Source organism: Nostoc sp. (assembly GCF_036918245.1).
Classification (GTDB): domain Bacteria; phylum Cyanobacteriota; class Cyanobacteriia; order Cyanobacteriales; family Nostocaceae; genus Nostoc.
The window spans coordinates 1-41,847 of the sequence record NZ_JBALEF010000025.1; the positions used below are offsets into that span (position 1 = coordinate 1).

The 41,847-nt window shown below is 41.6% G+C and carries 46 protein-coding genes and 1 pseudogene; 17 read left to right on the top strand and 30 right to left on the bottom strand.

The genetic code is table 11. From position 1 onward, the window contains the following. Nucleotides 1-96 precede the first annotated feature (96 nt). The 4 genes from V7L12_RS05560 to V7L12_RS05575 all read right to left on the bottom strand — a co-directional run bounded on the left by V7L12_RS05560 (nucleotide 97) and on the right by V7L12_RS05575 (nucleotide 2,010). Nucleotides 97-321, bottom strand: coding sequence for a type II toxin-antitoxin system HicB family antitoxin (locus V7L12_RS05560; protein WP_292719064.1), 225 nt, complete (start codon nucleotides 319-321; stop codon nucleotides 97-99). After that, nucleotides 321-512, bottom strand: a complete 192-nt coding sequence (locus V7L12_RS05565; protein ID WP_335082824.1) for a type II toxin-antitoxin system HicA family toxin — start codon at nucleotides 510-512, stop codon at nucleotides 321-323. The genes V7L12_RS05560 and V7L12_RS05565 overlap by 1 nt, the downstream gene beginning before the upstream one ends. A 125-nt stretch (nucleotides 513-637) precedes the next feature. Further along, nucleotides 638-1,246 (bottom strand): hypothetical protein, encoded by a 609-nt coding sequence (locus V7L12_RS05570; RefSeq protein WP_335082826.1) that lies wholly within the window; start codon nucleotides 1,244-1,246, stop codon nucleotides 638-640. A 176-nt stretch (nucleotides 1,247-1,422) separates the two neighbouring features. Continuing rightward, nucleotides 1,423-2,010 carry a thylakoid membrane photosystem I accumulation factor gene (locus V7L12_RS05575; RefSeq protein WP_335082828.1) on the bottom strand — a complete coding sequence of 196 codons (588 nt, stop codon included), beginning with the start codon at nucleotides 2,008-2,010 and terminating at the stop codon, nucleotides 1,423-1,425. Nucleotides 2,011-2,297: 287 nt separating this feature from the next. On the opposite strand from V7L12_RS05575, the gene V7L12_RS05580 reads away from it, so the two are divergent. Continuing rightward, nucleotides 2,298-3,635, top strand: a complete 1,338-nt coding sequence (locus V7L12_RS05580; RefSeq protein ID WP_335082830.1) for a Mur ligase family protein — start codon at nucleotides 2,298-2,300, stop codon at nucleotides 3,633-3,635. A gap of 70 nt (nucleotides 3,636-3,705) precedes the next feature. Beyond that, nucleotides 3,706-4,524 carry a type 1 glutamine amidotransferase gene (locus V7L12_RS05585; protein ID WP_335082832.1) on the top strand — a complete coding sequence of 273 codons (819 nt, stop codon included), beginning with the start codon at nucleotides 3,706-3,708 and terminating at the stop codon, nucleotides 4,522-4,524. 319 nt (nucleotides 4,525-4,843) lie between these two features. On the opposite strand, the gene V7L12_RS33110 is transcribed toward V7L12_RS05585, so the two are convergent. The 5 genes from V7L12_RS33110 to acnB form a co-directional block, all read right to left on the bottom strand. Then, entirely contained in the window at nucleotides 4,844-4,954 is a 111-nt protein-coding gene (locus V7L12_RS33110) for a hypothetical protein (RefSeq protein ID WP_442947869.1), read from the bottom strand. 278 nt (nucleotides 4,955-5,232) lie between these two features. Then, nucleotides 5,233-6,003, bottom strand: a complete 771-nt coding sequence (locus V7L12_RS05590; protein ID WP_335082834.1) for a hypothetical protein — start codon at nucleotides 6,001-6,003, stop codon at nucleotides 5,233-5,235. Nucleotides 6,004-6,095: 92 nt separating this feature from the next. Beyond that, on the bottom strand, nucleotides 6,096-6,491 hold the full coding sequence (locus V7L12_RS05595) for a type II toxin-antitoxin system HicB family antitoxin (RefSeq protein WP_335082898.1): 396 nt from the start codon (nucleotides 6,489-6,491) through the stop codon (nucleotides 6,096-6,098). A gap of 9 nt (nucleotides 6,492-6,500) precedes the next feature. Continuing rightward, nucleotides 6,501-6,947, bottom strand: coding sequence for a DUF29 domain-containing protein (locus tag V7L12_RS05600; RefSeq protein ID WP_335082836.1), 447 nt, complete (start codon nucleotides 6,945-6,947; stop codon nucleotides 6,501-6,503). A gap of 57 nt (nucleotides 6,948-7,004) precedes the next feature. Next, a complete protein-coding gene (gene acnB / locus V7L12_RS05605; protein ID WP_335082838.1) occupies nucleotides 7,005-9,635 on the bottom strand; it encodes a bifunctional aconitate hydratase 2/2-methylisocitrate dehydratase in 2,631 nt (876 codons plus the stop codon). A 335-nt stretch (nucleotides 9,636-9,970) separates the two neighbouring features. Between acnB and V7L12_RS05610 the strand changes: the two genes are divergently transcribed. The 5 genes from V7L12_RS05610 to V7L12_RS05630 all read left to right on the top strand — a co-directional run bounded on the left by V7L12_RS05610 (nucleotide 9,971) and on the right by V7L12_RS05630 (nucleotide 13,310). Further along, nucleotides 9,971-10,291 carry a 2Fe-2S iron-sulfur cluster-binding protein gene (locus V7L12_RS05610; RefSeq protein WP_335082840.1) on the top strand — a complete coding sequence of 107 codons (321 nt, stop codon included), beginning with the start codon at nucleotides 9,971-9,973 and terminating at the stop codon, nucleotides 10,289-10,291. A 148-nt stretch (nucleotides 10,292-10,439) separates the two neighbouring features. Next, nucleotides 10,440-10,622: a hypothetical protein gene (locus tag V7L12_RS05615; protein WP_335082842.1), complete on the top strand. Its 183-nt coding sequence runs from the start codon at nucleotides 10,440-10,442 to the stop codon at nucleotides 10,620-10,622. Nucleotides 10,623-10,777: 155 nt separating this feature from the next. Further along, a complete protein-coding gene (locus V7L12_RS05620) occupies nucleotides 10,778-11,839 on the top strand; it encodes a DUF3326 domain-containing protein (protein WP_335082844.1) in 1,062 nt (353 codons plus the stop codon). Nucleotides 11,840-11,869: 30 nt separating this feature from the next. Further along, the gene (locus V7L12_RS05625) at nucleotides 11,870-12,466 is read left to right on the top strand and encodes a CPBP family intramembrane glutamic endopeptidase (RefSeq protein WP_335082846.1); all 597 of its coding nucleotides are present in this window, start codon (nucleotides 11,870-11,872) and stop codon (nucleotides 12,464-12,466) included. 223 nt (nucleotides 12,467-12,689) lie between these two features. Next, on the top strand, nucleotides 12,690-13,310 hold the full coding sequence (locus V7L12_RS05630; protein WP_334821991.1) for a CP12 domain-containing protein: 621 nt from the start codon (nucleotides 12,690-12,692) through the stop codon (nucleotides 13,308-13,310). A 153-nt stretch (nucleotides 13,311-13,463) separates the two neighbouring features. On the opposite strand, the gene V7L12_RS05635 is transcribed toward V7L12_RS05630, so the two are convergent. The 11 genes from V7L12_RS05635 to V7L12_RS33115 form a co-directional block, all read right to left on the bottom strand. Beyond that, entirely contained in the window at nucleotides 13,464-14,579 is a 1,116-nt protein-coding gene (locus V7L12_RS05635) for an LptF/LptG family permease (RefSeq protein ID WP_334821965.1), read from the bottom strand. 338 nt (nucleotides 14,580-14,917) lie between these two features. Next, on the bottom strand, nucleotides 14,918-15,646 hold the full coding sequence (gene lptB / locus V7L12_RS05640) for an LPS export ABC transporter ATP-binding protein (RefSeq protein ID WP_335082848.1): 729 nt from the start codon (nucleotides 15,644-15,646) through the stop codon (nucleotides 14,918-14,920). A gap of 30 nt (nucleotides 15,647-15,676) precedes the next feature. After that, the gene (locus V7L12_RS05645; protein WP_292857411.1) at nucleotides 15,677-16,174 is read right to left on the bottom strand and encodes an LptA/OstA family protein; all 498 of its coding nucleotides are present in this window, start codon (nucleotides 16,172-16,174) and stop codon (nucleotides 15,677-15,679) included. A gap of 298 nt (nucleotides 16,175-16,472) precedes the next feature. Next, nucleotides 16,473-16,865 carry a DUF309 domain-containing protein gene (locus tag V7L12_RS05650; protein ID WP_335082850.1) on the bottom strand — a complete coding sequence of 131 codons (393 nt, stop codon included), beginning with the start codon at nucleotides 16,863-16,865 and terminating at the stop codon, nucleotides 16,473-16,475. Further along, nucleotides 16,862-17,227 carry a ferredoxin thioredoxin reductase catalytic beta subunit gene (locus V7L12_RS05655; RefSeq protein WP_335082893.1) on the bottom strand — a complete coding sequence of 122 codons (366 nt, stop codon included), beginning with the start codon at nucleotides 17,225-17,227 and terminating at the stop codon, nucleotides 16,862-16,864. Before V7L12_RS05655 ends, V7L12_RS05650 begins: the two co-directional genes overlap by 4 nt. A gap of 206 nt (nucleotides 17,228-17,433) precedes the next feature. Next, nucleotides 17,434-18,615 (bottom strand): DUF58 domain-containing protein, encoded by a 1,182-nt coding sequence (locus V7L12_RS05660; protein ID WP_335082852.1) that lies wholly within the window; start codon nucleotides 18,613-18,615, stop codon nucleotides 17,434-17,436. 63 nt (nucleotides 18,616-18,678) lie between these two features. Further along, the gene (locus V7L12_RS05665; RefSeq protein WP_335082854.1) at nucleotides 18,679-18,978 is read right to left on the bottom strand and encodes a type II toxin-antitoxin system RelE/ParE family toxin; all 300 of its coding nucleotides are present in this window, start codon (nucleotides 18,976-18,978) and stop codon (nucleotides 18,679-18,681) included. Continuing rightward, complete coding sequence (locus V7L12_RS05670; RefSeq protein WP_335082856.1) at nucleotides 18,975-19,241, bottom strand: ribbon-helix-helix domain-containing protein; 267 nt, start codon at nucleotides 19,239-19,241, stop codon at nucleotides 18,975-18,977. The genes V7L12_RS05665 and V7L12_RS05670 overlap by 4 nt, the downstream gene beginning before the upstream one ends. 75 nt (nucleotides 19,242-19,316) lie before the next feature. Next, entirely contained in the window at nucleotides 19,317-19,505 is a 189-nt protein-coding gene (locus V7L12_RS05675) for a DUF2281 domain-containing protein (RefSeq protein WP_335082858.1), read from the bottom strand. Between the two features lie 126 nt (nucleotides 19,506-19,631). Next, the gene (locus tag V7L12_RS05680; RefSeq protein WP_335082860.1) at nucleotides 19,632-20,249 is read right to left on the bottom strand and encodes a Uma2 family endonuclease; all 618 of its coding nucleotides are present in this window, start codon (nucleotides 20,247-20,249) and stop codon (nucleotides 19,632-19,634) included. A 247-nt stretch (nucleotides 20,250-20,496) separates the two neighbouring features. After that, nucleotides 20,497-20,691, bottom strand: coding sequence for a YgiT-type zinc finger protein (locus V7L12_RS33115; RefSeq protein ID WP_442947870.1), 195 nt, complete (start codon nucleotides 20,689-20,691; stop codon nucleotides 20,497-20,499). Nucleotides 20,692-20,905: 214 nt separating this feature from the next. Here V7L12_RS33115 and V7L12_RS05685 point away from each other — a divergent pair, with 214 nt between their 5' ends. From V7L12_RS05685 to V7L12_RS05695, 3 genes are read left to right on the top strand one after another with little or no spacing between them, the layout of a single operon-like run. Continuing rightward, nucleotides 20,906-21,199, top strand: coding sequence for a DUF433 domain-containing protein (locus V7L12_RS05685; protein WP_335082862.1), 294 nt, complete (start codon nucleotides 20,906-20,908; stop codon nucleotides 21,197-21,199). Then, nucleotides 21,193-21,486 carry a DUF433 domain-containing protein gene (locus V7L12_RS05690; protein ID WP_335082864.1) on the top strand — a complete coding sequence of 98 codons (294 nt, stop codon included), beginning with the start codon at nucleotides 21,193-21,195 and terminating at the stop codon, nucleotides 21,484-21,486. Before V7L12_RS05685 ends, V7L12_RS05690 begins: the two co-directional genes overlap by 7 nt. Then, nucleotides 21,483-21,854: a DUF5615 family PIN-like protein gene (locus V7L12_RS05695; protein WP_335082866.1), complete on the top strand. Its 372-nt coding sequence runs from the start codon at nucleotides 21,483-21,485 to the stop codon at nucleotides 21,852-21,854. The genes V7L12_RS05690 and V7L12_RS05695 overlap by 4 nt, the downstream gene beginning before the upstream one ends. Before the next feature lie 393 nt (nucleotides 21,855-22,247). Here V7L12_RS05695 and V7L12_RS05700 read toward each other — a convergent pair whose 3' ends face one another. The 3 genes from V7L12_RS05700 to typA all read right to left on the bottom strand — a co-directional run bounded on the left by V7L12_RS05700 (nucleotide 22,248) and on the right by typA (nucleotide 25,826). Beyond that, nucleotides 22,248-23,354: a GUN4 domain-containing protein gene (locus V7L12_RS05700; RefSeq protein WP_335082868.1), complete on the bottom strand. Its 1,107-nt coding sequence runs from the start codon at nucleotides 23,352-23,354 to the stop codon at nucleotides 22,248-22,250. Nucleotides 23,355-23,456: 102 nt separating this feature from the next. Beyond that, complete coding sequence (locus tag V7L12_RS05705) at nucleotides 23,457-23,840, bottom strand: hypothetical protein (protein ID WP_335082870.1); 384 nt, start codon at nucleotides 23,838-23,840, stop codon at nucleotides 23,457-23,459. 195 nt (nucleotides 23,841-24,035) lie between these two features. Then, entirely contained in the window at nucleotides 24,036-25,826 is a 1,791-nt protein-coding gene (gene typA, locus V7L12_RS05710; RefSeq protein WP_335082873.1) for a translational GTPase TypA, read from the bottom strand. 594 nt (nucleotides 25,827-26,420) lie between these two features. On the opposite strand from typA, the gene V7L12_RS05715 reads away from it, so the two are divergent. From V7L12_RS05715 to V7L12_RS05725, 3 genes are all read left to right on the top strand, one after another. Beyond that, a complete protein-coding gene (locus V7L12_RS05715) occupies nucleotides 26,421-27,791 on the top strand; it encodes a serine/threonine-protein kinase (protein ID WP_335082875.1) in 1,371 nt (456 codons plus the stop codon). A 68-nt stretch (nucleotides 27,792-27,859) separates the two neighbouring features. Further along, nucleotides 27,860-29,323 (top strand): ABC transporter substrate-binding protein, encoded by a 1,464-nt coding sequence (locus V7L12_RS05720; RefSeq protein WP_335082877.1) that lies wholly within the window; start codon nucleotides 27,860-27,862, stop codon nucleotides 29,321-29,323. 262 nt (nucleotides 29,324-29,585) lie between these two features. Further along, nucleotides 29,586-30,638 (top strand): hemerythrin domain-containing protein, encoded by a 1,053-nt coding sequence (locus tag V7L12_RS05725; protein ID WP_335082879.1) that lies wholly within the window; start codon nucleotides 29,586-29,588, stop codon nucleotides 30,636-30,638. Nucleotides 30,639-30,719: 81 nt separating this feature from the next. Here V7L12_RS05725 and V7L12_RS05730 read toward each other — a convergent pair whose 3' ends face one another. The 5 genes from V7L12_RS05730 to V7L12_RS05750 form a co-directional block, all read right to left on the bottom strand. Next, nucleotides 30,720-31,904 carry a M20 family metallopeptidase gene (locus V7L12_RS05730; protein WP_335082896.1) on the bottom strand — a complete coding sequence of 395 codons (1,185 nt, stop codon included), beginning with the start codon at nucleotides 31,902-31,904 and terminating at the stop codon, nucleotides 30,720-30,722. Nucleotides 31,905-32,112: 208 nt separating this feature from the next. After that, complete coding sequence (locus V7L12_RS05735) at nucleotides 32,113-32,676, bottom strand: pentapeptide repeat-containing protein (RefSeq protein WP_104909691.1); 564 nt, start codon at nucleotides 32,674-32,676, stop codon at nucleotides 32,113-32,115. A gap of 480 nt (nucleotides 32,677-33,156) precedes the next feature. Beyond that, the gene (locus tag V7L12_RS05740; protein ID WP_335082881.1) at nucleotides 33,157-34,917 is read right to left on the bottom strand and encodes a serine/threonine protein kinase; all 1,761 of its coding nucleotides are present in this window, start codon (nucleotides 34,915-34,917) and stop codon (nucleotides 33,157-33,159) included. A 243-nt stretch (nucleotides 34,918-35,160) separates the two neighbouring features. Beyond that, nucleotides 35,161-35,349 (bottom strand): 30S ribosomal protein S21, encoded by a 189-nt coding sequence (gene rpsU / locus V7L12_RS05745; RefSeq protein ID WP_012407716.1) that lies wholly within the window; start codon nucleotides 35,347-35,349, stop codon nucleotides 35,161-35,163. A gap of 118 nt (nucleotides 35,350-35,467) precedes the next feature. Then, on the bottom strand, nucleotides 35,468-35,794 hold the full coding sequence (locus V7L12_RS05750; protein WP_190732485.1) for an RNA recognition motif domain-containing protein: 327 nt from the start codon (nucleotides 35,792-35,794) through the stop codon (nucleotides 35,468-35,470). A gap of 945 nt (nucleotides 35,795-36,739) precedes the next feature. On the opposite strand from V7L12_RS05750, the gene V7L12_RS05755 reads away from it, so the two are divergent. Further along, the gene (locus V7L12_RS05755) at nucleotides 36,740-36,970 is read left to right on the top strand and encodes an AbrB/MazE/SpoVT family DNA-binding domain-containing protein (protein WP_335082883.1); all 231 of its coding nucleotides are present in this window, start codon (nucleotides 36,740-36,742) and stop codon (nucleotides 36,968-36,970) included. Between the two features lie 106 nt (nucleotides 36,971-37,076). Further along, nucleotides 37,077-37,121: pseudogene (locus tag V7L12_RS33120) on the top strand (hypothetical protein); the annotation flags it as partial. A 21-nt stretch (nucleotides 37,122-37,142) separates the two neighbouring features. Here V7L12_RS33120 and V7L12_RS05760 read toward each other — a convergent pair. Continuing rightward, the gene (locus V7L12_RS05760; protein ID WP_335082885.1) at nucleotides 37,143-38,237 is read right to left on the bottom strand and encodes a hybrid sensor histidine kinase/response regulator; all 1,095 of its coding nucleotides are present in this window, start codon (nucleotides 38,235-38,237) and stop codon (nucleotides 37,143-37,145) included. 517 nt (nucleotides 38,238-38,754) lie between these two features. Between V7L12_RS05760 and V7L12_RS05765 the strand changes: the two genes are divergently transcribed. Together V7L12_RS05765 and V7L12_RS05770 are read left to right on the top strand one after the other, a co-directional pair. Beyond that, on the top strand, nucleotides 38,755-39,474 hold the full coding sequence (locus tag V7L12_RS05765) for a response regulator transcription factor (RefSeq protein WP_335082887.1): 720 nt from the start codon (nucleotides 38,755-38,757) through the stop codon (nucleotides 39,472-39,474). A gap of 186 nt (nucleotides 39,475-39,660) precedes the next feature. Further along, the gene (locus tag V7L12_RS05770; RefSeq protein ID WP_335082889.1) at nucleotides 39,661-41,349 is read left to right on the top strand and encodes an NAD(P)H-quinone oxidoreductase subunit 4; all 1,689 of its coding nucleotides are present in this window, start codon (nucleotides 39,661-39,663) and stop codon (nucleotides 41,347-41,349) included. A 110-nt stretch (nucleotides 41,350-41,459) separates the two neighbouring features. Here the strand turns inward: V7L12_RS05770 and V7L12_RS05775 are convergent, their stop codons facing one another. Beyond that, nucleotides 41,460-41,699 (bottom strand): hypothetical protein, encoded by a 240-nt coding sequence (locus V7L12_RS05775; RefSeq protein ID WP_335082891.1) that lies wholly within the window; start codon nucleotides 41,697-41,699, stop codon nucleotides 41,460-41,462. Between the last annotated feature and the right edge of the window lie 148 nt (nucleotides 41,700-41,847).

Genomic DNA, 41,847 nt, shown 5'->3' on the forward strand with positions numbered 1-41,847 from the left:
AATCCGCAAAATACTCGATCAGTTCGATTGTTTACGAGATGCGATTGAGGATGTCTTGCGTTTCGCGTCTTAACAGCCTTGGCGGTTGCTATATAATTATATTTTGCTGTAGTTTGCAACTTCAACCTCATGAGCGATGCTTGTAGGTTTAGGAATAGGTAAACCATCTTCTAGCATTCCTTCTATATGAAATTCAATAGCTTCTGCAATCATCTGCTTGACTTCTTCTAAAGTTTCACCCACAGCTACACAACCTGGTAAATCAGGGACATAAGCGCCGTAGCTAGTTGCTCCCTTTTCAATCACAACTGTATAACGCATCAGTCTTCCTCCAATTGAGCATGTCTCCAGATATTTTTCAGAGTACCAATTGGTACATCCACATTTGGCTTACCAGCCACTGTTACAGTACCAGGTTTATCAGGATGTTTGAACTGTCGATGACTACCTTTAGTTCTAGCAAGATACCAACCATCAGCTTCTAGTCGTTTGATCACTTCGCGTACTTTCATGCTACTACTTATCTGTACAGTTAAAATTTCTGTTACAGATAGAGTGCCTTATTAAGAAAGCAAAGTAAATGCAATTCTATCCGTCATTTTGTCGTAGTTTTCAGTATTGCTACCCAACACATCAATCAACCAATAGGGCGATTTCCGGGATTGACTGCATGAATATATTCACTACCCGATCGCGGTCTTCCTCGTTTATAATAAGCCTCTTCTGGTTTACCCCATCCTAGCTGCAAAATCATTTCCAAAAAGCTAGAATTTTCCCACTTGCACAAACTTGCCCACTCTGTTCTTTGAACAATTCTCTCTACATCTGATGTGACAATTTGTTGGTGTTGTTTACTATTATTAAAACTCAAGTATAAATCCATCCCTATAGTGACATCATACCAAAATTCTACGATGGAATTTTTAGCAGCTTTTAATATCTCTAAGTCACCATTGAGGGCAATTAACTCAGTATCTACTTCGGGATAGTGCAAGTTTTTTCCTTTAACTGTCACTTCTCGCCAAATAATACCGGAAACTCGATTTTCTTTCTGATAATCGTGAATTGCAGTTTTGAAATCTTGATAGGCAGTAAACTGTTGCAACCCATCAGTGCTGATAAACTGGTCAATTACAGGATTGCCAGAGACTTTTATTTCTAATTTTAAGCGTTTTCCTTTGAGGCAAGCTTGGCGTTCGGCTGCCAAAATTTGAATTAGTTCCTGGGTGGTGTAAACCTTTGACATCAGAATACACTTTAGTTAATTATTGGGCAATGGGCATTGATTACGGACTATAGACTATGGATTAATTTTCTCGATTGTGAATACAGATATTTCAATATTATGCTTTGACATCGGTGGCAATGTAGTAACAGATATAACTAAAAATTAGGGCAGACCAATTTGATCTGCCCCATAAGTTACTTAGCTAACTCACTACTAAACTCGTTAAAAGCTCGCCGCTTTAACTGTGCTGTTTCAGTGCGTGGTAATAAATCAAAGATTTTACGAAATTGATCGTCTATCTCTTCAAAAGGTACTTGACCTTTTTTATTCAAAACTACTTCACCCGATTTATTAAACACCACTACTTGAGGAACACCCCCAGAATAGTAATATCCTACTTCTGTAGGGTCGTAGGTCTGTTTAGGCGGGATAGTATCTACATTAATCGGGATAATTTCTGCTACCCTACCATAGAATTCCTGTACCCGTGAAATGGAAATGGCATATCTTTTGGACTCACTGCTGTCATCTATATAAAAGGCCAAAAATACGGGTTTATGTTCCGCTAAAGACTGTGCGAGTGTCTGTCTGGGAGGAACCAATGAACCATTGCCAGCATAAACGACAAAGATGTTGCCATCATATAAATCATTATTAAGACCAGCAGATGCAGGTTGCATACTTATAATGAAAAGACTTACAAGCAACAACAGGCATTTGGACAACCACCTTCGCCAGCTAGTAATTTGTTTATGTAAAAAAAGAAACTTTGTGCTATTCATCAAAAGGAACCTTGCAAGCTACTACTTGTCGTGAGTTTGTGCTGAATTCGGCCAACTGGGCTGGATATGTAATTACGCCCACGCACTATTTTTTAAGATAACGCCTACTGAGATTATCTCTCGCAAGTGGCTGGTATCGCTACGCGCAAGTCAAAACAGAGGTAAAGTAGCGCAACAATCCAAAATTCAAAATTGCGATGACTGGCTTTTTCAGCCAGGATTCGCTAAACTCACAAGATTAAATTTGCACTTTTAATTAGCAACCGCCAGAAGACTAGGGTACAGATGTGGGAAACAAAATACAATTCATAGATAGGCTGCGATTGGGTTTCGCGGTGTCAGTGGCAAAAAGTGTGACGTTTATTGTGCGATCGCTCCGTCTGGGTGCTGCTAGTGTGTTACCAGGCTCGATTGCTCGTCGCATAGAACCCCGACTGTTACAATTATTGAGTCAGCAAGTTAAAAATGGGGTGATTTTAATTGCTGGTACTAACGGCAAAACTACTACAGCGCTGCTTTTATGCACGATATTAGAACGCAAGGGTTTTCGCATCACTCATAATTCTACAGGTGCAAATCTGGAAAATGGCTTGATGACAGCGCTGTTAGAAAGCACCAACTTACTAGGTACGCTCAATACTGATTACGCCATTTTGGAAGTTGATGAAAATATTGTACCAAAAGTATTAGCACCACTCCAGCCACGAATCATTCTTTGTTTAAACTTGTTCCGCGACCAACTCGATAGGTACGGAGAAGTAGACACAATTAGTAAACGTTGGACAAAAGTTATTTCTACCCTACCAGCAGAAACGGTGGTAATTCCTAATGCTGATGACCCAACTTTATCTAACCTCGGTCAGCAGTTACCCCAACGGGTGTTATTCTTTGGCTTGAATGAACCAGAACATTATCTAGAAGCAATTCCTCATGCTGTTGATTCTATTTACTGTCCCAAATGTGGACATTCCCTAGATTACAAGGGTGTTTATTTGTCTCATTTGGGAGATTTTACTTGTCCTAAGTGTGGTTTTAGTAAAAGTAAACCGACTTTAGAAAGTAATGAATGGTCGCAAATTCTGGTTGGTTTGTACAACAAATATAATACTTTAGCTGCTGCAACTGCGGCTATTGAGTTAGGAGTTGATGAAGCAACAATCAGAGATACTATTAACAATTTCCAAGCTGCTTTTGGTCGGGCTGAAGATTTAGTAATTAATGGTAAACGAGTGCGAATATTGTTATCCAAAAATCCTGTAGGAACGAATGAAACCATTCGCGTAGTTACTCAAAGCACAGATAAAACCACACTGCTAGTATTGAACGATCGCACACCCGATGGCACTGATGTATCCTGGATTTGGGACGTAGATACCGAAAAATTAGTTGAACGGGGAGGCACTTTAGTAGTGAGTGGCGATCGCGTCTACGATATGGCACTACGTCTACGTTACAGCCAAAAGTCCCCTGAGAGTAACTTAAATTTAATTGTAGAAGAAGATTTGCGACAAGCGATCGCAACTGCATTAGAGCATACACCAGAGAATGAAACTTTGCATATTCTACCCACCTACTCAGCCATGCTAGAAGTACGAGAAGTTTTGACTGGTCGAAAAATTCTTTAAATTTGTCATTTGTCATTGGTCATTGGTCATTGGTCATTTGCGATCGTTCCATTCCCTATTCCCTAAATTTATGACTTCTCAAAATTTGGAATTAACAATTGGTTGGCTTTATCCGACGCTGATGAGTACTTATGGCGATCGCGGTAATGTAATTACTATAGAACGTCGCGCTCAATGGCGGGGATACGATGTTAAAGTGTTACCCCTAGATCAAAATTCCACAGCCGCAGATATTAAAACTGTAGATGTCATAGTTGGTGGTGGCGCCCAAGACCGCCAGCAAGAGATTGTCATGCGTGATTTGCAAGGTGCGAAAGCTGATGCAATGCGCGACAAAATCGAAAATGGAACACCAGGAGTATTTACTTGTGGTTCACCCCAATTACTGGGACATTATTATGAACCAGGCTTGGGACAACGAATTGATGGTTTGGGAATACTCGATTTAGTTTCTGTGCATCCTGGTGAAAATACTAAACGCTGTATTGGCAACTTAGTAATTGAAGTCACAGCTTCTCGTCTAGCGCGAGATTTAAAAGAGATGACAGGTAGCACACCATATTTGGTAGGCTTTGAAAATCACGGCGGACGCACCAAACTGGGAAAAGTGGAAGCTTTGGGGCGAGTGGTGTACGGCTTGGGAAATAATGGTGAAGATGGGACAGAAGGAGCATTTTATCAAAATGCGATCGCTACTTATTCCCACGGGCCATTGTTACCGAAAAATCCCTTTGTTGCTGATTGGTTAATTCAAACAGCGCTGCGGCTAAAGTATCAGCAGGAAATTACCTTAACACCTTTTGACGACAGCCTCGCTGCACAAGCACGAGAAGCGATGTTTAAGCGCTTGAAAGTGAGTTTACCAAGTGCTGCTGCGACGAAAGTTTAACTTCAGTTCGTTGATTAAGCCTCTCCTCGTGTTGTGGAGAGGTTTGAGAGAGGTCAAATTTGATATAAAGCAGAGGGCAAAATGACTCAAGCATTAGCCAAATCCGAAGTCTACGATGGGCTACCTTATGCACTTTTATGTAAACTTTCTTCAACTCGAAGATTTATCATACTTATTCAGTGTCTTCCACTGACAAAAACTCATGTAATTCTTCTATAGTGAGTGAAGCATGGTAAATATTAGGTTCGATTTTTTAGACTTCAAAAAAAGAGGCGATCGCTTCATTAAGTTGATTGATTGCTGCTTCTTGATTTATCCCTTAATCCTTAAGAAGACCTTCAATATTTTCAAATTCAGCGATAGGAATTTGTACAGCAATAGGTCGTTGATTGTCGTCAAGAACATAGCTTTTGTGATTTGTGAAGTTCAAGTATTTTAATAACTCCTATGTGTAAAAAGTTTGGTATCAAGTAATTAGACTTTAACAGTTTATTGCGATCGCATAGATTGACCTCTCCCCCAACCCCTCTTTGAAGCAAAGAGGGGAGCCGGATTTCTCCTCCTTCCTTCGTAGGTAAGGGGGTTGGGGGGTTGGGTCAGATATGTTAAAAAGGTCGTAATTTATTCTAAAGTTCTAAAGGTTTGCTACAGGCTATCAAAACTTTTCTAAATATAAATTAAACTCGAAACTCCAAAATTTATAGAAAACTAAATATCAATAGAGAATTCAGAATACAAATCTAAAAACTCTTTTTTGTCAGGTTTTTTAAAATATAATTTATCTCCATAAGCATCTCTATAATATAATCCTCCTTCATAGCAAGTATACTCAAATTTATATTTCATTAAATTTTGTAATGTTGGTAGTGTGATATTGTCTGAATAAGGGCTAGAGTATGTAAAATCAACTTTTGAACCATGACTCATCTTGACTATGGCTACATAAAGTTGAGGCTGAGAAATTGAATTTGAACTTTCATAATAATAAGTTTTGTGGAGACTTAATAAAATTTCTATATTGCCATCAAATTTATAATGAGGTTGAGCATCATTTACAGGCAGTTCTAAGAGAACAATGATATCTTTGTCCTGTGATAGAGCTTGTTCTTTCAAAAAGAGAATTTCTTTTTCATTCTTATGGAGTCTGCTATCGTAAATTTTTATGGGTTTAGTTTTTTGTTGAAAGTATTCTTGATTTATATCTTCTGTATTGCCTTTTAACTGTAGTTCTTTTTTAGATTCTTCTGTGTTTTGTATATTCTTTAATTCTTCAATAGTTGATTGTTGTAGAATAATAGGTATAATATGATGGTCTTTGTTAATGCCAGCTTTTATTATTGCATCCCCAATAGCATAATAGTCAGAAAAACCCAAGCAAGGTACATTTTTAACTAATTTCAGCATAATTCCTGCTTGGGGTTGAAATTCAAGTTTATAATAGTTATCTCTCTGTACAGTATCAATTGTATATAGTCTCATTAGTATATTTATTAAACAACAGTGCAAAAGTTCATTTTTGCTTACCTGTTGATGTTAGATAATTAGGTAGGCATTGCCCACCGTATTATTACCTACCTCGCCGCCGTAGGCATACCCAAAATATCCTCAACTATCGGCATATCTTCCAACGGAATCACGTGCCCTTCATCCTCACAATCGGCGATTTTATCAAAGTTTAAATACCGATACAAATCATCTGCAAAAGGATGAATTCTACTCGCCACAATTATCTCTGAATCTTGTTCTTTTTCTTCAATAGATAAAAATTCATGTAATTCATCTATTGAAACGGTAGATTTATAAATATTACTTTCAGACTCATAAACCTCTTCAAAAGATTCAATTGCTTCTTTCAGTTTTTTAATTGCATCTTCTTGACTATTTCCCTGCCAGATAATGCCGTTTTCTAAACATAATGCAACCCAATAGCCAGAATTTTTTCTAAGTACGACGGTGTGAAAATTCATTCCTCGAACTTAATAACTACTTTTTAAAGTTTCTTCTAATGTAAACGGAGATTCTTTAGGAAATAAATTTAATTTAATATCTGTTTCATCAGATGCTTTGAGACGAGCTTTTTGATAACAATTTTCAAATAATTCTGCAAGTAGAGGTTGCAAACTGGGACTATCTTCTAATAATGTTTCAATACAGATACGTTGTTCAGAAATTGTACTGCGCCAACTTTCACTACGTTTTTCTGGTTGATATTGCCATTTCAACAAGTGCATTAATAACACAATTAATCGATTTTTTAATTCGCGTTTTTCACTCCTACCCATGCTTTCAATTTCTTCAATTAGATTAAGTATATCTATTTCATTAAAATTATTTTCTTTTAACTGATTGACAATTGTTTGTGTCCACAAGTAAAAGTCTTGTTCATAGAGATTTTGTTCATTTATAAAAGATGGACTGGTCATTAATATTCCTCTTGGAAACGCTAAAAATTAGGTGGGCATAATACCCACCTAATTAAACTATACTAACAAAGCCTGCTCCTCCTTAGAAATCACGCGCCCTTCATCCTCAAAACCGAGGATTTGATCAAAGTTCAAATACCGATACAAATCATCGGCAAAAGGATGAATTCTACTCGCCACAATATCCAAGTATTCCTGCACCGTGGGAAGCCGTCCCAGCAGCGCACAAACTGCGGCTAATTCTGCTGAACCAAGATACACTCGCGCATCTTTACCCATGCGATTATTGAAGTTGCGGGTAGAGGTAGAAAACACTGTTGTGCCATCAGCAACTCGCGCCTGATTACCCATGCACAAACTGCATCCGGGTATTTCTGTTCTAGCACCCGCAGCCCCAAAAATGCTGTATACACCTTCTTCTTTAAGTTGGTGTTCATCCATGCGGGTTGGTGGTGAAATCCACAGGCGAGTTTTCACTTCACCTGCGCCTTCCAAAACTTTGGCTGTTGCCCGATAATGACCGATATTTGTCATACAAGAACCGACGAATACTTCTTGCACTGGATCATTAGCAACTTCCGATAATAATTTAACATTATCGGGGTCATTGGGAGCAGCAACAATTGGTTCTTTGATTTCGTTCAAATCAATTTCAATTATTTCGGCATACTCCGCATCGGCATCGCCTTCTAATAACACGGGATTTGCTAACCATTCTTCCATCTTTGCCACACGGCGCAGCATGGTACGCGCATCTTGATAGCCTCGTGCTATCATATTTTTTAGCAGCGCTACGTTAGAACGCAGATATTCCGAAATTGTCTCTACACTCAGCTTAATTGTGCATCCGGCACAAGAACGTTCGGCACTAGCATCGGTGAGTTCAAAGGCTTGTTCAACTTTTAAATCTGGCAAACCTTCTATTTCCAGAATTCGCCCGGAGAACACATTTTTCTTGTTCTGCTTTTCTGCTGTCAGCAAACCTTTTTGAATTGCCACGTAGGGAATGGCATTCACGACATCGCGCAGGGTGATACCTGGTTGCAGTTCACCTTTAAATCTTACCAATACTGACTCTGGCATATCTAAAGGCATCACACCCAAGGCGGCTGCAAAGGCCACTAATCCAGAACCGGCGGGGAAGGAAATACCCAAGGGGAAGCGGGTGTGAGAGTCGCCGCCAGTTCCCACGGTGTCGGGTAGCAGCATCCGGTTTAACCAAGAGTGGATTATACCATCACCGGGACGCAGGGCGACACCGCCACGAGAGGCAAAGAAATCGGGGAGCTCGTGATGGGTTTTGATGTCTACTGGTTTGGGATAAGCAGCTGTGTGGCAGAAACTTTGTATCACTAAGTCTGCACTGAAACCAAGACAGGCGAGTTCTTTTAATTCATCGCGGGTCATGGGGCCTGTGGTATCCTGGGAACCAACGGTAGTAATGATCGGTTCGCAGGATGTGCCGGGACGCACACCAGGTAATCCGCAAGCTTTACCTACCATTTTCTGTGCTAGGGTGTAGCCTTTACCTGTATCAAAGGCTTGCTGGGGACGGGTGAAAACGGTGCTGGGTTCTAAACCAAGTGCAAGACGAGTTTTATCGGTGAGGGTACGGCCGATAAGTAGGGGGATGCGTCCACCTGCGCGAACTTCATCGAGGATGGTATCAGGTTTGAGGGCAAAGGTGGAAATGACTTCACCTGCTTCATTTGTGATTTCGCCTTTGTAGGGATGGATGGTAATTACCATGCCGGTTTCTAGTTTGGTGACGTCGCACTGAATAGGCAAAGCACCGGCATCTTCAGCTGTGTTAAAGAAAATTGGCGCGATCGCACCACCTAAAACATAACCCCCAGCGCGTTTGTTTGGCACAAAAGGTATATCATTTCCCATGTGCCATAACACCGAGTTAATAGCAGATTTACGCGAAGAACCTGTACCAACTACATCCCCCACGTAAGCTACAGGATGCCCTTTTTTCTTCAATTCGGCAATGGTTGCCAAGCTTCCCGGTTGCCGTGACTCTAACATCACTAAGGCGTGTAAGGGAATATCTGGGCGAGTTGTGGCGCTTTGGGCGGGGGATAAATCGTCGGTATTGGTTTCGCCAGGAACTTTAAAAACGGTGACAGTAATCGCTTCTGGTACTGTGGGGCGAAGGGTAAACCATTCAGCTTCCGCCCAAGAGTCAATCACCCGCTTGGCGAAAGGATTGGTTTTAGACAACTCTAAAACATCGTGGAAGGCGTCGTACACCAAGAGGATTTTGCTTAAAGCGTTGGCGGCATAAGCGGCGATGGGTTCCTTTCCTTGTCCACCCATTACCAGAGGTGTTTCAGATGAGTCTGAGAGAGATACGGTGGGCCATTGCAGCAAATCGATTAAAGATTGCACATTGTAACCACCTATCATTGTCCCTAACAATTGCACCGCTTCTATGCGCGAAACCAAGGGACTGATGATTTCCTTTTTGGCAATCGCGGTGAGAAATCCAGCTTTGACATAAGCTGCTGGATCAACACCAGGAGAAACGCGATCGCTCAATAAATGCAATAATATATCCTCTTGACCCTTGGGCGGATTTTTCAGTAATTCGCACAGTTCAGATGTCTGCTTTGCATCCAATGGTAAGGGGGGAATTCCCAGTGCAGCTCTTTCGGCAACGTGTTTACGATATGATTCCAGCATTCTTAACTCCACTCCAAATATTTAACCAAACAAAGTTTTAAGTGTGTATCATCACTTCCCTAGTTTCAGGAGGATTCAACCTCACAAGCTTTTACAGGTGGAATTAACAGCAAGTGAGTTTCCTTACCTTAAGTTTTTTGTCTAGCAAGGACTTATAATTATCACTGTATAACTATTTTTCCTTGATAAGGCTCTTTGAAAATAATTCTCTTTTCGTCTTTGTTTACTTGGTAATGTGCTTATTTATCAGATAAAATAACCTTCTTGTCCACTGAACTTATGAACGGCCAAAGCCTGAATCTCTAAAGTTCTCGTTGCATCACCTTCCTTTGTATATGTCCAAAACTTACACCGTAGAAATTAATCACCAAGGCAAAATTCATACTTTGCAAGTTCCCGAAGATGAAACGATCTTATCAGTTGCCGATGCTGCTGGTTTGGAACTGCCGAGTTCTTGTAATGCTGGTGTTTGTACAACTTGCGCCGGTCAACTATCTGAAGGAACTGTGGATCAAACTGATGGCATGGGCGTTAGTCCAGATTTACAAAAGCAAGGTTATGTATTGCTTTGTGTTGCGAAACCCCTTTCTGATTTGAAACTTGAGACAGAAAAGGAAGACATTGTTTATCATTTACAATTTGGCAAAGACAAATAATCTGTGAGCAGTTATCAGTATATCGGATGATTATTCATAACTGAATAACTGTCCACCGAGCATTACCAAATCTGATAAATAACATAAGTATTTCATCGCAACTGACATCAGCTATTCTAGAAATTACAAATCAACAGGATTTACCAAGATGACAACTCATTTTATTACCGCAGAAATTGATTTACAAGAAACTCCGGCAGAATTACTAGAAGCAATTGAAACAGAGTTGAACAAACAAGGCGAACCCCTGCGTTGGGCTGTTACCTCTGTAGATGTTGACGAACAAAAAGCGACAGTTGAAGCAGTAGTGACAAAGAGTGCTGAGTGCTGAGTAGTGAATGCTGAGTTAGAAGTTAAAAGTTAAAAGTTGAGAGTTAGGAGTTGAGAGATGGAAGTTATAAAGTTGAGAATTGAGAATTGGGAGTTAGTATTTAATGGCTTTTGATTTATAACTCAGCACTCAGCACTCAGCACTCAGCACTCAATATGCGTCCCTACACAGCTATCTTAATTGTACCAACTGGCGTTGGGGCTGCCATTGGGGGTTATGCAGGAGATGCTTTACCTGTTGCCAAGGTTATAGCACAGGTTTGCGATCGCCTAATTACTCACCCCAATGTCCTGAATGGCGCAAGTTTGTATTGGAATCTCCCTAACGCTTTCTATGTTGAAGGTTACGGGCTTGACAAATTTGCCTCTGGATGCTGGGGTTTGCGTCCAGTTCGCACTAACAAAGTAGGTTTGCTTTTAGACCAAGGTATTGAGCCAGAGTTGCGACTACGACATATACAAGCAGCAGATGCAGTCAGAGCAACTCTAGGATTAACCTTAACGGATTATGTAATTACTGATGCACCATTGAATGTAGAATTACGGACTACAGCATCGGGAGTGAGTTGGGGAACAATTGGCAACCCGGATAGTTTGTTACGAGCAGGTGAGATATTAATTAAAAAAGCGGGGGCAGAAGCGATCGCAGTTGTTGCCCGTTTCCCCGATGATATGGATGAGGAGGCAGTACAAAAATATCGCCAGGGTGAAGGCGTAGATCCTTTAGCGGGTGCAGAAGCCGTAATTAGCCATTTGCTAGTGCGAACCTTTCAAATTCCTTGCGCCCATTCTCCCGCCCTTTTGAGCGAACCTCCACAACCTGATTTATCTCCCCGTTCCGCCGCCGAAGAATTGGGCTATACCTTTTTGCCCTGCGTCCTTGTCGGATTAAGTCGTGCCCCACAATTTATAATAGAGAAAAGACAGATTGCATCAGACAAAGAAGATATTTGGGCAGATGAAGTGGATGCTGCGATCGTACCTGCAAATGCTTGTGGTAGCAGTGCTTTACTAAGTTTAAGCCAAAGACGATGCCAAATAATTACAGTAGAAGAGAATAAAACTCTAATAAAAGTTCCTGCCCAACCTTTGGGGATCAAATCTATACAGGTAAACTCATATTTAGAAGCAGTAGGTGTATTGGTAGCACACAAAGCAGGCATCAATCCTTGCGCTCTCCGTCCCAAATTATTACCTTTGCAGTCAATTAGTCATTAGTCATTAGTCATTAGTTGCCCCCTAAAACCCGTGATTGAACAACAAAAGCAAAAGCCAGAAATTCCATACCTGACGCGCATCCAAGTACTTGGGGCGATGGGAGCGACTGCAATCATTTTGTTGATAGTCGCCAAACTTTCGTTATACTTTGGCAATTTTTCGCTATTTTCTTGGGACTTGAATCAAAGAGAGTTGCTGTTGGGTGTAGGGTTGGGGTTTGTGCTCACCGCGTTAAGTGGCTTAACTTACCGCCTATGGACTGCCTATCGTAAAAGTGCAGATTATTACCTAGAAGTGGTACTGAAGCCTTTAGCTTTACCAGATTTAATTTGGCTGGGGTTGCTACCAGGGTTGAGTGAAGAATTGTTATTTAGGGGTGTGATGCTGCCAGCTTTAGGCTCCGATATTACAGCAGTAATTGTATCCAGTCTTTGCTTTGGCATCTTGCATTTTAGCGGTTCCCAACAATGGCCTTATGTAATTTGGGCAACAATTGTCGGGATGATATTGGCATATAGCGCCCTGCTCACGGGCAACTTGTTAGTGCCGATTGTCGCTCATATTATTACCAATTGGATTTCTAGCTATTTCTGGAAAATACGGCAATTTTCGGCAATTAAAAAATAAATATTTGTTGATCGGCAGAATGTTATCACAATTTATGCTTAGTTTTTGGGCATTGGTTACATTGGATAACATCAGAAGTTGACAACTGGTCTAATTTATTGTTGTAGCTGGGCAAAAGTTCAACTTTTTTTACTTTCTAGTTAGCCAACTGTGCGTTGCAATGCTTCGATACGTCCATGAGGGCGCTGTGCTGCACCGGACTATTAACCAGGAGACTACAGCAATGATGAAAGCCGAAGATATCATGACCAAAGACGTAGTTACCATTCGCGGTTCGGCAACTGTTGCTGAAGCAGTGGGGCTGATGAAGGATAAAGGATTGCGGGCGCTGGTTGTGGATTGCCGCCATGAGAATGATGCTTATGGCATTGTCACAGCAACGGATATTGTTTATAAGATAACAGCCTACGGTAAAGATCCAAAGCAAGTGCGGGTTTACGAAATTATGAGCAAGCCTTGCATTGTGGTCAATCCTGATTTGGGTGTGGAATATGTAGCGCGGTTATTTGCTAACACTGGTATTCATCGTGCACCTGTGATTCAAGGCAAGCTGTTGGGCATCATCTCGATTACCGACATTTTGACCAAAAGCGACTTTGTGGAAGCGCCAAAAGCGCTACTGCTGGAGGAGAGAATTCAAAAATCAATTGAGCAAGCTCGTGCTATTTGTACTGAACAAGGTGCTTATTCTAAACCCTGTGCAGCTGCCTGGGATGAGGTAGAAGAACTTCAGGCAGAAGCAGCTCATCAGAAAGCTGAGGGGATGATATCAGCGAAAGTCTCTTTTGAAGAATACTGCAAGGAAAATCCCGATGCACCACAATGTCGAAATTATCACCCGTAATTGAAGTGGGGGGATGAGGGAGAATAATAGACATCTGGTGAAAAAGAATGTAGAGACCTACCACTGCTATGTTTCTACAAGGGTTATGGATAACGCATATTTAATTTCACCAGGTGTTTAATATTGTTTGTGTACTTCCGCATCCCCTTCAATTTACCGTCTGGCAACTCGTATCAATAAGAATAAACCTATTCCCAAAAAAAGAAAGTTGGGCAACCAAGCCCCCATAAAGGGAGAAAGGACACCTGCTTGTGCGATCGCCCCACTAATAAAGAAAATTAAGTAGTACGAAAATATCACTAGGACACTAATCCCAAAGCTTGTACCTCTCCCCGTTCGCTGGGGTATGCTTCCCATCGCTGCACCTACCAAGCCAAAAACCACGCATACAAAGGGCAAAGAGATTTTTTGTTGAATCCGCACTTCAAGTTTACGAATTTTTTGGCGATCGCCACCGAGATTTTCCACTTCTAGTTGCTGTAGTGCTTCCGAAATATTCATCTCACCGTAGTCTCGGCTTTTTTCTGCCAAACTTAATGGCGTGCGCGGTAATAGCAGTTGTTGGTGTTCAAATTTGACGATATTTCGATAAGAGCGATCGGCAGCAACAAAATAGATCGTACCGTTGTAAAAATCCCAGACATTTTGAGAAGGATTCCACTGAGCAGATTCTGATACCACAATTTGATTCAGATTTTTTGTTGAGCGATCTATAATTGTCAACCCTGTCATCCGCTTACCATCAAATTGGTCGGCGTAAAACAAGCGTGTCAATATCCGATTCTTAGAACCATCCGGCTGGGCAACATCCTGGTATTCAGGATAGAAAATATTTTGCTGTTTAAAAGTTGGCTTGTCTGATTTCAAGGCTTTCTCTAAAGTCATCGCCGCTTGATAATTTGCTGCTGGTGCAATTTCTTCGTTAAATATAAATGTCATTCCTGTGACTACAAGACTTAACATCACAGCAGTTAGCACCATGCGATAGACACTGACGCCACAACCACGCAGGGCAATGAGTTCGCTCTCGCTAGAAAGACGACTGTAGGTCATCAAAGTAGCCAGCAGCGTAGACATGGGAAAGGCTAAAACGATAAAGTTGGGAAATTTTAATAAAAAAACTTGAATAGCAATGTCTATGGGTAGCCCAGATTCGACAATTTTTCTGATGAGATCAAATACAGCATCAATGGTGACGCCAATTGATGAAAAAGCTCCGACACCAAAGAAAAACGGCGCTAACAATTCGCTGGCAAGATAGCGATCCATGATCGTAAAAGGCAGCAGCGAATAGAGACTGTTGAAAAACGTGAGCTTCTTTGATATCATAAGCAACTTTAAAATTTCAATATTGGCAACCCTGGCCAAGCAAAGTATACAGCAGCAGGCAGCAGGCAGCAGGCAGGAGAAAAATAGTCTTTATATCTGGTCTTGAACTTTAGGCTCTCTACCTCACTTAATTGCAAACTGCTGTATCTAGTTTATTCAGTATCAAAGTTTAATTCTCAATAGGTGAGAAAGCAGAACTAAAATGAATTCATAAATTCATGCTGAAGAATAAAAAATCAAAATATCTTTTGAAATGATTAACTAAATAATTGTTTAATTTAGACTTGAAAATTATCTCCTAAATAATATTGCCGCACCAGGGAGTTGCTATAAAGTTCGTCAGCAGCGCCAAAAGCGAGGATTTGTCCCTCACGCATGATGTAGGCGCGATCGGTGATAGCTAGGGTTTCGCGGACATTATGATCTGTAATTAAGATTCCCATGCCGCGATCGCGCAGTCGTGCTACGATTTGCTGAATTTCTGAGACTGCGATCGGATCAACTCCCGCAAATGGTTCATCCAAAAGTAAAAATTTTGGCCCTTCTCGTCCAGCAGCTAAAGACCTTGCTAATTCCGTCCGCCGTCTCTCACCACCAGAAAGTTGAATTCCTTTACTCCTAGCTAATTTTTCCAACCGAAACTCCCGCAGTAAAGTATTGAGTCGCCTTGACCACTCCCATCGTGGCACATGGGTTTGCTCTAGCACTAACAGAATATTATCCTCTACCGAGAGTTGGCGAAAAACACTTGCTTCTTGTGCTAGATAGCCAATACCCAGTCGTGCCCTTTCATGCATTGGCATTCCCGTTACCTCTACATTACCCAGCCAGACTTTTCCTTGATTGGGTTTTTCTAAACCTGTAGCAATGTAAAAGGTTGTGGTTTTACCAGCCCCATTGGGGCCTAGTAAACCAACAACTTCACCCTGAGCAACAGAAAGGTTGACACGATTGACAATTACTCGCTTGCCGTAAGATTTGTGAATATTCTCTAAAACAATTTTCACTCTGGAAGCACCCTTTCTTGGTGGTAAATGCTAATTAGAAGGCTTCAAAGGTGGTGTCTTTGGGGCAGGTGTCGCAGTTTGTCCATTATTATCTGATTCCTGCACCATGTAGATGGACTCTACCTGACGGTTGGATTGGGGTAAAGCAACAAATCGCCCTTCATCAATTAAATAGGTTACTTTCTCCGCCCGAATACTGTTACCGCCCTGTTGTAAAATATAGACATTGCCACTGAAATCAATTCGGCGTTCTTTACTAAAATACTGTGCTTGGGCAGATGTTGCCTGAATTTGGCGAGCCGGATACAACATTTGCACATTACCGCGAGCCGTGATTACTTGATTTTTAGCGTCATATTCTTGCACATCAGCGCGGATAGTGAGGGGGCGATTTGCCTGAGATGTTTGTGCAGTAGCGGTTTGCACTTGGGTAGGGAAGGCAAAAGCGCCCAAAAGTGCAGCTGGCAGCATTAAAGCTAATCCAAAGCGACGTATCTGGGATAAGGGCAATTGATAGCAGGGCATCATAGCAATTGGGGATTTAGGATTTCAGCTTGCATTCTAATTATCTCAAGTACTTTATCCAGATATGAAATATACAATCTGGAGTGATTTCCGATAACTACTGGCTGAAATAGTGACGCTACCCCCAACCTCAAGGTTTCAGGTAATTGACATAAGAAGTGAAAATGACGTAGGCACAATACTCTTCTTTTAACGGAGACGCCACGCGTAGCTTGCTTCCACGTAGTGCTACGGGAAAATTTTGGCTACATGAATTGTGCCTACCAGGGATTTCGGACAACGCAATAATTTCACCAGATGTCTAATCAGTTGTTAGCACAATTCTAGGCAAAGATAAGGCTTGATTTTCACCCAATTCACCAGCAGCAATCAAGTCTTGCCCTATTTGTTGTAAATTCATCAACAACACTGCGCTCTGACTCAATAGCTCATCTACGTCAACGCCGCTGTAACTAGATGGGTAACGGCGTAGGCGATTGCTGCCTTCTCCCAATAGAATTACAGCACCTCGCCAGTTCCGATTTTCCAAATGATACAGTGCCACAGCAATTTGGAGAATTCCCTGATAAAAAGTTTTTTCCGGTTCGCCAGCTTCAATCCACAAAGCCTCTAAAGTGTCATGACAAGCGTAGAACTGTCCAGAATTGAACTGTTCTACGCCTTGCCAAAACTCTTGGGGGATGATTTCGCTCATCCCATACTGTCTCGAACTTCTTTGATTGTTTCCAGAGAGATTTCTTGTTTTTCTCCAGCAAACTCGTTGTCAGGGGTGAGGAATAACATACAATGACACTCCTGGCGTTCTCTCATTGGCACACAAGGACAGTTCCAATATGTAGCGTGAATCTCAGCTTCTTTATCTTCGTAATGGCGACAAGGACATAAAGGCGCACCTAGATCGTCTTTATGTTTGGCTAGTCCTTCAATCACAACTGCGGTAACAGAAGGTTCAGAACAGAAGTATGTTCCAGTACGCTTGGCGTATTGTTCGGAAAAATGCCGCATTGCCTCTAGGCTTTTATCGCTGGATTTTGTGTTATGTTCTGATGTGATCATGTCGCTCATAATTTAAATATTTCTTTGCATTGTACCTCAGCCTCACTAAGGGATTACTGGGTGTATTTCCCCAACCTTACCTGCTCAAATTATCTTACCTTTGCTCAAAGGCTGATGTGTCCGATGTACTGGGATCAGAGAAAATCCCAGAAATCGCAGAAACTTAACTTGTCAGCAGTCTTTGAAATTATAAAATTTGAATTGATTTATGAATGTAATGTTTTTTGTAGTTGGGGTTGCAGTGGGTGTAGGCCTAGCCCGTCGTAGGCATCGCTTTGCAAAACTATACCAGGGTGTTCCCAATTGATTACCTCTGGTTCTGCTGCTGAGGAAATATTTGGCCACAAAACCCAGCGACTGCCTTGAGAAAGAGTAGCAAGGCTCAGAGGGTTTTGAGTCAGCCAAATCAAAGGATAGCTTTTAGGAACTACTGAACTGGCATCTTCTAGGGCTGTGGTTGCTGCTAAGGTTTCTAGAACAAAACGATCGCCTTTAATTAAATTTGTTGATGCTGTCCACAGTTGCACCTGTAATTGTTGTTGCTGTGCATAAAAGTACAACGAAGCTGCGGCAATTACTGCTTGTTCAAAGTTTTCTTCTTCCCAATTGCTAGCACTGTCAAGGGCAATAACTATTTCTTGTCCACCTGTTACCATTTCTAACTCCCGCACCCTTAATTCGCCATAGCGGGCACTAGTCCGCCAGTGAATCAGACGAGTCGGATCTCCTAGACGGTAGGGACGGAGCGATCGCACCAGCCCCGTTGTCGCTGTCTGCAAGGGTCTACCACGAGGATCGCCCCTTTTACTCTCTTCTTGTCCCATTTCGTCTACTAGGGGGCAGGTAGCCAAGGGCAACACTGTGGGATAGACGATCGCTGTGGCAGCACAGTCACGCTGACGGCGACACCAGAATAACCCCAATGGCGCACCAGAACCCAGTTCGACTGTGTGCCAGCGATAAACACCCCGGCGCTGAGTAGGGTGATAATATACCCAACGGTAACTACCTTGGCTAGGAATTGTTTCGATTGCCTTTTGTACTGGTTTTCCTAAGACGAAGGGCAGTATATCCTCAACTTGCAATAGGCTTACAGGCTGCTGTGTCTGATTGCAGATTTCTAATTCCACCGTTAGATCGTCACCCGCTGACACAGGTTGGATGGGACGGCGGGTGATGGATAGACCTGTGAGGGATCGCGGCGGTAAGATGGCTGCTACACCCAAAAGGGCAAAACTAATGCCGCTAATGGCGTAAAGCCAACCAGCCATCGTATTGATACCTGCGCCAAAAAAACAAATTGCCGTTGCTGCTAGTACCCAACCGCCATAAGCAGGGGCACTGGCGCGGGTTTCTAACCAATTAGTGATGGGTTTGATAATTTTCATGTTTCTTTTTTAACCCAACACCACCCAAAATTCACAGTGTCTCAGGGTTCACCAAAAAAGCTTTTAGTTGGATTCCTCAAAAAGAGATGGAAAGTTACGACGACCACTTATAACCCGTAGAATTTCGATACCATCATCTAGCACTTTGTAGAAAACGATATAGCCTTGCAAGGATACACCTCGGAGGTCTGGACGAATTTTTGCGTAACTTTTACCACTGTTTGGAAAGGCAACAAGTTGTTGGCACTTGCGGTTGAATTCACTGAAAAATCGCTCTCCTGCTTCAACGCTAGTTTGAGCAAAGTAGTCGGCAATTTCATTGATATCTCGGCTGGCAAGAATGTTGATGACGTAGCGACTCATGCTTGCGCCTGATGTCCTTGTCGAAACCGCTCTAGAACTTGGTTTACGAATGTCTCTCCATCAATAGGAGGCGTTTGGTCTGAAGCTAAAATCGCCGCATCAATTTTTTCTCGCACATCTTCGAGCCATTTAGCATCGGCGCGATCATATTCATCAAGCAACCGTAAGGCGATTTCAAGGGCTTCTTCTGCGGAGCGATATTTCCCAGACTGGAGCTTGGTTTGAATAAAGCGTTCTTGATCGGGTGTGAGACTGATGCTCATAGAAAACCTCTATTCAGATTATTCACCATTTTAAGTTAAAAAACGCACCCTGCTTTTTCGTTCAGTTAAAGTTTATTAAAGAAACAAGGAATCCACAGCCTCAAACCATTGTGACCATTTTTCCACGGGTGATTCATCAGGCTGACTGTCAGCAATTTTAACTTGATGTTTGTGGATAACAAAATCAATGAAATCAGTCACTTCTTGTAGGAGTGGTTCGGAAAGTTGCTGCAATTTTGCGATCGCAGTTTCACGAATAGTCATGGGAATAATCCTTTTTCAGTCCTCTTCATTTTTACTCAAGGATTTGACTAAATGCACGGCAAGGGCGATCGCTTTCTGTAAGAATCCCTGCTGACTAGCGATGTCTACGAAAAGCTCGCCTACGCATTAAATTTCTCGACGAAATGCTCTAATAGCTTCTCCAGCATCAGTCTCAGCCATCAAAATGTAGCGTCTTAGTAAATCCAAATTCAGGTCATTGAGTCCGGGCAGTTGGCTGCGATCGACGCATTCATAGCTGCCGTCATGCAGATGATAGAGCGTTAACAGCCCATCTTCCCAAAACCAGACTTCCAGTACTCCCAGAGCTTTATAGCGCTCTAACTTGCTGATACCACCACTGGTAAAAACGACTTCGATGGACAAATCTGGAATCGGTTTAGCGCTGCCAATACAGTAAGAATCGTCTGCTTGAACCGAGACAACCCCTTCTTTTTCCTGGGTTATTGATCGGGTTGGCTGAAAGAAAATGCCTTTTTCGACGAGAAAGGTTGTCACTAAATAACCGATGATACTTGCAAAAATTTCATGTTCGCGTCCCGGCATGAGAATCTCGATTGTATCGTCATAGTAAAACAGTCGCACACCTGGAGAACCGTCAAAACCCTTTTGGATGAACTTGAACTGTTCCCACGTCCCATAATGGACAATGCGTTGGTCGGTAGTTCGGTCGAGTAGTGGGGGCATCGCGTTCACCTCTAGCAATCCCTGCCTGAATTGTGACATACTCTTTGCCAGCATGACTATGCATAGGCTTTAAAAATAATTGATTTGTTTTCAATCGCTCCTTGATGATTTGCTGCATTGCGTAGGCGTAGCCCGTCGTAGATATCGCTTTATGTGAAAATATGCCAAGGAGGAATTGCACTGTAAATCTATGCTGCTAATTGGCGATCGCTTTCTGTAAGAATGCCTACTGGCTAGCGATCTGCCTCTACCAATAACTTAACTATCTAACGTTACGCGGCGTTGATTATGCTGATTCTAGATAAGTGACCGGAATTTGTTCGGTTCTTTCAGGGAGTTTCGCTCCAGTTGCAACAGCATGAACCGCATGAAGAATATCGGCAGAATAGTACCGATTGCCACAGGTATCACAAACACCTATCGTCACATCTTCGAGGATGACAAATCCATCTCTATGTTTAAATGCCTCGCGCTTGACAATTCAAGGTTGAACAGTTCCTTCGCAATACTCGCATCTATATCCATATATACGGTTAGCCTTGAGCTTCAGTGACTTCATAAACAGTGATAATCAAATAACGTCCGTTGCTTGCGAAACGCCCAACAATCCCAACAGGCGTTTGTTGATCTAATTTTGTAAGAGCCAGGACTGCTATGTATTATGAAATTATAAAACGGAGGTGGAAGATTCATTGATGCAGTTAGTCAGTCGGGAGCATATTGAAATCTCTTCTAATGTGCAGAGTGGGAAGCCCCGCATTGTCGGTACTCGCATTGCTGTAGAAGATGTGGCAGTGATGCATTTAAAGTTAGGATATTCCTTGGTAGAGATTGCTAGTAAGTATGACCTGTCACTGGCATCTGTTTACGCAGCAATGGCTTATTACTTTGATCACCGAGACGAGATTGCTCGCTGTACAGCAGAAGAGGATGAGTTAGTTGAAGTGCTAAAGCAAAATCATTCTTTTAGAGTGGAAAAAACATGGTAGCAATAGTTGATATTGGAACCCTAATTGTGAGGACACCTCAAGTTGCTGGAGGTCGCTCTTGCATTGCTGGTACGCGCATGACTGTTCAAAACCTTGTGATGGATTCTCAAGCAGGCTTATCTCCTCAAGATATTGTCACAGAATATCCACATTTATCCCTAGCACAAGTTTATGCGGCGCTTGCCTATTACTATGCTAATCAGGAAGCAATGGATAGAGAAATTGCTTTATATCAAGCAGAATGTAACGCTCTGGAAACGCAGTGGATGTCAGGTAATTGTGCGTGAGTCAAATCTGCTTCTATTTAGATGAAGATGCTGGCAAGAAATCTCTAGCTAATGGCTTACGCAATGCTGGGATTGATGTAATGACAACGGCTGAGGCAGATAGATTAGCATCATCTGATGATAGCCAATTAATCTGGGCAACGGAACAGAGGCGCGTTATTTATAGTTTCAATGTTGGTAATTTTTGTCGATTGCATAAAGCTTATCTCGAACAGCAACAAAAGCATTCAGGTATTGTACTTGCTGCCAAGCAAAGTTATTCAATCGGAGAACAGTTGCGAGGCTTGTTGAAGTTAATAGAAAGTGTAGAAGCCGAGGATATGGCAAATCAATTAGTGTTTCTAAGAAAATATATTGAAAATTTTTAACCTGCGATCGCTTTGTGTGAAAATATGCAAAGGAGCGATCGCACTGTAAATCTCTGCTATGGTTTTGCGATCGCAGTTTCACGAATAGTCATGGGAATAATCCTTTTTCAGTCCTCTTCATTTTTACTCAAGGATTTGACTAAATGCACGGCAAGGGCGATCGCTTTCTGTAAGAATGCCTACTGGTTAGCGATCACGCTTGGCTTACGCCGTTATAGAATTGATGTTACGTACTCAAAACGATCAAGTCCAATTAGCGTTTATTCCGGAAACACAGCGAGTACTGTTTACCCCAGATGCAGATTTTTTGATTATTGAAAGTTGCTTTTATAACTAATTAAAAAAAGGAAGATTTTTAAAGAAAGGTTTTCGTACAGAATCAACTGAAAAAAATTATATACGCCCAACAATGACTTCTAATATTTCAAAATCAATATCACATCGCTCTGATTTCTCTGAGTTTAGCATTAAACATATTGGAAGATGTCCAGATGGTGCTGTCCGAGAGTAGTGAATATCAGAGTAGTATACCCAATCTCCTTCTTTCCGCCAGCCAACTTCATCACCAAATTTTTCTTGTATTTCCTCACTATTATAAGTGGTATCAGAACCGCCTCCAAGGCGTTTCCAAATGCGTTTTTGAACGCTAAATCCAAACCGCCCATTGCTATACTTTAACCAGAGTTTATTTATATTATTTAAATCTTTTCTTGGAAGAACTTTTATATGTTCTGAGCAAAAATAATCTGTAAGGTAAGTTCTGTATAGTGAAGTTTCTGGTAACTCTTTATGAGATATCACATAGATTATCTTAGCTGTTTCTAAATCAGCCTCTTTCCATTTCCTAGCTTGAAGTAATTCATCTAGTTTTTGATAATACCCCGATACTACTTCAGTAAAATCCTTAGAAGAAGTATGACTATAAGCTGTAGCACTAGTAACAACTTCTCTTGCTACTTCAGTTTCATCATTAGTTTTTTTAGTGTTAGTACTAAAAGATTTTTTCCACATAAAAAGCTTTTTTCTAACCTTGGGCTTTTTACGGGCTTCTTCTGCTAATTCAGTTGCAATTTCTGTTTTTGCGTCTTCTTCACTATAACCCTGATTTTTTAGTTCAGTTATTAACTCACGGATTTCTTTAGCAATTTCTGAAAAATCTTGATTTATGTTAATAACATCTCCATATATCTCAATTTGATCGCCATTAATATTAATGTTTTCGTTGTAATTACCTTCTGTATAAATATTGCGAGGTTCATTTATATCATCATCTATTGAGCTTTCATCTAAACTATTTTGTTTATATCTAGCTCTTGAAATATATAAATAGAAACCTAATCCAAATATTAGTACGGCTAGTAGTCCAAAAAAAATAGCAAAAATCATCTGATAATTTGCTAATATATAATCAATGGCTTTTTTTGATAAATTAAGAATGGTTAAATATACAGCTCTAACTAAAGCTATGCTAAACAAACCGTATATTACCTTTTCTACCAACGAAAGCCGATTGATCAGAAGATAGAACTCTCTGAATATTTGCTTTATTGGAATATTTCATATTTCAAATCTGTGCTTTATGGCATAGGAATAATTGACAATTTAAAATGGCAGAGGAATGCCTAATGAAGCAAACACTAATTTAATTACATCTAGCGTAGCTTCTCCTATGACAGCACTTGCTGCAGCATCACGTATAGATTGCCCTAATTTAACAAGTTTACCTTTAGCTTTGGGGTTATTTTTAACTTCATTTGCCCAATCTTTAGCTACCTTCTGTTGAGCATCTTGGTGATTATAGCCCTGATTTGCTAGCTGCCGTAATAACTCTTGTATTTGTGTAGCAGCTTGAGGTAAATCCTGACTTATATTTATATAATTACCGTGTACTTGTAAATAATCACCTTCAATAGAAATAGATTTGTTAAAGTTACCACCAGCCCCTAAATATATATTGTAAGTATTATTGTGATTTGCATTGCTCATATAAAAAACCTTTAGCTAGTATGTTTGCGAATCGAATTTACTGACTCGCTCTAAATGGATTAATTTATTTATAGTAGCGTATAGTACTACATTTAACTACTACAAGATTACCAAACGAAAAAAGCCTGCTGACGCAGGCTTTGTTTTATGATGTTATTAAATGAGTGGGTGAGCAAGAAAAGCCACCGCTATGAATTACCGTTTTGCCAACTTTTTCGACATCTTCCGCAGACGAATCGATTGGGGTGTAACTTCCACCAATTCATCGGGGCCAATATATTCCAAAGCACGTTCTAGGCTCATGTCTATCGGTGCTTGCAATTGAACCAATTCATCGCCACCAGCAGCCCGGTGGTTGGTTAACTGCTTGGTCTTACAGATATTCAATTCCAAATCTTGGGAACGATTGTGTTCTCCCACGATCATGCCTCTGTAAACCTTTGTGCCCGGAACAATAAAGAATGCTCCTCTATCTTCAGCGTTCCTCATGGCGTAGAAGGTAGAAACACCCTCTTCAAAGGAGATTAAAACGCCTTTGTTACGGGCTTCAATGTCGCCACTGAGTTGACGGTAGTCTAAGAAGCTGTGGTTCATGATGCCTTCACCACGAGTCATCCGCATGAATTCACCCCGGAAACCAATCAATCCACGGGCGGGAATGACAAACTCTAGCTGGGTGCGATCGCCACTACCTGGTTGCATATCTTGCATTTCGCCTTTGCGTTGTCCCAGGCGTTCAATACAGCTACCCACACCATCAGCAGGAATGTCTAACACCAAGAGTTCGTAAGGTTCGCAAGGTTGACCGTTGATTTCGCGGTAAATTACCTGTGGCTGAGATACCTGAAACTCGAAGCCTTCCCGGCGCATGGTTTCAATTAAGATACCCAGGTGGAGTTCTCCACGACCGGAAACGAGGAATTTATCGGGAGAATCGGTTTCTTCGACACGCAAAGCAACGTTGGTTTCTAGTTCGCGGAATAGGCGATCGCGTATTTGTCTTGATGTTACCAACTTGCCTTCTTGACCAGCAAAGGGTGAATCATTCACCCAGAAGGCCATTTGCAAGGTTGGTTCATCCACTTTAATTAGTGGTAAAGCTTGCGGTTCATTGGGGTCAGTAATCGTTTCCCCAATATAAGCATCAGCGAAACCAGCCACCGCGACAATATAACCTGCGGTTGCTTCTTCCATCTCTACGCGCTTCAGTCCATCAAAGCCCATCAACTTGGTAATTTTACCCTTGACAATGGTACCATCTTCTGTTACCAAAGCTGCTTGCTGTCCTGAGCGGATAGTACCGTTGTGAATTCTGCCAATGACAATCCGTCCCAGATATTCAGAATAATCTAGGGTTGTGACTTGCAATTGCAGAGGCTTATTGCTGTCGCCTACTGGTGGTGGAACGTGTTGCAGAATCGCGTTAAACAGAGGTTGCATATCTACCGATTCTGCTTCCAAGCTTTCTTTGGCGAAACCTGCCATACCGGAGGCAAACAGATAGGTAAAATCACACTGGTCTTCATCTGCCCCTAATTCCAAGAACAGATCCAATACTTTATCAACAGCAACGTGGGGGTCAGTTTGACCACGATCAATTTTGTTGATGATAACGATGGGGCGCAGCCCTTTTTCTAAAGCTTTTTTGAGGACAAAGCGTGTTTGGGGCATGGGGCCTTCATTGGCATCGACAATCAGAAGACATCCGTCAACCATGCCGAGTACGCGTTCAACTTCGCCACCAAAGTCAGCGTGTCCAGGAGTATCAACAATATTAATTAGTGTTTCTTTGTAGCGAACCGCCGTATTTTTGGACAGGATAGTAATACCCCGTTCCCGTTCTAGGGCGTTGGAGTCCATAACGCAATCCGGAACGTCTTCGCCTTCGCGGAAAATGCCGGATTGTTTGAGGAGTGCGTCAACCAGCGTGGTTTTGCCGTGGTCAACGTGGGCGATAATGGCGACGTTGCGAATTGGGAGCGTCATAGAAGCTTTTGGTGAACTCTAGAGGGGGTTTATAAGATTTACATTTGAATGCTAGGCTGTTTTAACAGAATTGGGGATGATCGGCAAATTCTGTAAAGAACCTTTAATAATTCTAGCGTAATCGTCACAATTGCGGGAAGTTTTGTAAACCTCACAATGGAGATGTGTAGTAATTACGGCGTTGGTGGGATAAAAAAAAGCTTCTGTGGCAAACAGGTGTTAACTGAAAGACTGTATTACTTTTGATAATTGCGGTTGATTCGCACAGAGGAATTTAGTCATTGAAATGCTTTGGTGGAAAGTGCAATCTTTGTCCAATAGAGATGAAGTTGCTGGCTGCTAAAAGTCAGGTTATTTCTTGTTTGGGATCAATAGAGAAGCGATCGCCAAGCCTGGTTTTTATTGATTAGAATGGGGTGGGTATCTCTACAAAAATATTCAACTTACACGGAATTATCACAATGTAGAGCTACGTCAATTGTTTAGGAGAGTAAGAAGCGATTGTCATTATCTATGTAGAGACTTTACAATCTAACGCCTCTAGGGAATTTAAGGTATATTCTAAAAACTAAATAAAATGACAGCGATAATTATATGGTCTGCTGCCTAAATCCTAATTGTGAGAATCCCCAAAATCCTGACGCGGCAAATTTCTGCCTCAGTTGTGGCACAGAGTTGGTATCGCTATTGAGAAATCGTTACCGAATCATCACGCCATTAGGGAGAGGAGGGTTTGCACGCACATATATCGCAGAAGATATAGACAAGCTCAATGAACGATGTGTTGTTAAGCAGCTGGTTCTAAGTCAATTTTATGCCAGTCAGGGTAGTCAGGCACATAAAAAAGCGACTGAGTTGTTTGAACGAGAAGCCAAACGTCTCAAAGAACTAGGAGAACATCTCCAAATTCCCAATTTGTATGCATATTTTAAGGAAGCTGAATATCTGTATTTAGTGCAGCAGTTTATCGAAGGGCAAAATCTGTTGCAAGAATTAAAACAGCAGGGAATTTTTGATGAAGCCAAGATTCGAGATTTTTTAAGTGATTTATTATCTGTACTGGTAGACATACATAAACAGCAAGTCATTCATCGGGATATTAAACCAGAAAATATTATTCGCCGTCAAAATGATAGGAAATTAGTACTAATTGATTTTGGGGTAGCAAAGCAAAGGACGGAACCTACAAACACTACAATAGGAACAATTATTGGTTCATTAGGTTATGCACCAATTGAGCAAATGCAAACTGGTAAAGTTTTTCTATCTAGTGATATATACAGTTTAGGAATAACTTGCTTTCAGTTGCTGACTAATATCTCTCCTTCGAGTTTGTGGATGAAACAAGGCTATGGTTGGGCTTCTAATTGGCGGCAGTATTTAACGCAACCCATAAGTCAGGAATTAGAGATGATTATTGATAAGTCTCTACAAGAAAATCACGAACAGCGTTATCAATCTGCACAGGCTGTCTTACAAGACTTGAAGAAGTTGCCACCGCTAAAGTATACATTAACTCCTACAGTTATTCCACCTACTCTGCCATCAAGATCGCAACCACAAAATCAACATAAATCAACTCGATATCTACCACAATTCTCTAACAGTAGATTATTGTCTGGAGCAATAATAGCTGGATCGGGTAGTTCCTTTTTAGCGATCGCACTTATAAGTTTCCTCGGAACTACTTGGATTAGCTCTGGATTGTGGTTGCTAATTTTAGGAGGATTAGTCTTTATTCAATCTCGCCCACTTCTGGAAAAAGCTTATTTAATTGTTATTGCAATCATCGCAAACTTACTCGTTGTCTTTATTCTCAGAAATCTCCTAACTAATAATCTTCTCAAAGCTGGTTTAAATGGACTGTTGCTTGTAGGATTGCTAGTTATTCTGGCAGGCTTATTGACAGTTATTATTGTCGGTGTGTCTGAAATAATCAACAAACTGATTTCTAAATATCTTTAGTTTTTTGTTTTTGCTCAATTGTCATAAATCTCTTTCAGATAATTTTTTTAAAATCTTGGTAATTATTCATGACAAATAAAAAAGAAAACTTGAGACTGCTTATTTCTCTTGGTCTTGCTGGGGTAATGGTAGCAGCTATTTTATGGTTAATTAGCAAAGTTTCTACTACTATCATAACAACATCATCAAACCCCACACAAACTTCATCTTCATTTACAAATAAGCCTTCACTAATGAATTTGGGTACAAGGATTTTAGTGAAAGTGCAAACATCCCCGGAAAAAACAGATGGAGTTAAAGCTTTTGCTGAGAAAGATTTCAGTACTGCCGTTAAAAAATTTACTGATTCTCTGAGAAATAATCGCAATGATCCAGAAACTTTAATTTATTTAAACAATGCCAAAATAGCACGAGATAATTCGTCAGCTATAAAAGTTGCGATCGTCGCACCAATTAACTTTGATCCTAGTTTAGCAGAAGAGATTTTACGCGGTGTAGCTCAAGCTCAAAATGAAGTTAATAATCAAGGAGGAATTAATGGTAAAAAATTGCAAATTGTCATTGCAAGTGCTGATAATAGAGAAGATTCTGCCCGACTAGATAATGAATTAGTTGAAGATAAAAGCCTTGTAGCTGCGGTAGGTGTTAGACGTAAAGCAGAAATATATAAGGATAAACGTTTGGTTTTAGTCTTGCCTGTCGAGCTACCAAATCAAGCAGAAAATCCAGAAAAATTAGATAATAATACAGTAAATAGTCAGTCTAATAGTTCCACAAGTAACTACTTGTTTCATGTAAATCCGCTATATGAGAATTTAGTAGATACTCATTCTCGCTACATTGCTCGACAAGCAAGAAATGTTGCTATTTGTGGCGATGTTCGTAGTTCAAGAGATAATTCAACCTCTTCATCAAATCAGATACTTGTAGAACAGTACACTCAAGCTATCAAAAAATATGGCAGTAACGTTATTAGTACGCCTTGCAATTTAGCAGATAAGAATTTTGATCCTAAAGCTTTTGTGGATAAAGCCATAGAAACAGAAAATGCAAGTGGCTTTTTACTAATGCCTTCAATCAGAAATATATATTTTGCCACCAAAGTAGCACAAGAGGTTAAAGGTAGAAAGCCACTGTTTGCTTCTGAAACTATGTACAGTGCTACAACTTTACAAAATGGCAAGGATCTCGAAGGAATGGTTTTACCTGTATATTGGCATCGTGATGCTAATAAAAATAACCCCTTTGCGAAAAATGCCTTTCAGCTTTGGAATGCACAAGTAAATCAGAGAACGGCGGGAGCTTATGATGCGCTGCAAGCAATTATTACTGGCTTAAAACAAGACAGTACCCGCGAAGGATTACAAAGCGTATTGTCTAATCCCAATTTTTCAACATCTGGAGCAACCGGAATGATTCAGTTTTCACCTTCCGGTGAGCGTCAAGGAGAAGCTTTGCTTGTCAAAATTGAGCGTTGTGAGTCTTGTTCTAGTGGAACTGGTTACAATTTTGCCCTCTTGAATAAGAAGTAGTTTTTTTAATTTAATTTTCATTCCAAAGATATAGGTTGCTTTCAAATAGGTAATCTATTCAACTTGAATGTTATCCTTAACTACTTGATTTGATTGCAATCAAAAATTGATGCGATCGCTCCAATTTTTCTGTAACGAAAAGTTTTGTTTATCTACCCAGAGTTGTGAGAGCGATCGCTCAAAAGAAAGATGGAATCTCTCTAACCTCTGTGTCAAGGTTATATCAGTAAGAATTACGAACACTTTGCCGAGGAGAACACGGATGGTAGCTACATTAGATGATACGAAACGCAATGCAATTGCTGTAAAACTTGCAACTCTTAAAGCTCTCCAACAGTTGGCGCTCGAAAAGGAACAATCGCTTTTGACACAAGGGCTTGATGCTGAAATTGCCGATCGCATCCGAAATTTTATCAATGACGATCAAAAAAATCTTGGTATTTTAGAAACCGTAATTGGTCAGTATGGGATTCAAGCTGAACCCAAAAAAAATATCACACAATTCATTGAAAAAGCTCGCGAAATGTTCAAAAGCTCTGAGTTGAGCCTCTATGAAAAAGTCTCTCAGCATGAATTGCTAAAACATCAATTAGTAATGAGTGGCTTAATAGTTCACAAAGCTGCTCAAAAAGTTGGTGCTGATGTGTTGCTAGCGATCGCACCTTTGAATACGATTAACTTTGAGAATCGCGCTCACCAAGAGCAACTCAAAGGCATTCTGGAGATTCTGGGTGTCCGCGAACTCACTGGACAAGATGCAGACCAAGGAATTTGGGCACGTGTTCAAGACGCTATGGCCGCAGTCAGTGGTGTAGTAGGTAGTGCTGTTACCCAAAACAGCGACAAAAAGGATCTAAATATCCAAGATGTCATCCGCCTCGATCACAACAAGGTAAATACCCTGTTCACCGAACTACTACAAAGCAACGATCCACAAAAGATCCAAGAGTACTTCGGTCAAATTTACAAGGATTTAACTGCCCACTCTGAAGCTGAAGAGGAAGTAGTCTATCCAAGAGTACGTCCTTTCTACGGTCAAGATAACACCCAAGAACTGTTTGATGAACAAGCTCATGCGAAGCAGGCGTTAGAGGAAATTAAGGCTATTAGCCCATCTTCACCTCAATTCAAAGAGAAAGTCAAACAGTTGATGACCGCTATTGGCGATCATATTCGTCAAGAAGAAAGCACAATGTTTGCTGCCATTCGCAACAACTTAAGCACTGAGCAAACTGAACAACTGGCTACTGAGTTCAAAGCCGCTAAGACCCGAATTCAAGAGAAATTGGGCATTGTTAGCGGATCGAATGTGTAGGATGCTTTTGGGCTTTCTATATCCGCTAAAAAAAGTTAGTTAAACAAAAACTCCCAGCAGATAAACGCTGGGAGTTTTTATTTACAAAGTTTGCTGACAGTATTTATAAGCGGCATAAGCCATAGTTACAACGCCGGTGATAATGGCAGATTCATCGACTTCAAATTGGGGATGGTGTAATGGGTGGTTAATGACTCTTTCTTTGTAGCCTACACCCAAGCGAAACATGGAACCAGGGACGTGTTCCAAATAAATAGAAAAATCTTCAGATCCAAGGGAGGGTTCGGGTAAAACTTGAACGCGATCGCTACTCCAAGCTTCTTCGGCGGCTGATTGTAACAATTGCGTCAAGGTATAATCATTTTGGACGCTGGGTACACCCTGGCGATAATTAACTTGATACTTTGCTCCATAGGTATGGCAAACATTAGATACAATGTTTTCAATCCAGCTTGGGAGATGGGCACGGGTTTCGGGATGGAGCGATCGCACAGTTCCCAATAACTGCACTTTATCGGCAATTACATTCGGCGCTCTGCCACCATTAAATTTCCCTATGCTCAAGACTAGAGGACGCAAAGGATTCTGCGTCCGGCTGATGGCTTGTTGCAGTGCAGTAATCACTTGGCAAGCAATCCAAATCGCATCAATCGCCTCATGGGGACGCGCCCCGTGCCCAGATTCTCCCATAATCAGAATCTCTAAATCATCAGCAGCGGCTGTCAAAGCCCCGTAACGCACGCCAATAGATCCTGCGGGTATAGAAGGGAAAACATGAACCCCTAATAAAGCTGAGACGTTTTCCATCGCTCCATCTTTCACCATCCAGCTTGCCCCTTGAGCAATTTCCTCGGCTGGCTGAAATAAAAACCGCACTTTGCCACCTAATTCCTGTGCCACTTGGGATAGCACCATTGCCGTTCCCAACCCTACTGTGGTGTGGACATCGTGACCGCAAGCGTGCATAATACCATCTGCACGAGAGGCATATTCTAAATTAGTACCCTCTTGAATTGGCAAGGCATCCATATCAGTGCGAATTGCCAATAAACGGTCATTTTGGCCAGTGCCTTGAAGTTCTCCAATTACGCCCGTTTTACCAACTCCCTCTTGCACTTGCAGCCCACTAGAAGACAAAACACCAGCTACGAAGGCTGCTGTTTGGTACTCCTGACCGCTGAGTTCTGGGTGAGAGTGGATATGGCGGCGAATTTCAATTAAGCGGGGCGCTAGTTTTGCTGCTAAGTCTTTAATACGGGTAAGCATCGATTTAATTAATCTATAGGCTTTTTTCCCATGATAAAGAAATGTTAACAAACAAAATGCTCTTTGCCATACAAGGATAGTTGAGAACAAGCAGGGAGCAAGGGAGACAAGGGGGAATTATTGAACAAGTCTCTCCCTTATCTCCCCCCTCTTCCTTGTGTATCTTGTCTCTTCTCAATGCCCAATGCCCAATGCCCAATGCCCCAGTTTATTTTGAGTAGCAGGTTGTGGCTAAAGTATTTTCGGGTTTGTACTCGTTACATTCTCTGGGATTTTGACGCTCTAACGACCAGCCATAAGGTTTGTCGGAGGTGACAACACCATTATTTAAAGTTGTTAGTCGGTAGTTAGCCCCCCGAAAATTAGTAAATTGCAATTTGGCATCTTTTAAGTTTGCTGCTTCTAAATTGGTACTGATGAAGCCGGCAAAAGACAGATCGGCATTTTCCAGGGATGCTGATTTTAAATTTGCTCCTGTTAAAGAAGCACCACTGAGATTCGCCGAATTTAGAATCGCACCTTCTAAATTTGCACCTGTGAGATCGGCATTCGTGAGATTAGCTTGAGATAATGTAGCGCCGCTCAAGTCAGCCCCTCGCAAATTTGCTCCAGTTAGATTCAGCCTAGTTAGGTCAGCGCCACTCAAATTACACCGAGGACAGGCACTTGTTGCCTTTAACTGATCCAAGTCTAGCTGATTTAATGCAAGAGCCTGCTCTGCAAACCCTAAACAAGCTAACAGGGAGACGGTGGCAACAATCTTAAGTTTCATATTTTTTACTGATATTTACAAAAATGACAAGTTACGAACATCACGTACTGCCATCCTTACATATACCGCTTCTCTAAGGAAGTACAGGGATGAAGCATTGATTAAGAAGCTGTAAAAATACTATAAATTATAATAGTAAGACTACTCAAACGGAAATATAGGCTATAGAATCAAATCGTAAGGAACTATACCGAACCAATTATAGACTACCAAATATGTGATCCCCCTAGCTCGATAAAAAATACGACTAGGGGGATCTTGTTTTTAGGCATTGGGCATTGGGCACTTGTACTGAGCGAAGCCGAAGTATTGGGCATTGGGCATTGGGCACTTGTACTGAGCGAAGCCGAAGTATTGGGCATTGGGCATAAGAAGCAGAGGTGCAAAGGGGAAAGACTTACTGCTACTTCTCCTCTGCTCCCCTGCTCCCTCATCTTCCCTGCTCCCCTGCTCCCCTGTTCCCCTGCTCCCCTGCCTTTTTCATCGCCATCCTAAAAGGCGCAGTCCAGGGACAATTAGGTAGTAACTCACTCCTAACCAGAAGCTGATAAAGACGCCTACAGAGCCAAAAAAAGTCAGAGGCAAGTATAACTCTGACCAGGCTGGTTGACTAGTAAATTGGAAAATTGGAGGTGCTAACTTCAAAAGAATTAAAACTGCATAGGCGATCGCACTGCCAAAGGCCGCGAACACCGCGTATACTACATGATGGCTGCGAAGTCCTAAACTCAAGGTGAGTAGGCAAACTGCCACTAAAATCACTGCCACTAAGCCCTCGCCGCTATCTTTTGGGGTGATTAATTGCAAAATCAACCAGCCGAAGCCATAGCTAATCATGCCCATCAGGGAAGCCACTAAAAACCGCCGCCGTTGACCAAAACACCCAGATACTGTCAGCCCCCATGCGGTTCCCCAGCCTGCGGCGACGAACACCAAAATATCTGCACCGAAGACGGGTTGAGTGTTTGGCACTAATTGGTTTAGCTGACTCCCAATAAATTCCACTACCTGACGCCCCAAGCTGGTGCGATAGGCCAAAATAAAACCAGCGATCGCACCAAAACAAGCGCCAATACTACTCAGGATCATCGCCCAAATCGTCGCCAAACAAGCTCGGAAAATTTTGATGATTGTCAGAGCGATAAAAATAACGGTTTTGGTGACAGCTTGGCTAAAGTTAGCTAAAACTTGTTCAATAGCTTGTGTTATCAGTGTAAATCTCTGGGAAACTTGCGTTGAGGCTTGCTTAATCTTGTTTCGCAGTTGGGCAAATAACCCTGGTGGCGGTAATGGTTGAGAAATCTTCGCCAAACGTTTTTGAATTATAGCTGCATTTGCTGGACGCGATCGCACATCCTCCTGCACCATCTCATCTAGCAAATCTGCTAGTTGCGGATTGACATTCACTATAGTTCGCCAGCGTAATTTACCCGTTTGCTGATCTTCCAACTCTAGCGGGTATTTGCCTGTTAGTAGTTCAATCACCGTTCGACCAAGGGCATAAAAATCGGCACTTGGCCCAACAATACCTCCAGTCACTTGTTCTGGTGGACTGTAGCCAGAAGAAAATAATCGCGTGGAACTAGACTGAGAACGCAGCTTAGAGGCACTAAATTGTTTTGCCCCGCCAAAATCAATTAGTACCAGGCGATCGCCCTCTGCTTGCCCTGGAGACGGGGTTACAGATGGCAAAGAAGTGCCCAGCATTAAATTAGAAGGTTTGATATCCCGGTGAAGAATCTGACGTTTGTGTAATTCTTGTAAAATCTGCACAGCTTGGGCAAACCAGTTTAAAACCAAATTCTCTGGACAGCCTTGGGGAAACTTTTTTAATATCTCCTCTAAAGTCCGCCCATTGATTTTTTCCATTACCAGACAAGGCAGTTGGTGCGGTTTGGGATTAAACAGGTTTACGTTAAAATACCCATCGTCATCGACTGTGGGGACACCCGGATGCTGCAAGCTAGATAAAACTGCCGCTTCTTGGGTAAATAATTCCAGTGCCTTGGGCGAATCTTCTACCAATACTTTCAACACTTTCTCTGTTTGAGTTTTTTCATCCCAAACTGTGTAGATTTGAGCAAATCCTCCCGATCCCAAGGGCTGAAGTGGAACATAGCGGTCTAACAACTCTAGCGGTGCGCCACAGCTGTTGCAAAATTTGTTTCCCCAAGGCTGAGGATAAGGACGTTGACAATCAGGATTTATGCAGTGAACCGCACTCTGAGTGATGTGGGACACAACCGCTACAATACAAAGGCTGACTTGATTTTAGCGTTTCTTTAGGTTTCCTGATTTTAAAATAGACAAAAGGAAAACCCTCATAAAATTTATGAGGGCATTCGTTTATATTTACAACAGAATTCAAGGAAGGTGAAGTACACAACGATTTGTGTCAAAGCAAGATATAAAGCCTGTTTCACTTCTGAATTCTGAATTTTGAATTTTGAATTCTGACTTCTGAATTCTGCTGTATGTCAGCTCTTAATTGCGAAAACTTCTCTTACTTTGTCTGTGCTTGGCAACTTCTTTGCGCTTGCGTTTTTCTAAGGGTGTTTCAAAATGACGATGCTTTCTCATGTCTGGAAAAATTCCCGCCTTGGAAACTTCTCGTTTAAATCGTCGTAAGGCTGACTCAATGTGTTCATTGTCACCTACAATTACTTGGGTCATTATTTCTCCTACTAAGTTGACTTCATCAATGGCTATGCAGGCGGTAACATTACAAAAAAAAGACAGACTCTTGTTTGTCTGACCTTAAGACTCTTGGTAAGTTTTTTGTTTCCAAGATTTAGTAGCGTCCGCCGCGTCCACCGCCGCCGCCGCCATATCCTCCTCTGTTACCACCACCAAAGGAACCTCTATCACCTCTGTCTTCCTTGGGTTTAGCCTTATTAACTTTCAGGTCACGACCCATCCACTCAGCACCGTCGAGAGCTTCAATGGCAGCGGTTTCTTCAGCTTCAGTTCCCATTTCCACAAAGGCAAAGCCCCGTGGACGACCTGTTTCCCGGTCAGTAGGTACTTGAACGCGCTTTACAGTACCATATTCTGCAAAAATACCACTTAAATCTTCTTGTGTAACGTCATAAGAGAGGTTACCTACATAAATTGACATCGATTCTCTCCAAAATCATCACTGTGTAGAGATTTTAATTTCTCTCAGAAGTCTGTAAATACTAAAAGGAAAAAGCCTTTCAATACTAAAACCAAAGACATCACTGAATTAACTCTCATAAATCTAGGATGACATACGAGCCAACTCTTTGCACCCAGTAGATAGTTAACCAGTGACGCGATCGCTTAGGTGCGATCGCCCGCCCCCACATACCCTAAGTATAGTCCACCGCAAAAAGGGGTTGGAAATGGAAGAAGATAAACTCTGTAGGGTGATATAGAAAATCAGACATGCAGGGGCGCATCTTTAATATCCGAATTGAACGTTTGACTGCATTAACCATGAAGCATTACTTCAAAATTTTAATACGAAAGGCAAAGTCAGGCAACAAATATAAAACTATTGTGACTTGTACTCTTTTGGAGAACCCGCTATAAAACCAACTGTGATGCTTACGGCGGCAAGCTACGTGAGTCTTTTTCTTTGGCGCTAGCCTCTTTTTTTGGAAAAGGGGAGTAAGTGGCGTAATATCATGTTCGGTTAATTAACCCAAGTTGCAAGGTTAAATTGCCGAACATCACCGTTCCAAGCTGTTTCCAATTCAGCTTTGACAACTTGAGCGGCCCGATTGCCTAGTACCTGCAAACTTGCCTATAAGCCAAATAGAGAAAGTCCTTTATATCTCTTCATTTTTGCGGTTGGTTTAAAGCAATCGTCACACTCGGCTACTCTCCCTAGTGCCGAGTTATCTGCTGTGCTGGGAATGGGTGAATTTCAGCTCTAGCCTGCTTTGACCTGTGAGGGGCTGTGGTGCGGTCGTGTAGCAGTAGAGAATTTTGGTAGTGGCAGAGTGAGTTTATGGTGAGAAAGTGACTTTTTTCTCTATTACCCGGATAATAGAAATGTATATGGTATTAACGACGTTAACAGAGGGTATGCCTTATTATGCAAACCTTGAAACTTCGTAAAATTGGAAACACTTTGAGATTAGTCACTGTAAAGAGAAGATTTATTTTAATTGTGACAACTCCTCGTAATGCTCAAGCACGCCGTAATGTTCAAGCACGCCGTAATGTTCATGAAATATCTCGCAAATCTAAATTTGATAAGGCTATGGAAGCTTATAAGCAAGTAAGTAAACAGTATAGGAATGCGCTTCGTGAGTTAGCTAAGTGAATGATATTTTTTGGTTGAGTGAGGAAGTTATTTTAGCTATGCACGAAGAACAACTAGCTGAACACGGTGGTCTTCCTGGTACAATTCCAAACGTCCTGTAGGTTGGGAAGATAAAGAGCGTCCTGATATTGTTCCAGAAATTGATCGGTAATAATTTTTTGTCTGCCTACTTTTAGTTTTCGTCAGCTAAAGGTAGACGGATAGTAAATGTACTACCCTTGCCTGGTTCAGATGTCACATTGATTGTGCCTTGATGTGCTTTGATAATACAGCGAGATAAATATAGCCCCAAACCACTACCAGAACGTTGGTGTTTCCCTTGACGAAATCGCTCGAATAATATTGCCTGATCTGGTTTAGAAATTCCTGGTCCTGTATCTCGGATATCAATATTCACAGCTACCGGAGTCAGATAGCAGTGAATATCTACAGAACCTTTGTCTGTAAACTTGATGGCATTGCCGATGAGATTTGTCAAAACTCGCCGCAGTTCCAAGCGATCGCCCATAATGGTGCTTGCAGTTTCACCTCGATCAATGTTTACAGCTAATCCTTTTTCTTCAGCTAAAGGAGTTAATTCTTGGGAAACTTCACTAACTAATTCCTGAATATTGCAGGGAGAAATTTTTAAGGTTTTACAGCCCGCTTCATGACGATAAACTTCTAACAAGGTATTTACCATTTCCAGCAGGTCTTGATTGCTGCCGATCATGGTATCAATTATCTCTTGCAAATGTGGCGAAACATCGCAAAACCTGCCTTCTAGCAATAATTTTAATACACGGTTGGAGGCTACTAGCGGTATGCGTAAATCGTGAGTAAAACGCGAGACAAAATCTGCCCGGAGGTTCGCCATCTGATCTCGTTCGTCGATACTATGCTTGAGGCGCAGGAGCGATCGCACCCTTGCATGTAGTTCATCAGGATCGAATGGTTTGCGAATGAAGTCATCTGCACCAGCGTCGAGTCCTTCAACAACGCTAGACTCATAGTGAGCCGTGAGCAGCAGAATCGGGATAAATGGCAACGCCTGATTCTGTCGGATGCGTCGAGTAAATTCATAGCCATCTAGCTCCGGCATCATCACATCTAAGAGAATTATGTCTGGCGGTGACTCTTCAACCATAGCCAGAGCAATCTTACTATCTTCTACCAAGCTAATTTCATAGTCCTCATCTTCTAGGACTGCTTCTAAGACCAGTAGATTGTCAAAAACATCATCGACAACGAGAATTTTATCTTTTTTGACAGTTTTAGTTAAAGACATGGCTAAATAAAAAAGAAGTGCTTGGCTATCCCTAGCAAATCTAGTAATAGCTTACTTCACCAGCGCTGAGATTATTAAGTATTCACATTTTCCTTTAAAGTTTCCTGAATTAAATATCCTACTTTGTAAGCAATTATACTGCCATTTTATTAATCAGCGTATAAATTAATAGCTATAGCTATTTTTAGGTAAATAGACCACGCAGTAGGGGCACAGCAATGCTGTGCCCCTACGATAGATGTGGTTCAAATAAATATTGAGATGGCAAATGAAAAATTGTTTACCATAGAACATCGCTCATCAAGTTAATGTATAAAAATATTTTTTGATTGAATTATATTGTCATATCGGAACTCTTGCCTTATAAAAGCTTACGAGATAAGGTTATTTATGTCTAATGGTAGATGAATTTCAGGGAATAATACCAAACGTATTGCTTTTTGTATAAGATCCCGAATAGAAGAACGAGATTATTTTAATCTGTACTTTAGATAAATAACAGTAAAGTTAAGCAACTATGAGTGAAATCAAGATCCTTGTAATTGAAGATCACAACCTGACAAGAATCGGCTTGCGGTCTGCCTTACAAACTCAGCCAGAGTTTAACATTGTTGGTGAAGCAGCCAATGCAGCCGACGGCATCAAGCTTCTGAAAACTCTCAAGCCGGATGTTGCTACTATTGACATTGGTCTGCCTGACATGGATGGTATTGAGCTAACACGCACATTTAGGCAATATCAAGCAGAGAATGAGAACTATACAACAAAGCTGCTAATTTTAACGATGCAAAATAGCGAACAAGCAGTTTTAGCAGCATTTGCAGCAGGTGCAGATTCTTATTGCATGAAGGATATAGAAACTGAGAAACTAATAGAAGCTGTGCAAACGACTTATGCAGGTAGCTCATGGATCGATCCAGCGATCGCAGACCTTGTACTACAACAAATACGTCAAGATTTCCCCGATGGCAGCAGAGGCGCATCTGGAAAAAGAGTCTTAATTGAAGGTATTGACCCAGATACTGAGAAAAGTATAGTCAGCTATCCTTTAACTCATAGAGAGATGGATGTTTTAGAGTTGATTGTTGCTGGGTGTGACAATGCAGAAATTGCGAAAAGGCTCTATTTAACAGTCGGTACTGTCAAAACTCATGTTCGAGGTATTCTCAATAAACTCTGTGTTGCTGATCGGACACAAGCTGCTGTCCGTGCTTTGCGGGCGGGATTAGTACCGTGAGCAAGTAAGTAACCATCATCGACTGCGTACACAAGAACACTTAACAAATAAAAATATTTCTTCCCCAGTCTCCAGTCAATTGTTTTTCGGTCAAAGCGGTTAACTGGGACAAAGATTTATGAAGAAATTGTTACAAAGTTTAGTAGAATGACATAATTGACTAAATAAGTATTTTTATATACATACATGATAGCGGATCAATTTCCCTGGCTTACCGCGATTGTCTTACTGCCACTTGTTGCTTCCCTGGTCATCCCTGTGTTGCCTGATAAAGATGGTAAGCGCGTGCGGTGGTATGCACTGAGTGTAGGTATTGCAGATTTTGCATTAATGTGCTATGCCTTTTGGAAGCATTACGATGCCAGCAGTGCTAGTTTTCAAATGGTGGAAAATTATGCCTGGGTGCCTCAGTTAGGTTTTAACTGGGCGGTATCAGTCGATGGGCTTTCAGCGCCACTTGTGCTTTTAGCCGGATTTGTCACCACACTCTCGATATTTTCCGCTTGGCAAGTTGATCACCGACCTCGCCTCTTCTATTTTTTGATGCTAGTGCTGTATTCGGCACAGGTAGGGGTGTTTGTTGCTAAAGACTTGCTGCTATTTTTCATCATGTGGGAAGTCGAACTGATTCCCGTCTACCTACTAGTCTGCATTTGGGGTGGGCAAAGGCGTCGTTATGCAGCTACGAAATTTTTATTGTATACCGCAGCTGCTTCTATATTTATTTTAGTGGCAGCCCTGGCAATGGGGCTATATGGCGGCGGTAATATGACATTTGACATCACCGCTCTTGCCAGCAAGGAATATCCCCTTGGTCTACAACTGCTACTTTATGCAGGATTGTTGATTGCATTTGGTGTCAAGCTTGCTGTTTTCCCCATGCATACTTGGTTGCCTGATGCCCACGGCGAAGCATCATCTCCTGTATCGATGATTTTGGCTGGTGTATTGCTGAAGATGGGCGGATACGGACTGATTCGCCTGAATCTTGAGTTGCTTCCCGATGCACACATTTATTTTGCGCCGATTCTAGCCATTCTCGGTGTTGTCAACATTATCTATGGTGCATTGAACTCTTTTGCTCAGACCAATATGAAGCGGCGTTTGGCTTATTCGTCGATTTCTCACATGGGGTTTGTACTGCTTGGGATTGCGTCCTTCACTGATTTGGGAATCAACGGCGCGATGTTGCAGATGATCTCGCATGGTTTAATTGCATCAGTGCTGTTCTTCTTAGCAGGTGTTACTTACGATCGCACCCACACAATGGTAATGAAAGATATGGGCGGTATTGGTCAAGCCATGCCCAAAGTCTTTGCCCTGTTTACAATCGGAGCAATGGCATCTCTGGCACTTCCCGGTATGAGCGGCTTTGCTGGCGAACTCTCGGTATTTGTTGGGATGACAAGCAGTGACGTTTACAGTTCGACTTTCTGCACCGTAACAGTTTTTCTCGCCGCAGTTGGAGTTATCCTCACGCCGATTTATCTACTTTCTATGCTAAGAGAGGTATTTTATGGTCAGGGTGCAGCACTCATCTGCGACATTAATAATGCAGGCTTGGAAAATCAAGAAGATGAGGGAACAGTTTGTTTTGGTACAGACTGCTTAGTGCCAGAAGATGCAGTCTACGAGGATGCTAGACCTCGTGAGGTATTTATCGCTGCCTGTTTTCTGCTGATGATTATTGGTATTGGTTTCTATCCGAAGATGGCGATGCAGATGTACGATGTGAAGACCGTTGCAGTCAATGCTAATCTTCGCCAGTCTTATGCCATAGTCTCGCAAACCAATCCCCAGATTTATGCTAAAGGACTCTTGGTTCCGCAAATTTCAGAGGTTGAGGTAGCGCCCGTTTTGGGAACTTTGAAGTAAGCTTTTTGACCAATAGACTTATACTTCGATAACTTCTAGGTATATTTCTGAGGAAGAACAGAGGATTGATAGCCGATCGCTATGGATAGGCTATCAATGCCAAATCATTCTCAGGATGCCCAAGATGTTTTTTCTGGAAAAGCTCCTTTTTTCCAATTTTGCCAAACCTTTACTGCTGCTCGTTGAAAAAATGCCTGCGAGTTCTGCTCTGGGGTTTCTTGAAGTTCCTTAATTTCTCCACTCAATTTATCTATCCATAAAGAGCCGAGACGATCTTCATGTGGGCCAAAGCGGTAAGTAACGCCGATCTCATCCTCCTTTTCTTTTAGAATCAATACATAAAAAGCCATAACAGTTTAATGTGGTTTATAAAAATTGCAATACTTCAGTTTTAACTCATTTGAGGTAAGGATTCAGGTCTAATATTTAGGAAGCAGTGATGGCCGAGACAGATAATTATTAGAATTAGCCAGCAGTGCTTGTGCAAAAAAGTCAATC

Coding starts and splice junctions, on each gene's coding strand:
- V7L12_RS05560 (WP_292719064.1), bottom strand. CDS start 321: ATGCGTTATACAGTTGTGATTGAAAAGGGAGCAACTAGCTACGGCGCT.
- V7L12_RS05565 (WP_335082824.1), bottom strand. CDS start 512: ATGAAAGTACGCGAAGTGATCAAACGACTAGAAGCTGATGGTTGGTAT.
- V7L12_RS05570 (WP_335082826.1), bottom strand. CDS start 1,246: ATGTCAAAGGTTTACACCACCCAGGAACTAATTCAAATTTTGGCAGCC.
- V7L12_RS05575 (WP_335082828.1), bottom strand. CDS start 2,010: ATGAATAGCACAAAGTTTCTTTTTTTACATAAACAAATTACTAGCTGG.
- V7L12_RS05585 (WP_335082832.1), top strand. CDS start 3,706: ATGACTTCTCAAAATTTGGAATTAACAATTGGTTGGCTTTATCCGACG.
- V7L12_RS05590 (WP_335082834.1), bottom strand. CDS start 6,003: ATGAGACTATATACAATTGATACTGTACAGAGAGATAACTATTATAAA.
- V7L12_RS05595 (WP_335082898.1), bottom strand. CDS start 6,491: ATGAATTTTCACACCGTCGTACTTAGAAAAAATTCTGGCTATTGGGTT.
- V7L12_RS05600 (WP_335082836.1), bottom strand. CDS start 6,947: ATGACCAGTCCATCTTTTATAAATGAACAAAATCTCTATGAACAAGAC.
- acnB (WP_335082838.1), bottom strand. CDS start 9,635: ATGCTGGAATCATATCGTAAACACGTTGCCGAAAGAGCTGCACTGGGA.
- V7L12_RS05610 (WP_335082840.1), top strand. CDS start 9,971: ATGTCCAAAACTTACACCGTAGAAATTAATCACCAAGGCAAAATTCAT.
- V7L12_RS05615 (WP_335082842.1), top strand. CDS start 10,440: ATGACAACTCATTTTATTACCGCAGAAATTGATTTACAAGAAACTCCG.
- V7L12_RS05620 (WP_335082844.1), top strand. CDS start 10,778: ATGCGTCCCTACACAGCTATCTTAATTGTACCAACTGGCGTTGGGGCT.
- V7L12_RS05630 (WP_334821991.1), top strand. CDS start 12,690: ATGATGAAAGCCGAAGATATCATGACCAAAGACGTAGTTACCATTCGC.
- V7L12_RS05635 (WP_334821965.1), bottom strand. CDS start 14,579: ATGGATCGCTATCTTGCCAGCGAATTGTTAGCGCCGTTTTTCTTTGGT.
- V7L12_RS05645 (WP_292857411.1), bottom strand. CDS start 16,174: ATGATGCCCTGCTATCAATTGCCCTTATCCCAGATACGTCGCTTTGGA.
- V7L12_RS05650 (WP_335082850.1), bottom strand. CDS start 16,865: ATGAGCGAAATCATCCCCCAAGAGTTTTGGCAAGGCGTAGAACAGTTC.
- V7L12_RS05655 (WP_335082893.1), bottom strand. CDS start 17,227: ATGATCACATCAGAACATAACACAAAATCCAGCGATAAAAGCCTAGAG.
- V7L12_RS05660 (WP_335082852.1), bottom strand. CDS start 18,615: ATGAAAATTATCAAACCCATCACTAATTGGTTAGAAACCCGCGCCAGT.
- V7L12_RS05665 (WP_335082854.1), bottom strand. CDS start 18,978: ATGAGTCGCTACGTCATCAACATTCTTGCCAGCCGAGATATCAATGAA.
- V7L12_RS05670 (WP_335082856.1), bottom strand. CDS start 19,241: ATGAGCATCAGTCTCACACCCGATCAAGAACGCTTTATTCAAACCAAG.
- V7L12_RS05675 (WP_335082858.1), bottom strand. CDS start 19,505: ATGACTATTCGTGAAACTGCGATCGCAAAATTGCAGCAACTTTCCGAA.
- V7L12_RS05680 (WP_335082860.1), bottom strand. CDS start 20,249: ATGTCACAATTCAGGCAGGGATTGCTAGAGGTGAACGCGATGCCCCCA.
- V7L12_RS05685 (WP_335082862.1), top strand. CDS start 20,906: ATGCAGTTAGTCAGTCGGGAGCATATTGAAATCTCTTCTAATGTGCAG.
- V7L12_RS05690 (WP_335082864.1), top strand. CDS start 21,193: ATGGTAGCAATAGTTGATATTGGAACCCTAATTGTGAGGACACCTCAA.
- V7L12_RS05705 (WP_335082870.1), bottom strand. CDS start 23,840: ATGAGCAATGCAAATCACAATAATACTTACAATATATATTTAGGGGCT.
- typA (WP_335082873.1), bottom strand. CDS start 25,826: ATGACGCTCCCAATTCGCAACGTCGCCATTATCGCCCACGTTGACCAC.
- V7L12_RS05715 (WP_335082875.1), top strand. CDS start 26,421: ATGGTCTGCTGCCTAAATCCTAATTGTGAGAATCCCCAAAATCCTGAC.
- V7L12_RS05720 (WP_335082877.1), top strand. CDS start 27,860: ATGACAAATAAAAAAGAAAACTTGAGACTGCTTATTTCTCTTGGTCTT.
- V7L12_RS05725 (WP_335082879.1), top strand. CDS start 29,586: ATGGTAGCTACATTAGATGATACGAAACGCAATGCAATTGCTGTAAAA.
- V7L12_RS05730 (WP_335082896.1), bottom strand. CDS start 31,904: ATGCTTACCCGTATTAAAGACTTAGCAGCAAAACTAGCGCCCCGCTTA.
- V7L12_RS05735 (WP_104909691.1), bottom strand. CDS start 32,676: ATGAAACTTAAGATTGTTGCCACCGTCTCCCTGTTAGCTTGTTTAGGG.
- rpsU (WP_012407716.1), bottom strand. CDS start 35,349: ATGACCCAAGTAATTGTAGGTGACAATGAACACATTGAGTCAGCCTTA.
- V7L12_RS05750 (WP_190732485.1), bottom strand. CDS start 35,794: ATGTCAATTTATGTAGGTAACCTCTCTTATGACGTTACACAAGAAGAT.
- V7L12_RS05755 (WP_335082883.1), top strand. CDS start 36,740: ATGCAAACCTTGAAACTTCGTAAAATTGGAAACACTTTGAGATTAGTC.
- V7L12_RS05760 (WP_335082885.1), bottom strand. CDS start 38,237: ATGTCTTTAACTAAAACTGTCAAAAAAGATAAAATTCTCGTTGTCGAT.
- V7L12_RS05765 (WP_335082887.1), top strand. CDS start 38,755: ATGAGTGAAATCAAGATCCTTGTAATTGAAGATCACAACCTGACAAGA.
- V7L12_RS05770 (WP_335082889.1), top strand. CDS start 39,661: ATGATAGCGGATCAATTTCCCTGGCTTACCGCGATTGTCTTACTGCCA.
- V7L12_RS05775 (WP_335082891.1), bottom strand. CDS start 41,699: ATGGCTTTTTATGTATTGATTCTAAAAGAAAAGGAGGATGAGATCGGC.